Raw genomic sequence first — 54,542 nt, 5'->3', positions numbered from 1 at the left:
CAATTTCCTTGGCACGGTCTATCGCGAAATCCGGCAGGCGCTGGTGGATATGGGCCAGATGTTCGATCTTCTGGACCAGCCAAGCGAGGTCAAGGACCGCCCCGGCGCGCCCGCGCTGCAGGTGCGCGGGGCTGCGGTCGAATTCGACGCGGTGCGCTTTGGCTATGACCCCGAGCGCACCATCCTGCATGGCGTCAGCCTGAAGGTGGGGGCGGGGGAAAGCGTGGCGCTGGTCGGGCCGTCCGGCTCGGGCAAATCCACCATCGGGCGGCTGCTGTTCCGCTTCTACGATGTCTCGGGCGGCGCCATCCGCATCGACGGGCAGGATCTGCGCGCGGTGACGCAGGACAGCCTGCACGCCGCCATCGGCGTGGTGCCGCAGGACACCGTGCTGTTCAACGACAGCATCCGCTACAACATCGCCTATGGCCGCGATGGCGCCACGCAGGCACAGATCGAGGCGGCGGCGCGTGCGGCCCAGATCCACGAGTTCATCATCTCGCTGCCCGAAGGCTATGACACGCAGGTGGGCGAACGCGGGCTGAAACTGTCGGGCGGGGAAAAGCAGCGCGTCGGCATCGCGCGCACGCTGCTCAAGGATCCGCCGATCCTGCTCTTGGACGAGGCGACCTCGGCGCTTGATACCGAGACCGAGGCGGAGATCCAGACCGCCCTGCGCCGCGCGGGCGAGGGGCGCACGGTGCTGACCATCGCGCACCGGCTGTCGACCATCGCCGATGCCGACCGCATCGTGGTGCTGGAAAAAGGTCTGGTGGTCGAGGAGGGCACCCATGAGGCGCTGCTGGCCCGCGCCGGGCGTTATGCCCAGCTTTGGGCGCGCCAGCAGGCCGAGGACCGCGCGGCCTGACCGCGCGGTTTTTCGTCAGCCCAGATGGATCTGCCCTTCGGGGTAGCGCACGCGGGGTGTGGTGCGGGTGGCCAGAAAAAACCCCAGCGTCAGCGGCCCGACCCGGCCCAGAAACATGATCGCGATGATCATGGCGCGGCCGAATTCGGTCAGCTCTGTCGTATAGCCGCGCGACAGGCCCACCGTGCCGAAGGCGCTGGCCACCTCGAAGGCCACGTCGACAAAATGCCCGTCATGCGAGGCGGTGAGCAGGAACACCCCCACAAACACCACCAGCACGCTGATCGAGGTCAGCGCCATGACCTTCAGCACCTGTTCCAGCCCGATGCTGCGGCCAAAGGCATGCAGCTGCGTCTGGCGGCGGAAAAAGGCGATGGTGGCAAGGATCATCACCACAAAGGTCGTGACCTTGATCCCCCCGGCGGTGGAGGTGGGGCCGCCGCCGATCAGCATGAGCGAGATGAACAGCATCACCGTGCTGTCATGCAGCGCGCCGATATCGGTGGTGTTGAACCCGGCGGTGCGGGTGGTGACGCCCTGAAACCAGCTGACCATCAGCTTTTCCCCGGCACTGTCAAAGATCCCCAGCGTGCCGGGATTGGTCCATTCCAGCAGGGCAAAGCTGCCCACCGACCACGGAATCAGGATGGCGGTGCCCAGCAGCATGATCTTGGTATGCAGCGACCAGCTGTGATGGCTGCGCTGCCGGGCAATGTCCTGCAGCACGACATAGCCGATGCCGCCGACGATGAACAAGGCGGGGATCACCAGATTGACCACCGGATCGGTGGCAAAGCCCACCAGCCCGTCGGAGAAGGTGGAAAACCCCGCATTGTTGAAGGCCGAAATCGAGTGGAAGGCAGAGACCCACAGCCCCTCCCAGAAGCCCAGAACCGGGGCGAAGCTGAGCATCAGCACCAGCGCGCCGGTTACTTCGCAGAAAAGCACCACCTTGAGGATGGTCCGCACCAGCGCCGACAGCTGGTGCATGGAATTCTGGTTCAGATCCTCGCGCAGGTAGATATGCCCGGTGATGCCCACCGGCAGGCCAAGTGCTGCCAGCACCAGCACGGCAAAGGTCATGAGCCCGAGCCCGCCAAGCTGGATCAGCACCGCCAGCACGAATTCCCCGAAATGGGTCAGCACCGCGCCCACGTCAAAGACGGCAAGCCCGGTGACGGTGACCGCCGATGTGGCGGTGAACAGCGCATCCGACCATGTGATCGGCTGCGTGGTGGCAAAGGGCAGCTTGAACAGCAGCGCCCCCAGCAGGATAAGCCCGGCATAAAGCGCCGCAAGGATCAGCGGCGGGGACACGCGCAGCAGGCGCCGCGCGAGCGTCCGGGACAGGGTGCGCCAGACCATGGGATCAGAGCGCGTCGCCAAAGCGGCGCAGATCGGCGCGCTTGCCCAGCAGGATCAGCTTGTCCTCGGGGCGCAGATCCATGTCGCGGTCGGAACAGGGCACATGTTCGGTGCCGCGCATCATTCCCAGCAGCCGCAGGTCGTGCCGGTCGCCGATGCCCAGATCGCAGAGCTGCTTGCCCTTGATCCGTTCCGGCAGCACCACGTTGACCACGCTGAACCCGTTGCTCAGCGTCATGTAATCCTGCACCACCGGGTTGTTCAGCATCTGCGAGATGTGGCGGCCCATTTCCTGCTCCGGCAGGATCACCCGGTCGGCGCCCAGCTTGGACAGGATGCGGTGATGGGTGCGGTTGGAGGCCTTCACCCAGATGGTGTCGATCCCCAGCAGCCGCATGTTCATGGTGGTGAGGATCGAGGCTTCGATGTCGCGCCCGATGGCGACCAGCACCACGTCGTAACGGTCGATCCCCGCTTCGCGCAGCGCGCCCTCGTCGGTGGTGTCCAGAATGACGGTGGCAGGCAGGGTCGAGGCCATTTGCGACACGCGCTTCTCGTCGCGGTCCACCCCGATCACATGATTGCCGAACCGTGCCAGTTCCGACGCGACGGTGCTGCCGAACGCGCCCAACCCGATGACGGCGAAGCTTCGGGTTTCCTTGGCCATGTCTTTCGTCCTTTCAGGTGCCGAAATGTTGCGGACGCTGCATCGCGGCACCAGACCTGTCAAGAAGAAGCGCCGTGCGGGGCGGGCAGGGGGCGCGTGGCGGGCCGATCTGGTCAGAAGATATGACCACCGCTTGTTGCCTATCGGAAACTTGTTTCCTAAACCGGGACTGACGCGACTCACACTGGAGATGCCCCATGAGCGACCGTATCGAACGCCACGGCCTGAGGATCGACCCCGCGCTGTTCTCCCTGATCGAGGATCAGGCCCTGCCGGGCAGCGGCGTGGATGCGGAGACCTTCTGGGCGGGCCTGTCGCGGCTGGCGCATGAGTTCGGCCCGCGCAATGCGGCGCTGCTGGCGCGGCGCGCCGATCTGCAGGCGCAGCTTGATGCGTGGCACAAGGCCCATCCCGGCCAGCCCGACCCCGAAGCCTATACCGCCTTCCTGCGCGAGATCGGCTATCTGGTGCCCGAAGGCCCGGAGTTCACCATCCAGACTGCCGCGACCGATCCCGAATTCGCCAGCACCCCGGGGCCGCAGCTGGTGGTGCCGATCACCAATGCCCGCTACGCGCTGAACGCGGCGAATGCCCGCTGGGGCTCGCTTTATGATGCGCTTTACGGCACCGATGCGCTGGGGTCGCTGCCGTCCAAGGGCGGGTTCGACGCGGCGCGCGGGCAGGACGTGGTCGCCCGCGCCAAGGCGTTTCTGGACGAGACCTTCCCGGTCGCGGACGGCAGCCATGCGCAGGCGCAGGGCTATGGGATTGACGGCGGCGCGCTGCGCGTGGGCGGCCAGCCGCTGGCGGATCCTGCCCAGTTCGCGGGCTGGCGCGGGGCGCCGGAGGCCCCCGAGGCGGTGCTGCTGGTCAACAACAACCTGCATGTGGAACTGGTCATCGACCGCAGCCACCATATCGGTTCCGGCGATCCGGCGGGGCTGGCCGATGTGCGGATGGAAGCCGCCGTCTCCGCCATCATGGATTGCGAGGATTCCGTGGCCTGCGTCGATGGTTCGGACAAGGCGCTGGCCTATGGCAACTGGCTGGGCCTGATGAAGGGCGATCTGTCTGACAGTTTTGACAAGAACGGTCAGACTGTCACCCGCGTGCTGGACGGCGACCGGACCTATACCGCGCCCGACGGCTCTGACCTGGTGCTGAAAGGCCGCGCGCTGATGCTGGTGCGCAATGTCGGCCATCTGATGACCAACCCCGCCATCCTGCTGCGCGACGGGTCCGAGATTTTTGAAGGGCTGATGGATGCCATGGTCACCGTGCTGATCGCGCGGCACGATCTGGCGAAATCGCAGGGTCCGCGCAATTCGGTCACAGGCTCGGTCTATGTGGTCAAGCCCAAGATGCACGGCCCCGAGGAAGTGGCCTTTGCCGACGAGGTGTTCACCTTCGTCGAAGAGGTGCTGGGCCTGCCGCGCTATACCGTCAAGCTGGGCATCATGGACGAGGAACGCCGCACCTCTGCCAATCTGCGCGAATGTATCCGCGCCGCACAGCACCGGGTGGCCTTCATCAATACCGGCTTTCTGGACCGCACCGGCGACGAGATGCACAGCGCCATGGAAGCGGGGCCGATGCTGCGCAAGGGCGACATGAAGTCGACGCCGTGGATCGCCGCCTATGAGGATCGCAACGTCGATATCGGCCTTGCCTGCGGGCTGAAGGGCCGCGCCCAGATCGGCAAGGGCATGTGGGCCATGCCCGACCGCATGGCCGCCATGCTGGAGGCGAAGATCGGTCATCCCAAGGCGGGTGCCACCTGCGCTTGGGTGCCGTCGCCCACCGCCGCCACGCTGCACGCGCTGCATTATCACGCGGTGGACGTGCTGGCGCGGCAGGACGAGATCGCGGCAGGCGGGCCGCGTGGCACGCTGGCCGACCTTTTGACCGTGCCGGTGGCGGCGGGGGCCAACTGGTCCGAAGACGAGGTGCGCGAAGAGATCGAGAACAACGCCCAAGGCATCCTTGGCTATGTGGTGCGCTGGGTCGATCAGGGCGTCGGCTGTTCCAAGGTGCCCGATATTCACGATGTCGGCCTGATGGAAGACCGCGCGACCTGCCGGATTTCCTCGCAGCATCTGGCGAACTGGCTGCATCACGGCGTGGTGTCGGAGGCGGAGCTGCGCGCGGTGATGGAACGCATGGCCGCCGTGGTGGACCGGCAGAATGCCGGGGACGCCGCCTATACGCCCATGGCGCCGGGCTTTGACGGCGTGGCCTTCCGCGCCGCCTGCGATCTGGTGTTCGAGGGCCGCGCGCAGCCTTCGGGCTATACCGAACCGGTGCTGCACCGCCGCCGTCTGGAACTGAAGGCGGGCTGAGCCTGCGGGGGGCGGGCTTTCTCGGCCCGCCCCTACATCCGCTCCAGCACGGACAGCACCAAGGGCAGCGTCAGCGCCGCCAGAAAGGTCTGTCCGGTGATGATCGCCGCCATGAACGGCCCGTCCCCCCCCAGCTGCCGCGTCAGCACATAGGCGGTGGGGGCCACCGGCAGCGCCGAAAAGATCACCAGAATCATCGTCTCGGCCGCGCTCAGGCCAAACAGCGGCGCCACGCCAAGCGCCAGCGCGGGCATGACCAGCAGCCGCAGCACGCTTGTGGCCGCGACCGCTCGCAGATCCTGCCGCAGCGTGGCGGGCTGCAGCGCCGCCCCGACACAGAGCAGACCCAGCGGCAGGCTCGCCTGCGCCATGAGCCGCAGCAGCGCATCGCTGCCAAAAGGCAGGCCAAGCCCGGAAAACGCCATCGCGATCCCGCCCAGACAGGCAAGGATCAGCGGATTGCGCAGCACCGCCCCCAGAAGCCGCAGCCCGGTGGCGCCGCCGCGCTCGGTCAGGGCAAGGATCGACAGCACGTTGACCAGCGGCACGGCGATGGCGAGATAGACCGCCGCGCGCGACAGCCCCTCCGGTCCGGCAAGGGCGGTGACCACGGCAAAACCCAGATAGGTGTTGAACCGCACCACACCCTGCAGCGCCGGGCCAAAGCGCCGCGCGGGGCTGGGCCAGACCCGGCGTGCCAGCATCAGCGCCAGCGCGGCGACCAGCAGCGTCGCCACCGCCGCCCCGCCAAGCCGCAGCATGCCCGCATCCCGCACCGGCGCCGTCGCAAGGCTGGAAAACAGCAGCGCCGGGAACAGGACCATATAGTTGATCCGTTCCGCAGCGGGCCAGAACTCGCGCGAGGGGAACCCGGCCCGGGCCAGCCCGAAGCCAAGGCAGATCAGCGCAAAAAGCGGCCAGATGGTCAGAAGGATCACAGCGGCCCCCGCAGGCGCGGGCCATCGCTGGCTGTCATGGTCGTGCACTCCCTGCCCGGACCGGATCTCGGGCAGGTCGTCTGCCGTCCTGACCGCGATCATAAGCGGGGCGCGCGGGGCTGCAAGCGGCTCCGCGCCGGAGCTGCCGCAAAACAGGGCATCCCGCGCATGCCCGCGCCGAAGCGGGGCCGCGCAACCTTTCGGAAAGCCGCGCACTGTATTATGTAGGGTCGTGAACTGCGAGAAGAGGCCCTTCATGACCCGCCCCGTCGTCGGCATCATCGGCAACCACCAGCTTCTGAACGACACCTATCCCGCCTATACCGGCGGAGAGATGAACACGGAGGCGGTGTCCTGCGTGTCGGGCTGTCTGCCGCTGCTGATCGCGCCCGATCCCCGCTATGTCTGCATCGAGGAGCTGATGCAGGTCTGCGACGGCTTTCTGCTGACCGGCGGGCGCCCGAACGTGCATCCCGAGGAATATGGCGAGGTGGCCACCGAAGCGCATGGCGCCTTTGACCGGGCGCGCGATTCCATCGTGCTGCCGCTGGTGCGGGCCTGTGTCGAACGCGGTCAGCCGTTTCTGGGCATCTGCCGCGGCTTTCAGGAGGTGAACGTGGCCATGGGCGGCACGCTTCATCCCGAAATCCGCGACCTGCCGGGGCGGATGAACCACCGCATGCCCCCGGATGGCACGCTGGAGGAGAAGTTCGCGCTGCGCCACAAGGTCAAGCTGAAGGAGGGCGGGCGGTTCCACCGGCTGTTCGGCGCCTCCGAGGTGATGACCAACACGCTGCACGGGCAGGGGATCAACCGCGCCGGTGCCCGGATCGAGATCGAGGGCCACGCCCCCGATGGCACGCCGGAGGCGATCTATGTCAAGGGCGCGCCGGGCTTCACGCTGTCGGTGCAGTGGCATCCGGAATGGGATGCGGCCAACGATCCCGTCTCGCGCCCGCTGTTCGAGGCGTTTGGCGAGGCGGTGCGGGCCTGGTCCGCAGGCCAGAGCCTGCCGCAGCAGCGCATCTCTGCCTGACAGTCTGACCTGTAGTGTCCAGCGGTCTTGCTGCGTCCTGCGCGGGGCCATGACGTTTTGACAGTTCCCGGAAGCCCTGTCCGGCGCTAGGCTGACAGAGTGACAGACTCTGTCAGGCTGTAACGCTGCGCTTGGAGGCCCGATGACCAGCGGCATTCCCGCCGGGGAGCGTGACCCGAAACGGCGGGTCATCCTTGCCGCCGCCCGCACCGCCTTGGCCCGCCACGGGGTCCGCCGGTGTTCCATGGAGGTGATCGCGCGGCAGGCGGGCATGTCCCGCCCCGCGCTCTATCTGCATTTCGCCAACAGGGAGGCGATCCTGCGGGCGCTGGGTCTGGAGCAGACCGAGCGCGCAGAACAGGCGCTGCGCGCGGCCCTGCAGGGGAAGGGCCGTGTCGAAGACCGGCTGGCCGCCGCCTTTGCCGCGCTGCGCGACGCAGGCGCCGAGCCGGGATGGGCCCTGCCGCAGGACGCGGACCTGCCGGACCGCCATGGGGTTCCGCCGGATGTGGCGCAGGAAGGACAGGCGCGGCTCTGCGCCGTGCTGGCCGACTGGCTGAGGACCGAGGCGGTGGCCGGGCGGCTGCGTCTGGCACTGCCGCCCGATCACGCGGCAGAGGTGATGCTGGCGGCGCTGCGCGGGATCGCCACGCTGCCGCCGCCGGAGGTGAACCGGGCGCTCCGCTCTCTGGCGCAGATGCTGGGGCGGGGGCTGACGCCGCTGGACCCGGCGCCCTGACGTTCTGACACTCTGACGTCACATTGTCAGAGTGTCAGGACAGGCTTGTTCAGGTCACGCGCTTGCGCTGCTGGTATTTCGGCTGATCCCAGGTCGCGCCGCGCAGGATGCGGGCGAGGATTTCGACCGCCTCGTGAATCTCCTCCTCGCCGATATAAAGCGGGGTGACGCCGAAGCGCATGATGTCAGGGGCGCGGAAATCCCCCACCACGCCCTGATCGATCAGCGCCTGCATCGCGGCATAGCCATGCTCGAACCGGAAGCTGACCTGCGATCCGCGCGCCTCTTCCTCGCGCGGGGTGGCAAGGCTCAGGCCGGGGCACTGATCCTCCACCAGATCCATCATCAGCGTCGTCAGATCCAGCGACCGGCGGCGCAGATCGGCCATGTTCACCCGATCCCAGACGTCCAGCGCGGCCTCCAGCGCGGCCATCTGCATCACCGGCGGCGTGCCGACGCGCATGCGTTCGATGCCCGCGCCGGGGCGGTAGCTTTGATCGAAGGCAAAAGGCGCCTCGTGCCCAAGCCAGCCCGAGAGCGCCGGTTCGGCCAGATCGGCATGGCGGGGCGCCACATAGATGAAGGCGGGCGCGCCCGGTCCGGCATTGAGGTATTTATAGGTGCAGCCCACGGCAAAATCCGCAGCCCCCGCCGCCACCTCCACCGGCAGGGCCCCGGCGGAATGGGCCAGATCCCAGACCACCCGCGCGCCCATCCGATGCGCCTTGCGGGTCAGCGCCGCCATGTCATGCCGCCGCCCGGTGCGGTAATCCACCTCTGTCACCAGCAGCACCGCCACCTCTTCGGTGATCGCCTCCTCCAGCGCCAGCGGATCGGCAAGGCGCAGCTCGTATGGCGCGCCCAGAAGCTTGATCAGCCCTTCGGCCATATAAAGATCGGAGGGAAAATTGCCGGTATCGGACAGGATCACATGGCGCCCGGGCACCAGCGCCAGCGCCGCCGCCAGCGCCTGATAGACCTTGATGGACAGCGTGTCGCCCACCACCACATGCCCCGGCTCGGCCCCGATCAGCCGCCCGATGCGGTCGCCCAGACGGCGCGGCATCTCCATCCAGCCGCAGCCGTTCCAGCCCGAGATCAGCTGTTCGCCCCATTCCTCGGACAGGAGCCGCTCCAGCCGGGCGGGGGTCGCCTTGGGCAGCGGCCCCAGCGAGTTGCCATCCAGATAGATCATCCCCATGGGCAGGTGAAACTGGTCCCGCGTCCAGCCGAAATCGGTCATCGTGAAGCTCCGCTTGGTCTTTGGCTGCGGAAGGTGACCGGGAACGGCGCCGGAGGCAAGCCATGCGTCGGGGCTTGCCAGACGTATTCGCATCTGTGAATGTGGACGCCGGACTGCTGGCAGGAGGATGCGATGCGGAACATGGGGATACTGGGGCTGCTGCTGCTGGCCGGAGCGGCCAGCGCGCATGAGGATATTGCGGATCTGTACCCGCAGTCAGAGCTTTACGCCAAGCCGGTGGAGGTGATCCCATATGTCTGGAGCGCGATCGGCGCTACGGCGCCGCCCACCTATGACAACAGCGGGCATAACAACAACCTGAGCTTCGTGGTGACCGGCGACGGGGTGGTGGTGATCAATGGCGGCGCCTCGGCCCGGCTGGCTGCGGCGCTGCATGACGAGATCCGCGCCGTGACCGACCAGCCGGTGCGGCTGGTGATCAACGAGAACGGGCAGGGCCATGCCATGCTGGGCAATTCCTACTGGGCGGCGCAGGGCGTGGACATTCTGGCGCATGAGGACGCCATCGAGGTTTTCGCCAAGGATGGCGATTTCATCCTGCAGGCCATGCGCGGCTATAACCGCGACAAGGCCGAGGGCACGGAGCTTGCGCTGCCCAACCTGTCCTTCGCCGACCGGCATGTGGTGGAGATGGGCGAGGTCACGCTGGAGGTGCTGCATCTGGGCCCCGCCCATGATCCGGGCGATGCGCAGGTCTGGATCCCGCAATGGGGGATCGTGATCGCGGGCGACATCGCCTTTCACGAGCGCATGCCGCCGATCTTTGCCGAAACCTGCACCAGTTGCTGGATCGAGACCTTTGACGGGCCGTTTGCCGATCTGGGCGCGACCTATGTGATCCCCGGCCATGGCCATCCCACCAACATGGCGCAGGTGACGCGCTACACCTCCGACTATCTCAAGGATCTGCGGGCGCGGATCGGGGCGCATATCGAGGCGGGCGGCGATCTGGCGGGGGCCTTCTATGTGGACCAGTCCCGCTGGGCGCGGCTCGACACCTTCGAGGAACTGGCGACGAAGAATGCGGGCCGGGTGTTCGAGGAGATGGAATGGGAGTGACCGGCACCCCGGGTGGGGGAAAGTGAGGGGGCTCTGCCCCCGGCGCCTGCGGCGCCTCCCCCGGAGTTTTCCGGGCAAGATGAAGGGCGGGCCGGGGAAGGGGCGGGCGTGATTCTGCCGGGGCGGGCCTTGGATCGGCGGGGGCGGAGGCGCGGCGATTGCGGCGCAAGTTTGTTTCCAGGGCTCTGGACGGTGCGCAACAAATGCGAAGATGGCTTTAAAATCACACAGGGATGTGCTTAACGATCCTGATCCGGTTGCCCATGTGCCGTGCTGCGGCTACCCCTTGGGCAACCGGCGAAGGACATGACACCAACGCCTTCCGCATGGCAAGGGGGACGACATACGTGAAGATAGGGACGCCCAAGGAAATTTTCGAGGGAGAGGCGCGGGTTGCGATGACACCCGACTCGGCGCTGCAGCTGCAGAAGCTGGGTCATGAGTGCCTGATCGAAGCCGGGGCCGGGGCGGCTGCGGGCTTTGCCGACGAGGCCTATGCCGCAGCGGGTGTGACCGTGGTCGAGGGCGCCGAGGCGCTTTGGGCACAGGCCGACATCATCGCCAAGGTGCGCCCGCCCTCCGACGAGGAAGCGGTGCGGCTGACCGAGAGCAAGCTGCTGATCTCGTTCTTCTGGCCCGCCTCCAACGAGGCGCTCATGCAGCTTGCCGCGGATCAGGGCGCCAGCGTCATCGCCATGGACATGGTGCCGCGGATCAGCCGCGCCCAGAAGATGGACGCGCTGAGCTCCATGGCCAATATCGCGGGCTATCGCGCCGTGATCGAGGCCGGCAACAATTTTGGCCGCTTCTTCACCGGGCAGGTGACCGCTGCGGGCAAGGTGCCGCCGGCCAAGGTTCTGGTGGTGGGCGCCGGTGTGGCAGGGCTTGCCGCCATCGGCACCTCGACCAGCCTTGGCGCCGTGACCTATGCCTTTGACGTGCGGCCCGAAGTGGCCGAGCAGGTCGAATCCATGGGCGCGCAGTTCGTCTATCTCGATTTCGCCGAAGAGCAGCAGGATGGTGCCGCCACGGGCGGCTATGCCGCGCCGTCGAGCCCGGAATTCCGCGCGGCGCAGCTGGCGAAGTTCCGCGAGCTTGCCCCGGAGATGGACATCGTCATCACCACGGCGCTGATCCCCAACCGCGAGGCGCCGGAGCTCTGGACCGAGGACATGGTCAAGGCCATGAAGCCCGGATCGGTCATCGTCGATCTGGCGGCGGAGCGCGGCGGCAACTGCAAGCTGACCGTCAAGGACGAGAAGATCGTGACCGACAATGGCGTGACCATTGTAGGCTATACCGATTTCCCGAGCCGGATGGCGGCGCAGTCCTCCACGCTTTATGCCACCAACATCCGTCACATGATGACGGATCTGACCCCGGCCAAGGATGGCGTCGTCAACCACAACATGGAAGATGACGTGATCCGGGGCGCCACCATCGCCCATGGCAAGGCTGTCACCTTCCCGCCGCCGCCGCCCAAGACCAAGGCGATCGCCGCGCAGAAGCCCAAGGAAAAGACCCCCGAACTGACGCCCGCCGAAAAGCGCGCGCAGGAAGTGGCCGCCTTCAAGGCGCAGACCAAGACGCAGGTCACGCTGCTGGTGGTCGGGGCCGTGCTGCTGCTGGGGGTGGGGCTTGTCGCGCCTGCCAGCTTCATGCAGCATTTCATCGTCTTCGTGCTGGCGGTCTTTGTTGGCTTCCAGGTGATCTGGAATGTCAGCCATTCGCTGCACACCCCGCTGATGGCGGTGACCAATGCCATCTCCTCGATCATCATTCTGGGGGCGCTGATGCAGATCGGCTCCGGTTCCTGGCTGGTGATCCTGCTTGCCGCGCTGTCGGTCTTCATGGCCGGGATCAACATTTTCGGCGGCTTCCTCGTGACCCGGCGCATGCTCGCCATGTTCCAGAAATCGTAAGGGGGTGGAGACAATGGACTTCGGATTCACGACGGCGGCCTATGTGGTCGCGGCGGTTCTCTTCATCCTGTCGCTGGGCGGGCTTTCCGGTCAGGAAAGCGCCAAGCGCGCCGTGTGGTATGGCATCGCGGGCATGGCGCTGGCGGTTTTCGCCACGCTCATCGGCCCCGGTTCCGGCCTGTGGCTGCTGTCGCTGCTGCTGATCGCGGGCGGCGGGGCCATCGGCTTTGTCGTGGCCAAGCGCGTTCAGATGACCGAAATGCCGCAGCTTGTGGCGGCCATGCATTCGCTGGTCGGTCTGGCGGCGGTGTTTGTCGGGCTGATCGCCCATATCGAACTGGGCCGCGTTCTGGCCATGGACGAGCCGACCCGCGCCACGCTGGACGGCTTTGCGGGCCTCTTGGCCCACAAGACCAATGTCGAGGTCAACATCCTGCGTGTGGAGCTGTTCCTTGGCATCTTCATCGGGGCGGTGACCTTCACCGGGTCGGTGGTCGCCTATGGCAAGCTTGCGGGCAAGCTCAGCTCCAAGGCGGAAAAGCTGCCGGGCGGGCACATGCTGAACGCCGGGGCGGCGGCGGTGTCGCTGATCTGCCTGTTCTGGTATTTCGGCACGGGCAGCTTCCTGCCGCTGGCGCTGATGACGCTGGCCGCACTGTTCATCGGCTATCACCTGATCATGGGCATCGGCGGCGCCGACATGCCGGTGGTGGTGTCGATGCTGAACAGCTATTCCGGCTGGGCAGCGGCGGCCATCGGCTTCAGCCTTGGCAATGACCTGCTGATCGTGGTGGGCGCGCTGGTGGGCTCCTCGGGGGCGATCCTGAGCTACATCATGTGCAAGGCGATGAACCGCAGCTTCATCAGCGTGATCCTTGGCGGCTTTGGCGGCAGCACGGGCCCTGCGGCAGAGATCGAGGGCGAACAGGTCGCCATCGATGTCGACGGCGTGGCCTCTGCCCTGGAAGAAGCCGACAGTGTCGTCATCGTGCCGGGCTATGGCATGGCGGTGGCACAGGCGCAGCAGAACGTCGCCGAACTGACCCGGCGCCTGCGCGCCAAGGGCAAGGAGGTGCGTTTCGCCATCCACCCCGTGGCGGGCCGTCTGCCGGGGCACATGAACGTGCTTCTGGCCGAGGCCAAGGTGCCCTATGACATCGTGCTGGAAATGGACGAGATCAACGACGATTTCCCCTCCACCGATGTGGTGATCGTCATCGGCTCGAACGACATCGTGAACCCCGCCGCACAGGAGGATCCGAACAGCCCCATCGCGGGGATGCCGGTTCTGGAAGTGTGGAAGGCCAAGCAGGTGTTCGTGTCCAAGCGCGGTCAGGGCACCGGCTATTCGGGCATCGAAAACCCGCTGTTCTACAAGGACAACACGCGGATGTTCTATGGCGATGCCAAGGCCTCGCTCAACGATCTGCTGTCGCGCATCAGCTGAGCCTTTGCGGTTCGGCAGACCGGGGCCCCGCCAGCACTGGCGGGGCCTTTTGTCTGGGCCCTGCGCATTTGCAGCTGCAAAGCGCGGCCTTGCAAATTATGCCGCCGGTGGTCGCGCAACCGGGCTTGCGATGCGAAGGCGCTTGCGGCAGAACGGAGGGGATTGAAGACAACAGGGGGACGACCCGATGAACCTCGTGCAGAACCGCACCGTTCTGGTGGATACATTCGGCGCTTCCGAAGGCGCGGGCCTTCGGCTGAAACAGGCCGCGCTGATCGTGGCGGGCATCGCGCTGCTGGCCATCTGCGCCAAGATCAAGGTGCCGGTGCCCGGCTCGCCGGTGGCGATGAGCCTTGGCACCTTTGCCGTGCTGACCGTGGGCGCCGCCTATGGCCCGCGTCTGGGTCTGGCGACGATCATGGGCTACATGATCCTTGGCATGCTGGGCATGGACATCTTCCAGAATTCCACCGCTGACCTCAACGGCATCAGCTACATGATGGGCGGCACCGGCGGCTATCTGGTGGGCTATGTGCTGGCCACCGTGGCGCTTGGCATGCTGGCCCGCGCGGGCTGGGACCGCTCCGCCCCCAAGATGGCGGGCGCGATGCTGATCGGCAACGTGATCATGTATGTGCCCGGCCTGATCTGGCTGGGGGTGCTTTATGGCTGGGACAAGCCGATCCTTGACTGGGGTCTGACGCCGTTCCTTGTGGGCGACGCGGTGAAGCTGGCGCTGGCGGCGCTGCTGATGCCCGCCCTGTGGAAGCTGGTGGGCCGCGCCCGCAGCTGATCCCCGGGATCTGGACTGACATCGCCGCGGCGCAGCCTGTCTGCGCCGCGGTTTTTTGCATCCTGCGCCAAAGCAGGGCCCGGCGGTGCAGAGGGGTCTTCCCACGCGGCCCGTGCCGCGCTACGCCTTGGGCATGATCCTGCAAACCCAGCTTCCCTATGACGTGTCGCAGCTGAAACCCCTGCCGGGGATCAGCCCGCTGGCGCCTGCCGACTGGCTGATGGTGGATGACGCCTATGCGGCGCAGATGGCCGAACGCACCCGCCTGCTGCGCGACCAGCGCGAGGCGGTGCTGCAGATGCTGCCAGAGGCCCGCCCCGCCGCAGAGGAGCTGCTGGATCTGGTGCTGGAGCATCTGCCAGCGGGATTTGAGCGCGAGGAGGGCCGCGTGACCCGGCCCGATGGCGGGGTGGTGGCGCTGGACCGCGCCGATCCCATGGGCACGCTGGGTCATCTGGTGCAGGAGGATCTGTGCCTGCTGGAAAAGCAGGGCGACGAACATGTGCTGACCGCCGCCGTGCTGTGCTTTCCGGCAGGCTGGCGGCTGGCGCAGAAGATGGGGCGCCCGCTGACCGCGATCCACATCCCCATCCCCGAATATGACGACAGCATCGCCCGGCGCGTTCAGCGGCTGTTTGACGGGGTGCAGCCCGGCCGCCCACTGATGCGGATCAACCGGCTGTGGCATGACAATCCGGCGCTGTTCCAGCCCGGCCCGCGCCGCGACAACAGTGACCGGGGCCATCCTGCGGCGGCACCCTATCTGCGGTCAGAACGGCAATGCCTCGTGCGGCTGCCGGTCAGCCGCGCGGTGGTGTTTTCGATCCATACCTTCGTGGTGCCGCGCGCGGCAGCCGGGTTCAGTGCAGCACCGACCCGATAAGCCCGCTCAGCAGATGGGTCTGATGCGCCACCAGCCCCAGCGCCACCACCGACAGCACCCGTGACAGCAGCCGCAGCGGCATCACCCGCATCCGCCCCAGCGCGCGCAGGATCTGCGGCAGGGCCAGACGCCTGCGCGCGGGCGGGGTCGCGTCCTCCGCCAGAATGGACGGGATTTCGACTGGCTCGCGCGGGGGGGCGATCCCGGTGCCGGGGATCCGGTCAGGCTGCGGCAGGCCCTCCGGCTCTGGTCGGGCAAAGGCGCGGCGGCGGGGGGAGACATAGCTGCGCAGGCGGATGAATTCCTCGGGGCTGATAAGGGTCTCGGGGGAGAACCATTCGATCTGCTCCGCCGGACCCAGCCGCACCGTCGCCAGCACCACATCCGACAGCAGCCGCGACGCCAGTTCCTCGTCCAGCGGGGCGCCATCGCGGGCGATCAGGCGCAGCACCAGTGCTGCGCCCTGCTGCGGCCGGTCCTCGAACGCCAGTGCGATGCCGTAACGGTCCGCCATCAGCGCGGGACGCTTGCGCGACCGACGCACCGGTGCCCCGGAGGCAGCGTCGAGCCGTGTCAGCACCTCTGCCACGGCTTCAAGATAGGGCGCGGGGTCCAGATCTGCCGAAAGCGGCAGGATCAGCCCGGCATAGGGATGGTCCCCCGAAGCCATATGTCGTCCTCCTGACTTGGATCATGTTCAGGATGACCAGCAAATGTGATTGAATTTAGGCGCAAATCGTCCCTAGCGGGGGCTTTCCGGCGGCTTTGCCGGGATGCCCCCGCCGCATGGCTCAGCGGATGCGCTCGGCCACCAGCGCGATGGCCTGCTGGTAGACGGTTGCGGCATTCCATTCGTTCAGCACGCGGAAATTGCCGGTCCCTTCCGAGAAGGGCTGCCCGGGCTGCCAGCCCTTGGCGCGCAGGAAATTCGCGGTGGAGGCCAGCGCGTCGGCCTCGTTGTAGAAATCCACCCGCCCGTCGCCATTGCCGTCCTGACCGTAGCGCAGCGCGTTGCCGGGCAGGAACTGCGTGTGGCCCAGCTCGCCATGGGCGGCGCCGCGCTGGTCGGGGGCCAGCATGCCGCGATCCACCATCTGCAGCGCCGCCAGCGCATGCGGGGTGAAGAAGTCAGAGCGGCGGCAGTCATAGGCCACCGTGCTGATGGAGCTTACCACCGGCGTGTCGCCCATGGTGCGGCCAAAACCGGTTTCCATGCCGTGGATCGCCAGCAGGATGCCCGCAGGCACGCCATAGGTCTGTTCAAGCCCGCGATAGAGGTTGGGATTGCCGTTGAGCCGCTTCTGGGCGGTGGCGGCAAAGCCGTCCACCGATCCCAGCCGGATGCGGATGAATTCATTCAGCGCGTATTTTACGCCCTTCTGGTTGCGGTCGGCGCGGATGGTAGAGGTGGAATAGGGCGCGCGCATCAGCGCATCAATGCCGCGCTGGCCAACCCCTGCCTGCTGCGCCTCGGCGGCAAATTCGCGCTTCCATGTGTCGAAGCCGCTGGCGTCGTTGCCGCAGGTCGCGGCAAGGGCGGCACCGGCGGAACATGTCAGCGTGGCGGTCACGAGGGCCTTGAAAAGGGCACGGGGCATCTGGTCACTCCGGAAAGGTCACTGTTACGGGGCAACCTAGTGCAGGGGCGGACATTCTCAAAGGGTCATTGCGAAAGCCGGGGGTGCGGCGGACCTTTGCCCGAATGCCCCAAATGCAAAGGGACGCCCCGCAGGGCGCCCCTTCGTCGTCTCGGTGCTGACGGATCAGCAGCTGTAATACATCGCGAATTCCACCGGGTGCGGCGTCATTTCGTAGTTTTCCAGCTCTTCCATCTTCAGACCGATATAGGCCTCGATCTGGTCCTTGGTGAACACGTCGCCGGCCAGCAGGAAGTCCATGTCGGCCTGCAGTTCGGTCAGCGCTTCGCGCAGGCTGCCGCAGACGGTCGGGATTTCCGCCAGCTCTTCCGGCGGCAGGTCATAGAGGTTCTTGTCCATCGCCTCGCCCGGCTCGATCTTGTTGGTGATCCCGTCAAGACCGGCCATCAGCAGGGCTGCAAAGCACAGATAGGGGTTCGCCGAAGGATCGGGGAAGCGGGCTTCGACGCGCTTGGCCTTGGGGGATTCCGTCCACGGGATCCGGACGCAGCCCGAGCGGTTGCGGGCGGAATACGCGCGCAGCACGGGGGCCTCGTAGCCCGGCACCAGACGCTTGTAGCTGTTGGTGGACGGGTTGGTGAAGGCGTTGAGCGCCTTGGCGTGCTTCAGGATGCCGCCGATGAAATACAGCGCTTCCTGGCTGAGATCGGCATACTTGTCGCCCGCGAAGAGCGGCTTGCCGTCCTTCCAGATCGACATGTTGACGTGCATCCCCGAACCGTTGTCGCCCTTGATGGGCTTCGGCATGAAGGTGGCGGAGCGGCCATAGGCCTGTGCCACGTTGTGGATGACGTACTTGTATTTCTGCAGGTCGTCGGCCTGTTTGGTCAGCGTCCCGAAGATCAGGCCCAGCTCGTGCTGGCTGGTCGCCACTTCGTGGTGGTGCTTGTCGACCTTCATGCCGATGCGCTTCATGGTCGACAGCATTTCGGACCGGATGTCCTGACCGTCATCCGCGGGGTTCACCGGGAAATAGCCGCCCTTGTAGGTCGGACGGTGGCCGAGGTTGCCCATCTCGAAATCGGTGTCGGTGTTCCATGCGGCGTGGTCGGCATCGACCTGATAGGACACCTTGTTCGGGGTGACGGCGATCTTGACGTCATCGAACAGGAAAAATTCCGCTTCCGGGCCGAAATAGGCGGTGTCGCCGATGCCCGAGGACACGAGATAGGCTTCGGCCTTGGCAGCGGTGCCGCGCGGATCGCGGTCATAGGATTCGCCGGTATCGGGTTCGACCACCGAGCAATGGATGCAGAGGGTCTTTTCCGCGTAGAACGGGTCGATATAGACGCTCTCGGTGTCGGGCATGAGCTTCATGTCGGACGCTTCGATCGACTTCCAGCCCGCAATGGACGATCCGTCGAACATGAAGCCTTCCTCAAGGAAGTCCTCGTCGACCTGATCCGCCATGACGGTCACGTGTTGCAGCTTGCCGCGCGGGTCGGTGAACCGGATGTCGACGTAAGCCACGTCCTCATCCGCCATGAGTTTCAGAACAGCGTCCTTGCTCATTCCCTTCTTCCCTTTCTGTATTTGGGTCCGGATTTTTCTTGGTCAGGCGTTACAGCGCGTCCGAGCCGGATTCACCGGTGCGGATGCGGATGGCCTGTTCGATCGGGCTCACGAAGATCTTGCCGTCGCCGATCTTGTCGGTCTTGGCGGCGGAAATGATCGCTTCGATGGCGGCGTCGACCTGTTCGTCGTCCAGCACCACCTCGATCTTCACCTTGGGAAGGAAATCGACGACATATTCGGCGCCCCGATAAAGCTCGGTGTGACCCTTCTGGCGGCCGAATCCCTTGACCTCAAGCACGGAAAGACCCTGAATCCCTGCGTCCTGCAGGGCTTCCTTCACTTCGTCGAGCTTGAAGGGCTTGATGATCGCCTCGACCTTCTTCATGGCCTTAGTCTCCTCGTGTTCCCGTGTCGGACCCTGCCAGACCACTTCTCGGGCGGCGTCACAATCGCCTAAGCCGTCCGGGCGCCGCCGTTCTGCGGGGTTTTGTGTCAGGAGTATAAATTTTGTGCAACTTGTCTGCAAAACAGGCAGAAGTGAATCGCTGAGGAGACAGGCATGACCGAGCTTCTGACTGCCGAACAAATGCGCAGTCTGGAACGCGCCGCCATCGACAGCGGGGCGGTCACCGGGCTCGATCTGATGGAGCGGGCGGGCGCCGGCGTGGTGGAGGCGGTGCTGGAGGAATGGCCGGATCTGGCCGAGGGGCCACACCGCGCCGTGGTGTTCTGCGGGCCGGGCAACAATGGCGGCGACGGTTTCGTGGTGGCACGCCTGCTGCACGCGCGCGGCTGGCAGGTGGAGGTGTTCCACTATGGCGACGCGGAAAAGCTGCCGCCCGACGCGCGGCTGAATTACGAGCGCTGGGGCGCGCTGGGGCAGGTGTCGCCGCTGACGGAGGCGGCCATCGACGGCTATGCCGAGGAACATCCGACCTGCCGCCTTGCCGTGGATGCGCTGTTTGGCACGGGTCTTGCCCGACCGTTCCTGACTCTTGCGCGGGTGCAGATGGAGGTGAACGGGTGGCAGGCCGCATCGCGCGGGGGCGCCGCGCCGCATGTCGTCGCCGTGGACATCCCCAGCGGGCTTTGCGCCGATAGTGGTCGGTATCTTGGGCTGGACGGGGAAACTCCGTGCGACGCCTCCGTCATGGCGAACCTGACCGTGACCTTTCACAGTCGCAAGCTGGGACATGTGCTGGCCGATGGTCCCGCCGCATGTGGCAGGCTGGTGGTGCGGGATATCGGGCTGCCCGCATCGCCCCGTGCCGAAGCCGAAGTGGCGCAGGACTGCGGGGCCCCCGATGCTCGCGGCTTGGGCAAACATGGAGGCCATAAATACGGCCACGGCCACGCCGTGATCCTGTCGGGCGGCTTCGGGCGCAGCGGGGCGGCTCGGCTGGCGGCGCGCGGGGCGCTACGGATCGGCGCGGGGCTGGTGACGCTGGGTGTGCCGGGCTCGGCGCAGATGGAGGTCGCAAGCCAGATCACGGCAGTGATGCTGCGCCGGGTCGAGGATGCGGAAGATCTGGCGCTGCTGCTGGAAGACCGCCGTCTCAACGCGCTCTGCCTCGGGCCGGGGCTGGGGGTCGGGCGGGCGCGGGCGCTGGTGCCGGTGGCGCTTCGGGCGGAGCATCGGCCTCGTGTCGTGCTCGACGCCGACGCGCTGACCGCCTTCGCCGACGACCCTGCGGCGCTCTTCGGAATGGTGCACGACACCTGCGTCCTGACCCCGCATGGCGGCGAATTTGCGCGGCTCTTCCCTGACATCGCCGAGAAGCTGACCGGCCCTGCCTTTTCCAAGGTCGACGCCACCCGCGCGGCGGCGAAACGGGCGGGCTGTGTGGTGCTCTACAAGGGCCCCGACACGGTGATCGCCGCGCCGGACGGTTGGTGCCGCGTCAATGCCGCCGTCTACGACCGCACAGCCCCCTGGCTTGCCACGGCGGGCGCGGGGGATGTGCTGGCGGGCATGATCTGCGGGCTGATGGCACGGGGCTTTCCGGCGATGATGGCCGCCGAAACGGCCGCATGGCTGCATGTGGAGGCGGCGCGCAGCTTCGGCCCCGGGCTGATCGCCGAGGATCTGCCCGAAGACCTGCCAAAGATCTTCCGCGCGCTGGGGCTCTGAACATCCCGCACGGGGGCCGCAATTTGCTCTCGCCACCGGCGCGCGTGTTTGCTAGGTATCCGCCGCAATCGCGCGGCACTGTCGCGGGATCCGTGCGGGTGTGGCGAAATTGGTAGACGCACCAGATTTAGGTTCTGGCGCCGCAAGGCGTGGGGGTTCAAGTCCCTTCACCCGCACCACTTTGAAATTCCTAACAAATTTTTTGGAGCAGAGGGCAAGCTGCTCAGGCGCCGCGAAAGAGTTTCGCAATTTGTTTCGCAGATTCATGCTTTGCTCCCGTTCCGTTCCCGTGCCTCCTGCGCCCGCTTCGACCGTTTGCGCTGGCTGGCGCGGCCCCGGTATTTCTGCACCATCTCCAGCGTCTTGCGCCCGGTGACCGACTGGATCTCCGCATCGCTGCATCCGGCCTCCGCCAGTTCCACCGCCGCATTGTAGCGCCAGCCATGCGGCACCAGCCGCCCCGCGCCATACATGGCGCCAATGCTGTCACGCACCGCTTCAATCCTGATCTGCACCCGCCGCTTGGTCAGCGGCTCGGTCGCGGTGCGGGCAAGGATATGCGCGCCACGCTTCGGCAGAGCGGCAAGATAGGCGCGCAGGCGGGCGGGGCAGAAAATCCACACGTGCACGCCAGTTTTTTCCTGCACCACGCGCATGTATTCGCCGTCAAAATCTTCCCACCGCATCTTCACGCAATCCCCCAGCCGCTGCCCGGTGCCAAGGGCGAGCTCATAGGCGGTGCGGGCGGTGCTGGCTTCCAGTGTATCACAGGCAGCCTCAAAGGCGCGCAACTGCGCCTCGGGCCATGGCTCATAGCCGCCGCCCGTCAGCTTCGGCACGTCAATCACCGGGTTGCGGTCGATCCATTCCAGATCCACCGCATGACGGCAGAGCGACGACAGCACCGACACCCGCATATTCGCCTTGGACCAAGTCTCCTGCAGCGCATCACGCGCGGCAATGGCATGCTTGCGCCGAAAGGTGCGCATATCCTTCGGCCCGTTCTTTTCCCGGATCGCGTCGCAATGGCGCCGGTAATCCGCGCGCGTGCCCGCCGCGAGTGCCTTATAGGCGGAGCTGTCGTAATAACTTTCGATCAGCGCCGCCCATGAGGTTCTGACCCGGTCCTTGCGCTGGCCGTTACGCGTCGACCAGTATTCGACGCTGAATTCCTGGCTGTCGGGATTGTCGGGCAGGCGGCGGCGGAATTTGCCCTTGCGGAAGTAGATATAGGGCCGCCCCTTCACCGTCTTGAATTCCAGATAGGGCAGATCAGGGCGTTTCACGGCTCGAATTCATCCTCTTCAATCAGCGCCCCGGTCAGCACCGCGCGCAGCGCCTCGACCGTCCAGCGCTTATGCTTGCGCCCGATTGTCACGGGCCGGGGCAGGGCGCCGGTGCTGACCAGCCGGGCAAACTCGCCACAAGGCAGGGACAGCATTGCCGCCGCCTCCCGTTCCGTCACCGCAAGTTTCTCTTTCTGTCGGGCCATGCTCAGCCCTCCCTGTCCATGGTGCAGATGCCGGGGCGGGCGCTCATGTGCCCATCCCCAGCGCGTCCTTGTAGAGCGCGAGCTTGGCCTCTTCCTCGGCGAGATCGTCCCTGTCGCGTTTGCGTTGGGCGATCAGGACGCGCAGGAGCTTGGGCACATAGCCACGCGCCTTGGCCTCGGCCATCAGCGCCTTCTGCTGATCGGCCACGGTCTGCTTTTCGACCTCGAGCTGTTCGAACCGTTCCACAAACTGCCGCAGCTCCTCGGCGGCGGCGTCATAAGTGGTGTCGCGCAGGGCGCGGTCGGCGGCGGTTTCCTTCATCGGCGGGCGGGGGCCCACCGGGCTGCAGGGCAGGCCGATGGGGAAGGGCAGCAGATTTCCCATCATAGCCTCCGCCAGCCGGGCAGGCGCCGGGGGCGCGGGGTTTCCGCCTGCAGCCGCTCGCGCAGCTCCCGCGCCTGGCGGGCCTCGGCGGGATCGTCGCTCTGGTCTTCAATGACGGCGCAGGCGGCGATCAGCTCCTCCATTCCGGCATGGATGGCATCGGCCAGAGTGGCCCGCGCCTCGGGGTAGCTGGGCACGCTGTAGGTCATGCGCGCCCCCGGATCAGGCAGCGCCGCAGCCAGCGGCAGAGGCGCGAGCCCCCATGCCAGCGCCGCAGCACGTCGCCGCTCTGCAACCCGCGAAAGCTGGAGCGGTCCAGCACCGCGATCTGGCGCAGGTCACGCGCCATGGCCTCCGCCTCGCGCCGGGGATCGGGCGCGCGGCGGGGGCTGTCATACCGGCCCTCGAGCTGGCGCTGGATGGCCCGGCGCAGCGCGGCGTCGGACAAGGTTTCAGACATGGGGGGATCGGTCGGCGCCGGATGGCCCGGCGCCGCTTTGGGCGGTTGAACTGTCATGAGGGGTTACTCCGCGGCGATGGGCAGCGGATCGGGCTGCGCGGCGGTATCAAGATCCAGCGGCAGGTCGCGTTCCCACAGCATGAGGGCGGTGACATCGCTGATCTGCAGCGCGCCGCCGGTGGCGGAGTTGCGCTGGATCATCTCGACGCGCACCGCATGGTCATCGCGGATCAGCCGCACCGCGCAGTCAAAGGCGCTTTCCCGGTCGAGATCATGACGCGAGGCCCGGGGCGGCCCATCCTCGCGCCGCGCCAGAACGTGATAGGTGAAGGGGGGAAGGTGCATCCGTGTCTCCCATGGTTGAGGCCCCGCGATCAGCAGCTGCGTCTTCGGCGGGTGGGATGCAGGATCGGTGCCAATTGGCACAACGTCAAGAGTAATGTGCCAATCGGCATAAAGGTTAATTTTTGATTGTGGAACAAATAGCGAATTTGTATGCCCTATGGCACAAAGTGCCTGAGGTGGGGAGATGTGTAGATGGAGAGGGCCGAAACTTTGGCGGGCAAGTGCGAGTGTTTGACCCACGAAGAGCAGGACCAGATCATTGGTGCAGTAGTTGAGGCAGTCAAGCGTCGTGCGACGCAATCAGGCCGCGAATCTGTGCTTCCAGCAGTCGCTGCTCTTCTGGCCGAAGCAGAGAGAAAAGAGCGCTCAGGCGACTAGATGAGGTTGATTCCTCGAGGTTCACGAACTCGTTTACCGTCTTCCCATAGTACGCTGCGATGAGCATGCCGTTTTCGACGGTGGTTGAGGCGCCGTCGCGCGCCTTGAGCTTGTTGATCACGTCCCGCGAGACGCCCGTGCCAGCAGTGAGCTGGGCCGTGGTCGTCTTGTGTTTTTCTATGTGCCAAAGGAAGGCACTGCGGAAATCGTCAGCCATGAGCGAGCTTAAAGGGCCAAGAGGCACATTCGGCAACGTGTCATTTGGCTCTTGCAGATTAATGTGCCAAAAGGCACATTGCTGCGCATGGACAAGCATCACGACTTCCTCACAGAGCTGGAAGAATACTCCCGGGAGATGAAGGTCTCTCCCGCAACGGTCTGCCGTGCGGCAACCGGAAACCCGCGTCTATACGGGCGGCTTGTCACGCGCATCCGCCAGACACAGGCGCAGATCGACAAAATCAAGGCAGAGATGGCGCGGCAACGCAGCCTCCGGGAAAAATCCCGCTCGCATGGGCAGGGCGCGCAGTAGCGCGGCTTGGGTGGATCGTCGCGTTCCATGCGGGATTCTTCGATCCGAAGGGCAGAAAGATGAAGGAAACAGGGTTGCTATGACGGTCCGCAGGACAGTGAACGCGGCGATGCAGGCGCTGATTGACGGCACGTTCGGGTGCCTTGATGCGGCGGCGGAGACGATCAATGCCCGGCTGGGCGGGACGGTGTCCAAGGGGACGCTGTCCAAGCGGCTGTCGGGGCAGCTGGGCTGGCCGGTTGAGGAGGTGATGGCGCTGGAGGATGCCGCCGGGCGCCACCCGGTGACGCGGATGCTGGCGCGGCGGCTCGACACGCGGGAGCGGACGGCGGCGGCGAGCCTTGTTGAGGCCTCGGGCGAGGCGTCGAAAGAGGCGGGCGAGGCGATCTGCGCGGCCCTGCGCGCGGCGCAGTCGGCGGATGCGGGTGAGCTTGCCACAGCCATTCAGGAGGCGGCGGAGGGCGAACAGGCCCTGCGCCGCCTCCGCGAGGCGCTGGAGGCGGTGCGATGACCGACTGTCATATGGATTTTGTTACCTGCGCCACCGCCCTCGCGCTGAAAAGGGGCGGCATGACCCTGTGCACCCGCCTCATTCTGGATCTCGATACGGTCATGGGCGGCGCTGAGCCGGTGCCGTCGGAGGATGCGCTGCTCAGTGTGTGGCAGGCTGGACGGCGGATCATCGAGGCGCGGCGGCAGGCGGATGATGTGGCTTTTGACGCTGCTCATCACCTGCTGCGCCTCGCTCTGTCGGCATACTGGAACCGGCGGGCGCGCGCCGTGCCGCTCCTGGAGCACGCGTTGCAGGTCATCGATCCGGGGGACCGGGCATGATCCGGGCGATCTCGGGCAAGGGTGTCAATCGTGCCCGCGCGGTCTGTGACCGCTGCGGGCGGGAGGAGGTGGTGACCTGCGACTATGCCCGCAAGCCGGGCCGGTCGGGATGGGCGCCGAATGAAGGTCAGGTCACGCGCAAGCTGACCGGGCAGGGATGGGCGGTTGTGAAGGGCAAGCTGCATTGCCCCGGCTGCGAAGCAAAACGGAAGGTCACGCCTATGGCAGAGGTTCAGGCGAAGTCCCGGGCGGCGGCGGTGCCGCAGCCGACGCGGGAACAGAAGCGGGCGATCATCGATCTGCTGCAGGACAGTTACGACACCAAGGCCGGGCGCTATCTGCAGGGCGAGACCGACACGACGCTGGCCGCTGTGCTGGATCTGCGCCCCGGCTGGGTTGCCGCGCTGCGGGAGGAACTCTTCGGGCCCGATGGCCGCAATGAGGAGGCCGACGCGCTGCGGCAGGAACTCGAGAACCTGCGCGCCGCGATCACAGCGGGCGAGGCGGCCCATGCCGAGATGCGCAAGGCGCTCGACGCGCAGGGCGAGACCCTGTCCAGCTTGCGCGGTCAGGCGGAGGCCGGGGCGGCGAAGCTCGCGCGCCTCCTGTCGGCGGTGGGTGGGCATGTCGTACGCCGGGCGGGTCTGTGATGGCGCAGTATCTGCGGTCTGTCAGCGGGATTGACGATCTGCCCGAGTATCCGCCGGACCTGTGCGATCCGCGTCTGACGTCTGATTTTTTCACCATGTTCTGGCATGACCGCTGGTTCAGTTCGCGGCTGCATCTGACCGCCACGCTGGCGGTGCAGGGGGCGGCGCTGAACCTGTTCTTTCTCAGCCGGAAGCAGGTGCCGGTGGGCTCGCTGCCGGATGATGATGCCATTCTCGCGCGGTTGCTGCGGGTCGATTACAACGAATGGGTTGGCCTGCGGGCGCAGCCGGTGGGGCCGCTGCACAATTGGCAGCCCTATCGCTATGAGGCGCAGGTGGTGCTGGGGCATCCGGTGGTGATCGAGGTGGCCCGCGATGCCCTGGACCGACGCGAACAGCGCAAGGCCTCCAGCGAGGCCAAGGCGGTATCGCAGCGCCAGGCGCGTCTGGCCGATCTGATGCGCGAGAACGGGCTGGATGCGGGCCTGTGCGAAGACCGCGTGCTGGTGGAGCGGATCGATGCCTGGCTGGTGGATCACCACCGGGGCCAGCGCCGCCGTCCGCAGATCGACAGCTCGCTACAGCGGGCGCTGCGGCATGCCGTCTCCGAGGGCTGGATCGGCACCGGAGGGCGCGCGCACTGAAATCATTGTAAAAATCGGCGCGTTTGTTCCCGGAACAGTTCGGAACTGTTCCGCCACAGGTTTCCACAGAACGGAACAGTTCTGCGTAAAGGAAAAGAGAAGAAAAGACATGAAAGGAAACCAGACGCGCCGGAACAGAACGACGGTCAGCCGCCCGGCGAGGGGCGGAGTTTGCTGAGAAAGGGGGCTGGTGATGACTGAGGAGAGCAAACGCGACCGGGTGCGGCGGTTGGTGATCCATCCGCTGGAGGCGCATGGCTTCCGCAAGCCGGGCAATGTGAAGCTGGATCAGCACGACGCCTTTCTGGTCAAGCTGGCCGATGCGCTGGCCTATATGGCCGATCCGCAGCTTGGCGCGCTGCGCGACATGCTGCGCTACCGGGGCGAGGGCAAGGCGCGGGATGCCTGGCCGTCCATGGCGACCATCGCGGCGCTGGCGGAGACCGTGGCGCCGCGCCCGGTGGAGGAGCATCCCACCATCGTCAGCTGGTTCCGCTCGGCGCGCGGGCCGCAGGCCTTGGCGGAGGGCGTGCTGCTGGCGGAGTTCCTGTTTCTGGAGAAGCGCAAGCGCCCGCCGCTCAATGACAGCGAACGGCGGGTGATCCGGGAACGGGCGCAGGACATGCGGCGCGAGCTGGAGCTGCGCCGCGACCGCCTGCGGCGCGACATGCCGCGCGCGGGCGATGCCGACTGGCTGCGGCGCTATGCCGGGCTGGAGCGGCGGGTGATGGCGCTGCTGCCGGAGGTGGCGGCGGAGGTGAGACAGGAAGGGGCAGAAAGATGGTAAAGACCTACAGCAAGGGCGCGCGGCGCCGGGCGAAGAAGGCGGCACAGACGGGCGGGCTCGACCTGCCGGGGCTGGCGCCGGTCCAGCGGCGCGAGCGCAACGGGCGGGCCCGGCGGGAGATCCGGGACCGCGATCCGGCGCGGCAGGCGCTGGAGGTGCGCTGCCGTCAGGCCGGGGTCGCGGTCAGCAGCGCCAGCCTGCGCGAGATGCGCGCGCCCTGGCTTGGCTGTTCTGCGGGCCGGGCGATGGCGGCGCGGGTGACGGATCATGAGGAACGCGCCGAGCTCTGGGATGCGATCCAGCACATGCGGCGGGTGCAGCGTGCCTATGACGCCGCCATCGGCGCGCCGTTCCGGCATGCGCGCGGGCTTCAGCTTCTGGTGCCGCAGGAGGCGCTGGAGGCCGATGCCGACACGCCGCCGGTGGATGAGCGGAGTGATGAGGAAAAGCAGCGCGATGCCACCGCCGCCCGGATGCGGCTGGAGGGCTGGCTGGGCTATACCGACAAGGCGGCGCGCAGCGAGGCGCTGGATGTGGTGCTGGATGATGTCGCGCCCGGGGATGTGGAGGGGCTGCTTTCCGCCCTGCGCTGCGTCAGCGACGGCCTGCGGGGCCGCAGGATGGTCTGGCGCGGCAGGGGTTGACGCCGCCGCCAGAATGGTCATTTTGGCATCATCGCAAGAAAGCGCGCCCGGATGGATCACCCCTCCGGGCGCGTTGCGTTTTGGAGCATCGTCTACACTCCGAACCCGGGCTTTCGCGGGTCCGACAGGTTCTGCACCACCAACACCACGCCAGAGACGAAGCATTGCCTCTCGCCGAGCTGCCCTTGCAGAAGCGGCCTTTCGCTTCGGCTGGCCCGAGCGACGGCAGTGCGGACAAAGCGGACGGTGAGGATGACGTCGGAGAAAGAGGCTTGCACAGAGCCCAGCTTTGTTTGAGAGTTGCGCGTGTCTGTCACGGCAAGATCGGCAATTGAGATGAGCAACGACGAATACGAAACTACAGCACGCGAGGCGATCAAATCGCTGATTGGAAAGCCGAAAGGCGAGGATAACGTGACCTTGTTTTTAGAACATCACTTGGCCAAACTTGAACCGGAATACTTCTCAAGCACCTATGGAAGCACAACGCCGGAAGCGACCCAGATCGTCGATTCATTGGTCTTGGTACATTCTTGGAGCTCTGAGGACGATGGCACAGTCGATGTGTTCGATTTCAGCCTCCCGGGCAGCGTGACCGACTACCTATTGTCGGTTCGGTTTTCCGGCGACGAGGTCAAAGAAATCTCCATGGAGAGTTGAAACCCACGCGCTTTGGTCGTTCCTGAAAAGTCCGGCACAATGGGCTCGGAACGGACCTTCGCCGCGCTTCTCGTCAGAGACCGCTCAGCGGACAAAACTGCCGTTCTTTGCATTGCATGAGACGACCGATGTCGAGCTGAAGCAGCCATTCGCGTTTAGCAAATAATTTTACATCCTGCCCTCCATGTCTATGGTGCAATATGATTTCTCGCGTGAAGGAAAACCATTGAAACGCTTAACGATAGGCTTTGGGGTTATTGTATTATGTGGCCTTCTGATATGGGAGCTTAGATACAGCGATTTTTTTTCTTGGCCAAACTCGGCCCACCGCAGGATAGAGAATATGGCTTCGATACTTCGCTCAATCGAGGGTCCAGCTAGATGGTGCGCTCCGTCAGGTAATACCTTGAATCTATTCAACGGAGATCATGAGATAAAGGAAAAGCTCGAACAGTGCATTTCTAAAATTTCACAGGCAAGCGACTTTGAAGAAGTCTATCCCGAGTATTACATCAGACGCTTCTATAGAGCATCTATAGAAGACAAAATTTGTGAAGTGACTTTGTCAACCGTCTGGGACAATGACCGGATTGTTGGATCTGATTGCTACTACGGAATTTTCCACGATAAGGACGACACTGGAGTTGGCATGACGGCCGATTCATTCGGTTAGCCGACGTTCTTGCCTCTTGCAGCATTGGCGATTTTGGGCTCGAAGGGGCCGTCTGCAGCGCTCTGCCTGAACGGTAGCTTCAGGCCATGAGGGGCAAGTCTTTGTGACCTCTGCCGGTTACCGTTGCACAGCAGCTCCAGACCGCGCCCGGATGGATCACTCCTCCGGGCGCGATGCGTTTGAGGGGGGTGGCATGGCCAAGCTTTGTGGTGCCCCCGGCTGTGAAGAGGTGGCGCGGGACGGGTTCCCGAGGTGCCCCGATCATCAGGCCGAACAGGATGCCCGGCGGGCGGCGCAGAAGGCGGCGGCGCAGCGGACACCGCAGGCTGCGGCGGCGCGGGCGCTTTATGCTGATCCGCGCTGGATGCGGGCGGCGCGGGGCTTTCTCGCGCGGCATCCGCTCTGCGTCGATTGCCTCGAGCTTGGCGTGGTGGAGCCCGCCACCGATGTGGATCACGTCACGCCGCACAAGGGCGACGGTGCCCTGTTCTGGGATCGCGGCAATTGGCAGCCGCTCTGCCATCGCTGCCACAGCCGCAAGACGGCGCGGGAGGTCTGGCACGGGGGCTGACCTCGACCGGCGCAGCGGGTCTGACTCTCTGTCACTTTGTCCGGATCGATCCAACCCCGGCCCGGGCCAGTCCCCTACCGGGCGGCGGATCGCCCCCACCGGCGGCGGGACGCAAGCGCCCACCGGGGGTGGGTCAAAAATCGAGGCCGGGGGTTGCTGACCGACGCCCCTACCTTTCTTTCCGCAAGCGCGGAATTGGCAAAAAAAGCCCATCGGGCAATGGCTTGGGAGGGATGACATGCGCGGACGCAAGCCTGTCGTGGAAAATGTCGTGCCGATGCGGGGCGATATGCCGAAGCCCGTGCCCACACCTCCGGACCTGATGTCGGACCCGGCCCGGGCGGTCTGGGACCGGCTCGCGCCCGAGATGGTCAAGGTCGACCGCCTCAAGCCGCATTACGAGGACATCTTCGCCGCCTATTGCGAGGCGGTGGCCGATGTCATCGAACTTTCCAGCAATATCGCGCTGGAGGGCCGCACCTATAGCGTGATGACCCGCAACGGGCTGCAGCAGAAAAAGACCGCAAACTGGCAGGCGCGGCAGGATGCGCTGGCCAATCTGCGCCAGCTTGGCGCGCTCTTTGGCATGACGCCGGTGGATGAGGCGCGGCTCAGCTCCGGAGGGCAGGGCGATCTTTTTGACGATCTCCTGCGGCAGCTGCGTGGATCCGATTGACCATCCCGTCAGCCGCTACGCGCTCGACGTGATCGAGGGCGGCAGGGCGGCGGGGCCGCTGGTGCGGCTCGCCTGCGAGCGGCACCTCATGGATCTGGAAACCGGCGCGGATCGCGGGCTGGTCTTTGATACCCGGGCCGCCGATATGGTGATCCGCTTTGCCAAGCTGCTGCGCCACACCACCGGGCCGATGGCCGGGGCAGAGCTGGCGCTGCAGCCCTGGCAGGTGTTCCGGCATGGATCGATCTTCGGCTGGAAACATGCCGAGACCGGGCTGCGGCGCTTCCGCTCGAGCTATCATCAGGTGGCCAAGAAGAACGGCAAGACCACCGACACCGCCGTGCCCATGCTGTTTACGCAGCTTTTTGATGGTGAGGGCGCGCCGCAGGGCTATTGCGCCGCCACCACCCGCGATCAGGCCGGGCTGTTGTTCAACGAGATCAAGCGGATGATCCGGGGCTCTGCCGCGCTGTCGGCGCTGCTGCAGGTGTTCAAGACGCAAATCCAGTCGCCGCGCACCAATGGATTCATCGCCTCGCTCAGCCGCGACGGCAACAGCGCCGATGGCATCAACCCGCATTTTGCCGCCCGCGATGAGGTGCATCGCTGGACGGATCGCGAGCTCGCGGATGTGGTCACCAATTCCATGCTGGCGCGGTCACAGCCGATTGACTGGGCGATCACCACGGCGGGGGCCGACCGCGCCAGCCTCTGCGGCGAGATCCGGGGTTATGCCGAGCGGGTGCTGCGCGGCGATGTGAAGGATGACGCCTTCTTTGGCTTCGTGGCGGAGCCGCCGGAGGAGGCCGACCCCTCCGATCCCGCCACCTGGGCCATGGCCAATCCCAATCTGGGCGTCGCCTTCACCGAGGCCGACTTCCGCCGCATCCATGATGAGGCGCAGGCGATCCGGGGCAAGATGCCGAACTTCCGCCGCCTGCATCTCAACCTCTGGACCGAAGGCGCGCAGTCGTGGATCGGGCGCGATGTCTGGGATCAGGGGCTGGCCTGCGCGCCCTTCGATCCGCGCGCGCTGTATGGCCGCAAGGCCTGGGTGGGGCTGGATTTGAGCCGCACCACCGACCTCACCTCCATCGTCGTGGCGGTGCCGGTGGAGGGCGTCATTTACCTGATCGCCTATGGCTTCATCGCCGAAGGGCCCAAGGGCTTTGTCGCCCGGGCGCAGTCGGAGATGCGCGATTACGTGGCCTGGCGCGATGACGGCTGGCTCGAGGTGCATCGCGGCGGGGTGATTGATGAGGATCAGGTGATCGAGCGCATGAAGTGGCTGCGCGAGTGCTTCGATCTGCAGGAGGTGGCCTATGACCGCTGGGGCATGAAGCATGTGGCGGCGGAATTGGACAAGCTGCGGTTTCCGCTGCTGGAGTTCGGGCAGGGCTATGCCAGCATGTCGCCCGCCACCAAACGGTTTGAGCGCGCGGTGATCCAGACCCGGCTGCGCCATGGCGGCAATCCCCTGCTGGCCTGGGCGGTGGGCAATGTGGTGCTGGATCAGGACGCGGCAGAGAACGTGAAGCCCAACAAGAAGAAGGCCACGGGCCGGATCGATCCGGCGGTGGCCGCGATCATGGCGGTGGGCCGCGCCGAGGTCGGCGAAGAGAAACGCAAGGCGCGCGAGGTGCTGATCCTATGAGGCTGTTCGGGTTGGAGATAGGCCGCGCGCAGGCGCCCGCGCCCCGGGTGGAACCGCCAGTGACGGCCTGCGCCTCCGCCTCGGGCGAGGCCGGGCTGCTGGCGGTCGGTTGGGGATCGCTTGGGCCTTCGGCGGTGCGCGGTCTGCCGCGTGTCACGCCGGAGACGGCGGTGCATCACGGCACGGTCTTTGCCTGCTGCAACAATATCGCGGGCGATCTCGCCAAGGTGCCGCTGAAGCTCTGGCAGCGCGGCAGCGACGGGCAGGATACCCGGGTCCGCGACCACCCCGCCGCCTATCTGCTCAACGGCGAAGCCGCGCCCGGTGTGCCCGCGCGGCTGGTGCGCTTTGCCGCCGTCTATGGCTATGCGCTGCGCGGCAATGGCCATATCTACGGCCCCCGCGATGGCGGCGGCGAGCTCACCCGCCTCGACATCGTGCGGCAGTCCAGCGTCACCCTGCTGCGCGACGGGCTGGAGCGGTTCTATCAGTTCGAGGATGGCGCAGGCGTGCAGCGCCGGGTGCCCGCCCGGTCCATGGTGCATCTGCGCTACATGGCCGAAGACGGTTGGACCGGGCGCAGCCCGCTGCAGGTCGCCGCCGAAAGCGTGGGGATCGCGCTGGCCGGGCAGCGCGCGGCGGCGCGCAATGCCGCAGGCGGCACCACCAAAGGCGTCATCAAGCTGGGCGAGAACTATGAAGATGACGACCAGCGCGCCCGCAATGCCCGCCGCATCAAGGCCGCGATGCAGGATCCCGGAAGTGATGGCTGGATCGCGGTGAACCCCGACGAAGACGTCAAGGCGCTGGACATCTCCGCCGCCGATCAGGAGCTGCTGTCCAGCCGCAAGTTCGACCGTGAGATGATCGCAGGCATCTACCGCATGCCCCCCAGCAAGCTGCAGATGCTGGAATATGGGGTGAAGGCCAATGGCGAACAGCAGGCCATCGATTACCTGACCGACTGCCTGCTGCATTGGTCGGCGCTGGTGGAGGCGCAGCTCGACGTGGCGCTGCTGACCCGGGCCGAACGCGAGGCGGGTCTGTTCCTGCGCCATGACTTCGGCGCGCTGCTGCAGCCCACGGTCAAGGAACAGTATGACGCGCTGTCGCGCGCCGTGGGTGGGCCGTTCCTGCGCCCCAACGAGGCCCGCGCCAAGCTCGGCGCCGCCCCGGTGCCGGAAGGGGCGCGGCTCAACCCCGCGCCGAACATGACCCGCACCGATCCCGCCGAGTCCGAAGGAGATCCGGAATGACCCACACCCCCATCGCCAGCCTCTTCGCCGGGGTGCCGCTGGCCCTGTCACGGTCACATGGCGCGGCGCTGCTGCAGATGCCGCTGCCGCAGGGCGGGGGTGATCCCGCCCCGCATGTGCTGTCGGTGGGCGCCATGTCGCTCAGCCTCGAGCCCGGCGAGCGCTACGCGATCCATCGCAATATTGCTGTCGTGCCGCTCTGCGGGCTGCTGACCCCAAACGCCTATCTGCTGGAGCGTTGGCTGGGCTGGACCACCTATCACGGGCTCGAGGCCACCATGGCGGAGCTGGCCGCCAATGAGGATGTGGCGGCCATTGCGCTGCTTTGCGATTCCCCCGGCGGTTATGTGCTGGGCATAGAAGCGGCAGCGCAGGCGGTGGCGGCGGCCCGCGCGGTCAAGCCGGTGCATGCGCTGGTGCATCCGCTGGCGGCCTCGGCGGCCTATTACATCGCGTCGCAGGCCAGCGACATCACCCTGACCCCGGGCAGCGTCGTGGGCTCCATCGGATGTATGCAGATGACATCGGCGCCGGTGCAGCCGGGCATGTCGGGGGATCAGGCTTACATCTTCACGTCTTCGCAGGCCCGGGCGAAACGCCCCGATCCCGCCACCGAAGAGGGGCGGCGGGAATCCCTGCGCGTGCTCGACGCGATGGAGGCCGACTTCCACGCCGCTGTCGCCGCAGGGCGCGGCATCGACCCCGCCGATCTGGCGGCGCGGCTCTCGGTCAGCGACGATCCCGCCGATGGCGGCGCGATCTTCTGGGGGCAGGAGGCGGTGACGCGCGGTCTGGCGGATCACCTCGAGGATGCCTCCGCCTTCTGGTCCCGCCTCGGCGCCGCCTACGCGCCGCGACCATCCCGCGCCGCCCGCCGCTCCACCCGCGCGCAGGCCTTGGCGGCACAGGCGCTGGCCGCGCTCTAACACCACCACCCCCGGCGCCATTCGCGCTGCCCCCCCCCGCCATGCCCGGCGGGGTCTTTCCGCTTGCCCCCACATATAAGGAGAAGCCCCATGGCTGACATCAATGACCTGCGCCGCGCCCGCAAAGCGGCGGCGGAGGATATGCAGGCCCGCGCCGATGCGCTCACCACGCTCGAGGATCAGGACGGCGCCGAAGACACCGCCCTTGCCGCCGCTCAAACCGCCTTCGACACCGCCCGGGCCGCCTTCGACAAGGCCGACCGGCAGGTGAAACGCGCCGAAGCGGTGGAGGCCTCGCGCGCCGCCGCTGCCCTGCCCGAACCCGGCGCGGGCCCCGATGCGCCGCAGGCCAGCCCCCCGGCGCAGCCGCGCGAAAAGGGCCTCAAGTTTGGCGCCATGCTGCGCACTCTGGCCGCCGCTGGCGGCAACCTGCACACCGCCCGGATCATCGCCGAGGAGAGCGGGCAGAGCGGGCTTTTTGCCGCGCAAAATATGTCCTCGGGGGAGGCGGGCGGCTTTCTGGTGCCCGAGGATGTCAGCTCCGAAGTGATCGAACTTCTGCGCCCCGCCAGCGTGGTCACCGCCATGGGGCCGCGCATCGTGCCCATGCCCAATGGCAACATGACCCAGAACCGCCGCGCGGCGGGGGCGAGCTTTGGCTATGGCGATGAGGGCAGCGATGCGCCCGTCACCGGCTACAGCTATGGCCAGATGAAGCTTTCGGCCAAGAAGATGCATGGCATCGTGCCGATCTCCAATGATCTGATGCGCGCCGCCTCCACCTCGGTCGACCGCATGGTGCGCGATGATGCCATTGCGGATGCCGCGCAGATTCAGGACCGCTACTTCCTGCGCGGCGCGGGCACGGAATTTGCCCCCAAGGGCCTGCGCTATCAGCTGGTGGGCACGCCTGCTGCCGCCAGCAACATCCTCGCCATGACGGCAGGCGGCGATCTGCAGACCATCACCTCCGATCTGGGCCGGATGGAGCTGGCGCTGGCCAATGCCAATGTCTCCTACACCGGCGCGCATTGGATCATGTCGCCGCGCAGCGCGATGTTCCTGACCAATCTGCGCGACGGCAACGGCAATCTGGCCTTTCCGGAGATGCAGGCGGGGCAGCTGCGCCGCAAGCCCGTGCATGTCACCACCGAGATCCCGTCCAATCTGGGCGGGGCCGGCGATGCCTCCGAGATCCTGCTGGTGCATCCGCAGCATGTGGTGGTGGGCGAGCATATGGGCATCACCATCGCCATGTCCGATCAGGCCGCCTATCGCGACAGCAGCGGCCAGCTGCAATCCGCCTTCAGCCGCGATGAGACGCTGATGCGCATGATCCTGCAGCACGATCTGGGCCTGCGCCACCTGCCCGCCGTCGCGGTGCTGACCGACGTCACCTGGGCCGACTGAGGCCCGCTGCGGCGGCTTGGGCCGCGCTGATCGCAGGGCGCCCGCCCGCCATACCGCTCACCGCCAGTGCCGGTGCCGGGCGGGTTTGCCGGGCAGGGCATGCCATGCCCTCCGCCGCCGTGTTCCCCAGCGTCACCTCGGCGGCTTGGGCCCACCTATGCCGGGCCGGGCGCCCGCCGTTTCCCTTCATCCATAAGGACAAGTTCCATGATCCAGACCAGAGACATTGGCGCGCTGATCCTGCCGCTGCGCGCCGCAGGCAATGCCGCCGCCACCGCCGGAGGCGCCGGGGACGGCACCGCCGTGCCCGGCGCAATCCTCGACCGTGCCGCGCATGGCATGCCGCAATCCGGCGTGCTGGCCGTGCCCTTCACCGCCACGCTGGCGGCGGGCGAGACGCTGTCCGTCACCTATACTCTAGAGGAGGGCGAGGCGGAGGATTTGTCCGACGCCACGGTGATGGCCACAGACACGGTCACCGCCGCCACGGGTCCGGCGGGTGGCGGCACCGTGACCGGCTGCCTGCGGATCAACGTCAAACTCCGCGCGGGCGGGCGGTATCTGCGCTGCGGCTATACGCCGGAGCTCAGCGCCGGGGGCAGCGACACGGCGGAGCTTTCTGCCCTGCTGATCTGCGGCGGCATGGATCGGGTGCCGCAATGAAGGCGGTGCTCTTCACCCGCGCGCATCTCATGTATCAGCGCGGCGAGATCGCGGGCTTTGCCGAGGATCACGCCCAAAAACTGATCGCCGCCGGGATCGCCCGCGATCCGGAGGCGCCGCTGGTGGCGGGGAATGTGCTGCCGAAAGGGACGGGGGCGGCGGCTTCTGCGCTGCCCGCCTCGGACCCGGGCCGCGCTCCGGACGCCTCGGGAACGCAGGCCGGGGCAGGGGCTGCGGAGACCGCTGCCGATCCCGCGTCCAACATGGACACCACTATCAGCGCCAAAGTCGATCCCGCGTCGGGCACCGGCACCACCACACCCGCCACCAGCGCAAAGGCCGATCCCGCGTCCGATCCCGGCACGAAGGCCGACCCGGACACCGGTGCCAAGACCGACACCAAACCCGCCCCCGGCGCGCCGCCCGCGCAGGGCAAGCGCCGGTAAGCTATGCGGTATATCGGCCCCGATCCGCTGCCGCTGGTGGTCCCCGTGGCGGCGTTTTCCGCTGCGGTGCATGGCATTGTGACCCCGGCGGAGGAGGTCGCGCTGGCCGATCTGCTGGCCGCAGCCCAGGATGTTGTCGCGACGGCCACCAACACGCCGCTGGTCCCCGGCACATATGAGCTGACCTGCCCGCTGGAGGGCTGGCGGCGCTGGTGGCTGCCCTGCCGTCCCGTCACAGCGCTCACCGCTTTGGCGGTCAGTGACGAAAGCGGCGCCTTTGTCGACCGCGACCTGACCGGCGTCACGCTCCTGCAGGGCCAGGACGAACCGCAGCTGCTGCTGCCCGAAGGCTGGGCCAATCGCCGCGACCATGGCCGCATCCTGCGCGCGCAGGTGCAGGCGGGGGCCACCCCGCCGCCCGCGCTGCGCCGCGCCATCATTGCGCTGGCGCAGGACTGGCGCGAGGCGGATATCAGCCTCAGCCCCGGCGAGGCCCCGGCACGCAGCGCCTTTGGCGTCCAGCGCCTGATCCGCCAGGCCCGCTATCGCCGCCCCCAGATCACGGCGCAGGCCTGACATGGCGGGCGCAAAACTCTCCCACCGGGTGCAGTTCCGCCGCGCCACGCTCACCGATGACGGGCTGGCGCAGGTGGAGGTCTGGGCCGATCACGGCGCGCCGATCTGGGCCGCCCGCGAAGATCTCGGCGGGCAGGAGATCTGGGCGGCGGGGCAGGTCGGCGCCCGGGCCACCACGCGCTTTCTGGTGGAAGCCGTGCCCTTCACCCGCGATCTCAGCCCGCGCGACCGGCTGGTCTGCGACGGGCAGAGCTTTGACATCACCCTGATCCGCGCCGTGATCCTGCGCCGCCGCCTGCTGGAAATCACCGCCGTTGCGAGGACCGACACATGAGCACATCCCTGAAGCTGGAGGGCTTTGCCGAGCTCGAGCGTGAGCTGGCGCAGCTGGCCCGGCCCGCCCCCCGCAAGGCCTCCGCCCGCCGGGCGCTGCGCGCAGCGGCACAGCCCCTGGCGGAGATCGCCCGCGATCTGGCGCCGCGCGATCCCTCGGGCGGTGATCTGGCCGCCTCCATCGCTGTCTCCACCAAACTCTCGAAACGGCAGGCGCGCAGGCATCGCCGGATGTTTGCCAATGACCGCGCGGCGGTGGAGATGTTTGTGGGCCCGGGCCCGGACCCCGCCGCCTGGAACCAGGAATTTGGCAATATCCATCATGGCGCGCAGCCCTTCCTGCGCCCGGCCTGGGAGCAGGACCAGCGGGCGCTGCTGAACCGGCTGAAGGCGGAGCTTTGGACCGATATCGAAAAAAGCCCTGACCCGCGCCCGGCGGCGTGCGGCGCGCCACAGCACAACCCGGCGCTGAACATGGAAGAGGCCTTCCGCGCCCTGCTGCAGGGCAGCGCCGCCGTGACCGCCCATCTGCCCGCCCGCGCCATCAACTGGGGCGCGCATCCGCAGGGGATGGGCCTGCCTGCGCTGGTCATCACCCTGATCAGCGAGGCCGAAGGGCTGACGATGATGGGCCCGGACGGGCTGTCAGAGGCGCGGCTGCAGGTCGATTGTTACGCGCTGACCGCGCGCGGCGCCAAAGATCTCTCCCGCGCGGTGCGGCAGGTCTTGCACGGATACCGGGGCGGCGGCTTCCGGCTCATCACCCATGTCGCCAGCCGCGACAGCCGCAGCGGTGGCACCAATGAGGCGGAGCGACCGTTCCGCAGCAGCCTGGATTTTATCACAGCATGGAGGGCAGAGCATGCCTGAGAGCACCAGTCAGGCGGATATCGCCTATCAATACGAGATGTGGATCGGGCGCACCGCCGATGACGCCACCACCTGGCAGCAGATCCTCGGGATCGAAACCCTGCCGTTTCCGGATCAGGCCCCCGAAGACATCGATGTCACCCATTTCCAGTCGCCCGGGCGCACCCGCGAGACCCGGCCCGGCCTGCTGGCGGTGGTCGATACCGCGCTGGAAAAACAGATGTGGCCCGCCCATGCCGGGGATCTGCTGCTGATCGAGCTCGAGGGCCTGACCCGGGCGGGCGAAAAAGAGGATGTGCTGATCGAGTTCAACACCGGCGGCGCCACCCCCGCCGTGCGCCGCACCTATCGCGGCTATATCAGCACCTATGTCCCCAGCGACACGGTGGGCGAAAAGGCCATGGTGGCGGTGGGGATGAAGATCTTCGACCGTCAGGCCTCCAACCCGCGCGAGGGGACGTGATGGCGAAGTTTCTGGGCAGCACCACCCGCGAGATCGACGGCGAGACCTGGCGGCTGGTGCTCGACTTCAACGCCATCTGTCACTTCGAGGAGGCGGTGGGCGGCAACTTCTTTGAGCGGGCGGAGGACTGGCAGACCGGCAGCGGTGTGCCGCGCGCCCGCGAGCTGCGCGCGCTGATCCATGCCGCGCTGCAGGCGCATCATCCGCAGGCGACGCTGCAGGAGGCGGGGCGCATCCTGTCGCAGGGCATGGAGATTTTTGAGGCGCTGATGGCCTCGGCGATGACCGGGGCGGAGGCGGGACCGGAAAAAAAGCCGCAGGCGGCGGCCCCGTAAGCCCCGCCACCCTGCTGGAGCGCTGGGTGGCGGCGGGCCTGCCCCCGGCGGAGTTCTGGATCCAGACGCCGGGGCTTTACGCCCTGCATCTGCGCGGGGTGGCGGCGGCAGAGGAGCGCCGCGCCATGGAGATCCGCTCCGCCGCCTATCTGACCGCGCTGCTGATCCGCCAGCAGACCCTGCCGCCCGCGCAGGACTGGATCACCGGCAAACGCGACCGCGCGGCAGAGATCCAGCGCTGGACCGCCGCCTGGGACCGCATCGACGCCGCCTTCGCGCGCAGGCCGTGAGCGGCATCTTTATGGCAGTTTACTCCTCCGGCGGCAGCAGCTCCGGGTTCCAGACGATCTCCCACAGATGCCCGTCGGGATCGCGGAAATAGCCCGCATAGCCGCCATAGAACGTATCCTGCGCGGGTTTGACGATCTCGGCGCCTGCCCGGGCTGCAGTCTGCAGAACCTGATCCACCTCTTCGCGTCGCGCCACATTGTGCCCGATGGTGACGGCGGTAGGGCTGACCGGTTGCAGGGCAAGGCCGGTGTCATGGGCGATGTCGACCTGTGCCCAAAGGGCCAGCTTCAGGCCGCCCGACAGATCAAAAAATGCCACCGCGCCATGCTCGAATTCCTGCCCGATGATGCCTTTTGTCGGCAGGCCAAGCCCGTCACGATAGAAGGTCAGCGCGCGCTCAAGATCGGCAACGCCAAGCGTCAGAACGGATATTCTGGGGTTCATGTCATGCCCTTTCTATCAGCGCCCGCACCGCGCGGACGCCCTGATAGTCTTGGGCCGCTGGCTTGCAGCGGAAGGACCCGACAGCGCGGGGGCCGGGCCAACCTTCCCGAACCTAACCTGTTTCAGACCAGCAGAAGGTAGGCGGCGAACCCGGGGCGGTCAATGGCGGCAGCGGTCGGCATCGCGTCACCTCAGGCCGTGACCGTCTCACCTTCCAATCTTAACCTCATCTTGGGGGTCACATGGCACAATCGGTGATCGGCGCGCTGCGGGTCAATCTTGGGCTCGACAGCGCGCAGTTTGAGCGGGGGGCGCAGCGGACGCGCTCTGCGGTGGCCGACATGCGGTCGCGGTTTGTGGCGCTGACCGGGGCGGTGGCGGCCATCGGCGCGGGGCTGGCGGCGCTGTCGCGCAATACGGTGACGGCGGGGGCGGAGATCTCGCGCCTGTCGCAGGTCTCCAATACCGCCCCCGATCTCTTCCAGCGATGGGCGGCGGCGGCGCAAACGGTGGGGGTGGAACAGGACAAGCTGGCCGACATCCTGAAGGATGTGAATGACCGCGTGGGCGACTTCCTGCAGACCGGCGGCGGGCCCATGGCGGATTTTTTCGACAAGATCGCCCCCAAGGTCGGGGTGACTGCCGAGGAGTTCCGGCATCTGTCCGGGCCGCAGGCGCTGCAGCTTTATGTCGACAGCCTGCAGAAAGCGGGGGTGAGCCAGGGCGAGATGACCTTTTATCTCGAGGCCATGGCCTCCGATCTGACCCTGCTGCTGCCGCTGCTGCAGCAGGGCGGGGCAGAGATGACCCGGCTGGGTGACCGCGCCGATGCGGTGGGGGCTGTGATGAGCGGCGAGACGGTGGAGGCGCTGCGCCGCACCGGTCTGGCGCTCAGCGAGATGGGGCAGGCGGTCTCTGCCGCCGCCAATATCCTTGGCGCCGCGTTTGCGCCGATGATGGAGCGTGCCGCCACGGCGATGGTCGCAGCGATGATGGAGGGCGGCGCGCTGCGCGTCGTGGTGGAGGGGCTGGCGGGCAATCTCGACTTTCTGGTGACCACCACCGGCGTGGCGGTGGCGGCGCTTGGCGCGCGCTATGTCGGGGCGGTGATCGCGGCGCGCTTTGCCACCTTTAGCCTGACCGGGGCGCTGGCCGGGCTGCGCGCGGCGATGCTGTCGCTGGGCTTTCCGGCGCTGATCATTGGCGCGGGGGCGCTGGTCACCTGGCTCTCCCGGCTGATCGAGCGGACGGGCGGCTGGGGCACTGCCCTGACCCTGCTGGGCGAGGTGGCGGCGGGGGTCTGGGACGGGATCGGCAGCGCTGCCGCCGCGATCCCGCCCACGCTGGCGGCGGTCTGGCAGCAGGTGCGGGCGGGGTTTTACACGCTGATGGCGGATCTCGCGCGAGGCTGGGCCAAGTTTGTCACCGGGCTGCATCAGGAGGCGCTGTCCTTCGGGCTCGACGGGCTGGCCAAATCGCTGGGGGACTCTGCCAACAAGGTCTGGGAGAGCGTTGGCGATTTTGAAAAATCCTCCGAAGCGGCCACCAATGCGGCGGCGGGGCTGCGCGAGGAGGCCGCCGGGCTGGCCTCGGCGGGTCTGGGCAAGGCGCGCGAGGCGCTGGCGCGGCTGGGGGCGGCGGCCAAGGTCTCTGCCGGGGATATGGGCGGGGCCGCCGGGGCTGCTGCCGATCTGCGCGGGGCGATGGCGGGGATCTCGGGGCAGGGCGAGGGCGGCGAAGGCGGGCGCAGCGGCGCCGCCGGGCGCACCGCGCAGGCGCTGCGCGATGTGTCGCAGGCCGCGCGCTCTGCCGCCAGCTCGGGCATGGACCGGCTGGGCGGGGCGCTGGACAGCCTGTCGGACGGCATGGCGGGGGCGATCATCCAGGGCCGCAGCCTGCGCGACGCCCTGGCGCAGGTCTTCCAGCAGATCGGGCAGGATTTTCTGTCCTCGGGCATCCGCGATCTGCTGGGCTCGGTCTTCAAGGGCGCGGGCGGCGGGCTGATCGCCAGCGTCTTTGGCGGGTTCCGCGCCGAAGGCGGGCCGGTCAGCCCGGGCCGGGCCTATATGGTGGGCGAGCGCGGGCCGGAGATGATCGTGCCGCAGGGCGCGGGGACCGTGATCCCCAATCACCAGCTCAGCGCCTCGGGCATCTCGGGCGCCTCCATCGTCCAGAACTTCAGCATCGATGCGCGCGGCGCGCAGGAGGGGGTGGCGGATCAGATCGAACGCAGGCTGCAGGCGATGCGTCCGCAGCTCGCGCAGGATGCGGTGGGGGCGGTGCGCGCCTCCAGCAAGAAGTATCCGATCCGGTGAGCCGCCGTGTCATCGCCTGGCCGCCGGTCTCGGCCATCGGCTCGGAATGGTCCTGGGAGACGCCGCGGTCGGACAGCCGCTCGGTCTTTACCGGGGCGGATCGCGGCACGCGGGTCTGGCGCGAGCGGCGGCTCGCATCCCTGACCGCGCGGGGGCTGGATGTGGACGGCATGGGCGCGGGCTATATGGAGATGCTGAAGCGGCATCTCGGCGGCGTGCATGCCGTGCGGCTTTACAGCTACCCGGTGAACTGGATCCCGGAGGCTTGGCGCGATGCACCCGACCGCCAGAGCGCGCGGCTGTTCTGGACCGCCGATGGCTCCAGCCTGGACTGGAGCGCGGGCGCGGCGCCTCTGTTCTGGTATGATGGCCGCCTGCTGACCGGCACCACCGGCACGGATGCTGCGGGCTGGCCGAGTGTCACCGTGTCGGGCCTGCGGCCTTCGCGGCTGGTGGCACGCCCCGGCGAGTTCCTGACCGCCTTCGCCGATCATGAGGACAGGGCGGGCCATACCGTCCAGATCACCGCCCCCGCGCGCAGCGATGGCGACGGCGTGGCGGTGATCCGGCTCTTCTCTCCCTTGCCCGATTTGACCGAGGCCCGCGTCAATATCGGCGTCGCGGATACCGGGGCGTTTCTGCCGGTGGGGGACTATCCGCGCGCGGTGCAGAGCCTGTCGGGGGACTGGTCCTATAGCTGGTCTTTCCGCGAGGTTTTTGCCGAAGAGGTCGGCGGATTCATTGAGGTGAACCCGTGGAGCTGACCCTATGGCCATGACACGCGGTCTGCATCCCGACACGCTGGCAGCACTAGTCTCGGGGCAGTTCCACCCGGTGCTGCTGGTGCATGTCGATTGGCCCGGTGATCCGGTCTTTGCCAGCTCGGCGCTGGTGCCGATCAGCTGGGCCGGGCAGAGCTGGCAGCCTGCCGGAGAGTTTGGCCTGCTGGAGATCGCCAGCGAAGGGCTGGGGGCGGCGGTTCCGGCGGAGGCCTCGGTGGGCATCGTGGGCACGCTGGAGCTGCTGGCGGGGCTCTTGGACCGGGCGGATGCCCGCAATATCGACATTGATGTCTATCTGGCGCTGGTCACCACGCCGCAGGGCGGGGTGCTGGTCGGCGATCCGTTCCCGGTGATGACCGGCTATTGCGACGGCAATGATCTGGGACTGCGCGCGCTCGAGGGCGGGGTGGAACCGTTCTTTTCCTTGGCGGTGAAGACCGGCCCCGGCGTGCGCACCGTGCTCTCGGCGCAGCATAGTGACGAAGACCAGCGCCAGCGCTTCCCCGAAGATACCGGCTTTCGCCACACCAAGCTGATTGAGCTCGCGCTCAGCCGCCCGCCGGTCTGGACCACATGAGCCCGGCGGAGGTGCTGCGCGTGGCCGATGTGATCTTCAGCGCGCCGCCGCCGCGCGGCTGGCTGGATTGTGCGCTTGCGGTGGATCAGGTGCTGCGCGCGCTGACGGGCCGCTCCGCCTTGGGTGATCTGGCGGGCGCCTATGCCACGCCCGCGCAGGCGCGGCGGCTGATCCGGCGCGGTGGCGGTGCGGTGCTGTTCCGCGCCGGGGTGATGCGGGCGGGCATGGTGCCTTGCGGGCCCGTGCCCGGCGCCGTGGGCTTCACCCCGGAAGGCCGCTGGGGCTTTGCCGTGGCGATCTGTGCCGGGCCGGGGGTCTGGCTGGTGCCGGTGCATCGCGGCTTTGCCGTGCGGCCCGACATGGACAGCTGCTGGAGGTTTGCCGAATGGGCCTGACCGTTGTGTATGCGCTGCTGCAAAGCGGCGCCACGCTGGGGGCGGCGCTGACCGCGACCTATGGCGTGGCGGGGGCGCTGGCCATTCGCCTCGCCGCCTCGGTGCTGATCAGCGCGGGCGTGGCCAAGCTCAGCCAGCCCGCCGCCCCCAAGGCACCGCAGCTGCGCCGCGAGCTGCGCCTGCCCGATTCCGCCCCGGTGAAGCGCTTTGTCTATGGCCACACCTCGGCGGCAGGCACGCCGGTGTTCTGGCACACCGCAGGCAAGAACCTTTACGTCTGTTACCTGTTCTCCAGCCGCCCCTCGGAAGGGCCGTTCGAGCTGGTGACGGACGGGCGGCACCGCAGCTTTCGCGGTGATCCCTATGATTTTGCCGGGCCCGGGGCGATCTGGGAAGAGAACAGCGCCGGGCAGAAGTTTTATATCGGCCTTGGCGATCAGACCGCGCCGCCCGATGACATTCTGGCGGCGGTGCCGGAGCTGGCCGCCAGCGACGGCTTCCGGGGCTGCACCGTGGTCTGGACCTCCTGCTATTCCGGCAAGATCAAGAAATTCCAGGAGAACTGGCCCAACACCCCGCCGCACTATGATCTCTGGGGGCGCTGGTCGCGGGTCTGGGACCCGCGCGATCCTACGCAGGATCCAGACGATCCCGCCACCTGGACCTATTCCGACAATCATGCCCTGTGCGTGCTCGACGCGCTGCGGCAGAACCCGGTGCGGCCCTACCAGCTGCGCAATCTCGACCTGGATCTGTGGAGTGCTGCCGCCGAGGCTTCCGATGAGGGGGTGGAGCTGGCCATTGGCGCCACGGAAAAACGCTACCGGCTGGCGGGCACGCTGGCCTTTTCCGGGCGCGAGGTGCTGGATCTGCTCGACCCGATGCTGCTGGCCGCTGCTGCCGAATGGTGCCAGATCGGCGGCAGGCTGGGGCTGGTGCCTGCGGTCTGGCAGACCCCCGACTACCAGATCTCCGATATGCTGGAGGAGCTGAGCTGTCAGACCCTGACCCCGGGCGATGATCTGCCGACGCGGGTGGAGGTGAGCTATACCAGTGCCGCGCGGGAATATCAGCAGGCGCAGCTTGCGCCCTGGGACATTCCCGGCGCGCAGGCGGCGGATGGCGGCGAGCGCAAGCTGCTGAAGCTGGATCTGGACTGGGCCGCCTCGCCGCAGCAGGCGATGCGGGTGCGCAAGATCATGGGGCTGCGGGCGCGCTGTCAGAAGGTGATCTCCGGCACCGCCCCGCCCGATGCGCTGGATCTGATGGCGGGGGCCAATGCCTCCGTGACTTTCCCGGCGCCGCTGACGGGCCGCAACGGCACATATAAAGTGGAATCGATCCACCCGGCTTTTGATATGGTGGGGCAGAGCGGCCTGGCGCTGCGCTGCCCGATCACCCTGCGCGAACATTATGCCGGGATTTATGCCTGGGATGCCGCGACCGAGGAGGAGGCGCTGGACGATCCGGCTTATGAGGTGCCGGAGCCGGACTATCCCGGGCCCAGGGATCTGACCTATGCCACGGGGCCGGAGTTCGATCTGGTCACCGGCTGGAGCCGGATCGAGCGCATCTTTCTCAGCTTCGATCCCGGCGAGGCCTCCGAACATTATCTGGAATATAGGGTGGAGCCGGACGGGCCGTGGATGGCGGCGGGGGTCATCACCGAGGACATGCGCGAGGCGGGTGGCCGGGCCTATGCCTTCATCGCGCCTGCCAATCCGCTGGCACGCTACACGGTGCGGCTGACCGCGCGCTACATGTTCGGCGAGTCCGAGCCGCTGCTGCTGACGGGGGTCACCATCGGCGCGGGCCTGCCCGCCGTCAGCGGCAGCGCGGGTCTGGGTGCCGCCAGCTTCACCGGCACAGCACCTGGCCTGTCCTCGCTGGCCGGGCTGCGGGTCTATCGGGCCGATCCTGGTGCTGGATTTGCGGCGGCGGTGCCGGTCTCCGAGGTCATCGCGGTGACCCCGGGCGGGGCCTTCGAGATCGTGGCGGGCTCTGATGGGGCGGTTGATCTGATTGAGAATGGGGAGTTTGAGGACGGCAGCGCCTGGACCTTCGGCGAGGGCTGGCAGCAGGAGCCGGGCGCTGTGCGGCATCTGCCGGGCAGCGCTGACAGTCTGACACAACCTGTCACGCTGTCAGAAGGCAGCAGCTTCCGGCTGGCGCTCACGATCACGGGCCGCAGCGCCGGGCAGGTGACGCCGCAGCTCAGCGGCGGCGAGATCCAGAGCGGCGCCCCAATCACCAGCAATGGCCGCAGCCTGCAGACCCTGACGGCAACCTCGGGCAATGACACGCTGTCCCTCACAGCGTCGCCCGATTTCGACGGCGTCCTCACCCGCGTGACACTCTTCGTCCAGACCGTCAGCGCCCTGCCGCAGGGCGAGGGCGCCTTCTTCGTGGTGCCGGTGCTGCAGAGCGGTGACGCCGCCCCGCCCTCCAATCCCATCCCGCTCACCATCCCCTGAACCCTGCGAGGCGTCATGACCTTCACCCTGCCGGTCCATGGGGCCGATCCCAAAACCACGACCGTGGCCGATCTCGAGGAGGCGCTGAATGCCACCCTGCGGGGCAAAACCCGGGCGCTGGAGGCGGTTGATGCGGCCCTTGCCACCCGGATCAGCGCGGCAGAACTGACCCGCGCCGCCGGGGATGCCGCCCTGGGGGACCGGCTCGAGACTGAGGCGGGTGCGCGCGCCGATGCCGATGCAGCCTTGGCCTTGGCGCTGGCCTCGGGCGGGGCGGTGTATCTCTCGACAGACGCGGGGCTTGCCGCCACGGCGGAGGGGGAGGCCTTTCTCGCCTATCTCGAGGAGGCGGTGGCGATCTATGTCAATCAGGGCGGCAGCGCCGTGCTGCGCGGCAGCTTTGCGCCCACCCAGGCGCTGGATGCGGTGGGCTGGAAACCCCGCGCCAGCGAGCCGCCCCATGAGCGCTTCAAGGTGCGGATTGCCGGGCGCTGGTATTCCCCCGATCCGCTGGTGATCACCTGCAATGCGCAATCCAATGGCGCGCAGGTGGCGGCGGCGGCGGGCGGCGATCTGACCCCCAGCCCCGAGGTGCTGGTCTGGGATCATCTCGCGGGCAAGATCGTCACGCTGGATCCCGGGGCCTCGCCTTTTGCCAGCGCGCAGCCCGGGCGCAATTACTTCCCGCTGCATATGGGCAAATATATCGCCACCCGCCTGCGCCGCCCGGTGGTGGTGATCCCTTATGCGGTCTCCGGATCGCCAATTGGTGCCTGGATGGAGGCGGGCGAACACTGGCCGGTCTTTGCCGCGCGGGTGGAGGCGGCTTTTGCCGCAGGCGGCCTGCTGGCCGGGCTCAGCAGCGTGGATGTGCATATCGTCGATGTGGTGGAAAGTGCGCATGACGCGCTGATCTCGGCGCTGTCGGACCGGATTTATCCCGACTATCTCGCGCAGATCAGGGCCTGGTCGCGGGCCTCCGCCGCCACCCGGATCATTGCCGTGGAAGCGCTGCCGCAGGCCGATGGCGGGGCAGCGTGGAAAGCCAATGAGGGCTGGCGGCGCACGATTGCGAGCGGCAGATATAGCGGTGTCTCTCTGGTCTCCGCTGCCGGTCTGCGCCCCGGGCCCGATGGCAGCAATGTGCATTTTGACGGGCCCTCGCTGGTGGAATTGGGCCACCGCATCGGGCGGGTGATCACCGGGGAGAGCATCGGCGTCACCTCGGCGGAGCGCTGGATTGCCGCCGATGCCACCGGCGGCATGATCTGGAAAGAGGAGCTCTATCTGCGCGCCTGCGTCCTGAGCTTTGGACCCACCGGGGACAGCCCCAATACCGTGAGCGTTGGCACCATTCGCGCGGGCCTGCCGGTGCTTTTTGAACAGGACGGGGTTTTTACCGAAACCCCGACAGCGGGCGAGCCGGTACTGGCGCGGCATGTGATCGACAGCGCCGCGCCGTCTTTTGTCACGCTCTGGTATCCCGCGAAATCGGTGGGCGATGACATCGCCTCGGGCGAGCGTCCGGGGATCGAGATCACCATGCCCGCCGGGCAGGGCGCGCTGAAGGCGCTGCGGCTCTCGCCTGCGTTTCCGCTGCGCTATCTCTTTGTCCAGGGCCATACAGATCTGGACTGGTCCTGTGACTGGCAGCAGCTGCCCGCCAGCCTGACCGCGCTGCGGGTGATCAATTGCCCGGCGGTGCGCTTTGACGGGCTTCATGCGGCGGAAATGCCCGCAAGCCTTGCCATCCTCGGGCTTAATGGCTGCCGTGTCCCGGGCCACCTGCGCGCCGCCATCGATGCCGAGAATGCCGCGCGCGGCGGCAGGATCGCGGTGAGCTATGGCAGCGACTATCTGCCGGAGTCGGTGCGCGAGGCTTATCCTGAGGATTACGGCGTGCCGCTGGAGGGGCAAAGCGACGGCGAGGCCGCCTTTATCCGCTATGCCGCGCGGGGCGGGGCGCTGCGGGCAAAGCCGGGATCGGTGGTCCGGGCCGCGACGCGCACGGCCAATGTGGTGTTTCCGGCGGGCACAATTGCCCGGCTCGAGGGGCTGCGCTTCCAGCAGGATTATACGCTGGACAATGAAGGCGCGGTGTTCCGGGTGCAGGAGGGCGTCACCGTGGCGGACCTGTCCTGGCATATTGGCAGTCTGGGCGGGCTTCCCTGCTGGTTCCAGCGCGGGGTGATTGCCGAAGCGGGGGCGCGGCTCAGCAATTGGACCATCACCGCCGATGCGCCTTTCCCGGCCGGGGCGGTGACCGATATCCGCGATGGGGTGATCAGCCTGCGCGGGCCGCAGATCACGGTGGAGAATTGCGAGTTCCACGGCCATCAGAAGGCCATCACCGGCTATCGCGGCAGCGGCTATCGCGATTGCGTGATCCGCAACTGCCGGGTGCATGACATGCTGTCCTTTGTCAGCCTGGACAATGAGGGGTTTGAGCGCGGGCTGATCGAGGGCGTCTATGTCTATTCCACCCATCCGCTGGCCGCTCCGGAGCCCGGGCACAATGTGGTCACCGGCGGCGCGCCTTATGCGGTGGTGCGCCATGTCTATCAGATGTTCGACGGCATGGGCTCGGGCGAGCATTTTATCTATTCGGCGGTGGTGGATGGCACCCGGGGCATGAGCTTTGCGCATATCCACGCGCGCGGCTCCGGCCAATGCTTCATGAAATGGCGCGGCCATGACGGGCTGCGCGGCACAGATCTGCATGGCGGGCCCACCTCCATCGGCAATGCGCCGGGCACCAATGAGGACGGGTTCCGGCTGGAGAATTGCCGCAACTGGGCGCTGTCGGACATCTCGATGCGGCTCAACCCGCGCTTCTCGGAACCTGCGGGGTACGATTCCCTGCATCTCAAGAACAGCTGGAACGGGGTGATCCGGACCGCCTATCTGGAAAAGCCGCGCCGCTGCTATATCGCGCTTTGCACCCCGCCGGGGGACCCCGATTACACCAGCCCGCCCAATGAGGCCGTGACCGATATCCTGATCGCCGATCTGGTGGCGGTGGGGGCGGAGGACAATCGCCCGCTGATCCTGGCGGTGGCGGAGAACAGTGAGACGGTGGTGAATGTGGGCAATCTCACAATCACCGGGCTGGACTGGGATGGCCAAATCTCCCGGCTGGTGGAGGCGGATGTGGGCATGACGATCCACCGCGTCCCGGGCACCACAATCCTGATCGACGGCACGGTGCGCGGGCGCCGCATCACCTATGAATGGGTGGCTGGATCCAGCCCGGTGATCACCTATCACAGCCCCGCTGATCTGGTGGAGCCGGTCGCGGCGCTCAAAGAGCTCTCCGTTCCCGCCGGGCAGAAAGCCTTCGCCACAGATGCCACCGCCAGCAGCTTCGGCAGCGTCGCCGAAGGCGGCGGGTCCAACTTCGTGCCGATCTTTTTTGACGGCGTGAACTGGCGGGTCGGCTGAGCCGCCGATCAGACAAAAAACCAACCCAAGGAGACAGCCATGTCCGACCCTTTCCAGGTGCAGATCACGCGCCTCGACAGCCCGGCGGCGCATCATTTTGCGATCACCCCCAGCGACACCGAAGATCTGCCGATCCGACCCCGTGCCATCCGCGTCGGCGAAGGCGGCACGCTCGTGCTGCGCGACCCGCTGCAGACCGAGATCAGCTATACCGTGATGGCGGGCGAGGTGCTGGTGTTCCGGGCCCTGCGCGTGATGGCCACCGGCACGACCGCGACCAATATTGTCGGGTGGTATTGATGCTGGCTTTTGGCCTGTCACTCGCGCCGGGGCGCGGGAGAGCTGCGCGCGGTATCACCCCCGCCAGCGTGCCCGGGCTTGTGGCGTGGTATGACGCCTTCGATCAGACCACGCTGTTTCAAAGCAGTTTTGGCGGAGATGCGGTCAGCAGCAACGGCGCGCCGATTGGCATGGCCCTGCCCGGAAACCGCAGAGAGCCCGAGCTGTCCGGAGCCTTGACCTTCCCGGACCTGGTTTGGACCGACAATGGCGACGGCTCCTATACCAGAGACAATGACAGCGGCTTTTCGGCGTTCTACCTGAATACCGGTCATTCGGCATCGTATTTTATCGGCAAGCTCATCCGGGTGTCTTTCGATTACACGCTGGAGGCAGACTCCCCCAGCCGGATTCTGGTCTATCGTCGCGGGCAGTCGGACCAGGGCAATGAGAGCTTTGCTGTGGGGGCGTTTGGCACATCGGGCCGCTATGACGGCTATATCCGTGTCGTGGGCCCGTCTGACCGTCCGGTGTGGATCGACAGCAATGGCGGCAAATATACGATCCGCAACTTCCGCCTGCGCGAGGTGGTCGGACAGGTTCTGATGCAGACCACGGCTGCCGCACGGCCCACTTACGGCGCCAGTGGCAGCCATCGCTGGATCGCCGGGGATGGGGTGGATGACGTCCTGCAGCTTGCCGAGCCGGTTCAATACCAAACTCTGATCATGGTGCTCTCGCATGCCGTTGTGCAGGCAGCTGTGGTGGCATTGGTCGGGGCGGTCGCGGGGGGTGGTACCCATTACGTTCATATCGCCGATGCCACGACCTTGTCTCTGGATGGCGGGACCATGAAAACGGGCCGCTGGAAGCAGAACGATGGCCCTTGGACAAGCAAGGAAAGAAACCCCGTTGCGCCGGGCCGTGATCTTTTGTCCCGCACCCCCTACGTGCTCTCTGCAGAGCTGGAAGAGCCACAAGAGTTCCGAAACCTTCTGCATTTTGAGAACGGCTCAACCGTGCGCTACGGCAACGTGCGCATTTATGGCGCGGCGTTTTACGACCGCATCCTTACCGATGCAGAGCACACGCTGGTGTATCGCTACATGGCCGGAAAGGCAGGGCTATGACCTATTCCTATCAGATCGCCCTGATTGTCCCCGCCGCGCAACGCGAAGCCGCAAAGCGCATTGCGGAGGCCATGGGCTGGGGGCCGGACAATTATCGCGTCCCGCTCTCCGATGGCGCCTATTACGGGCTCTCTGCCGTGGCGCAGCCGTCCTTTGTTGACGCGCTTGCCGCCGCAGGCTCCGGCACCGCTCCAGAGGGTGTTGACCCTGCCGATCTGGAGGCGGTGCTGCCCGTGCTGCTGTCCAGCATCGAACCTGTAGGCACGCGCGCTCAGGCGGATCAGTTCGACGCGCTCTGCGCGCAGCACGGGCTGACCCGGTCTTTCGAGCCGGGGGCGTGACTGCCATGGCAGCCGCGCTCCTCACCGCGTTGTCGCGGAATTATCTGGATGCCTATGCCGGGTTGGTGCCGGTGCGCATCAGGTCGGGTGCGACTACGTCCCTCAGCGCGATGCGATGAAGGCGCCGATAGCGCGTATCAGCGGAACGATGACGGTCACAAGGATAATGCCAAAGCCTTTCGCGATCACGTCAAAGCCATGACCGCGCCCCTCCAAAGGTTGAACTAACTCCAGTCCGATGGCGAAGAAACATGCCAGTGGTACTAGCCAAATCATCCAGTGCGGGCGGAACAGCGCGGTGGGTAGCATCAGTATCGCGAAAAGGAGCACATGCTCCGTCATGTCGACCATCTGAATGCGCAACGGAAAGGCGCCATGCTCGATCAGCTGGACGAGTAAAATTCCGAGGGCAAAGCCGATTGTAACAATAGCTGTTAAAAAACTTCCGATGGTCACGCGCAGGCCCCTTGCATGGTCGGGTGGCTTGGACTGGCACGGTGCACAACTTGAAGTCGAGCGTCGCATGGCGGCTGCGGAGTCGCAAGCGCGTCGTAGAGGCAAGTCTGGTTCTCCAGTGGCTAAGTTTTGCCGTATTTACCATGTTCCGCCGACCCCTTCCCGCGAGGTGCCAATCACATGAGTCCCATCCTTGCCACTTTCGCGCGCCACTATCTTGATGCCTATGCGGGGTTGATGCCGGTTTTTCTGGTTACTCTGCTGGCGGTATACGCCTCGACCAGCGGTAGTGTGGTCTTCCTGGCCAGTTGGTCATTGACCCGGCTGGCAGGGCGGACGCTGCGGCTGCTGTCGAAGGGGGGCACATGAGCAAGGCAGAAAAGCGAATCCGCTGGGCGCAGGTGCTGAGTCTGTTGGCGATTATCGCGCTGTTCGTCGCCGACATCGGTATGGATGTGCTGGCAAAGGAAGTTCCCGGCTGGGTCTATCCCATGCTGGGCCTGCTGGCCCTCGGCGTGGAGGCTCCGGCGCTCTCACGCTTCATAATGGCGCTGTTGCGCTCAGGGGCTGGCAACGGGGGACAAGGGCAGAAATGACGGCGGTGTGAGCGCGACGCTGTGGACGCCACTGTTGCTGTGCGCGGTTAAGGGGCCTCTGGGGCCGCGCTCACGTTTAAATGCTACACCCTATGGCATGTAGATGCCTAACGGGGAGAGCGCGAAAGTAAAAAATAATAGTAAACTGATTGAGAGCTGCTCTAAAGCGTGCAGGGCACGCATGCAATCGAGGGCTGAACCCACGGAAGCCAAGATAGGCTTTCGATCTGCCTCTGGCAGTGGGTATCTGCACCATCTATTCGGCGGGTGCGAGCATAGCCTCTGGTTGGGGAATCGCAGGTTGAAGGGAAGGCCACGCTCGCGCGCTTACCCTAGCGTCAATTTTGGGTGTGTTAAGCTAAAAGAAGCATAAATAGCTTTTCTTCGCCTCTATTATTTCTTATTTGGAAACAATTGGTATTCTCTTCAATTTAGCCGAAACCCAATCCCATCATTGTACGCGGGTGTTTCGCAGGCGCAGATCACACATAACATGATTGCGCGGATTGGCATTGTAGCTGGGGTGGTAGGTGATCTCGTGGCCTATGAAAGAAGCCCGAGCGCCGTCGCTGCTTAGACGCGCAGCGGTGACGAAACTAAGAAGGTCGGCCGCGTGAGCGCAGCAGTTACCGTGTGCGGCTATACTCGAAAACTTCAGGCTGCGCTCACAAGGAAGGCATCATGCATCTGCAGGGTAAAGACGAGTCCCATATGTGCAATTACGGAAATGCAAAGTGCGAACGCGGCTTTGTGTGGGGGCACGCAGGTTGAACTGCAGCCACGTTCGCAGCACCACTATAGTGTCTTATGACATAGTGATAATATCCAATTTTGGAAACAATGCTGTGCATTTTTCGAGACTGTGTGAGCTGCCCTCTAAGCCGACCGTCTGACGAACGGGCAGACGCGCATCCCTTGCTGATCCGTTGGCAGTCTCGCGCTGCGCTATCCCGCTTCGTGCGGGGTATTCTGTTTGAGGAGACGATGATGAAAAAACAGGCGATCCGCCTGCTGCAAGCGGCTACCTCGGCGCTAGGCTTTGCTCCAGGGCCCGCAGACGGGTTCTGGGGGCCAAAAACCCGCGCCGGGCTTCAGGCACTTCGCGCCGCACGTCAGGGCCGCTGGGGCGATTCGGTGCTGCAGATCGGACGCGCGCTGATCGATCTGCGCTATCTTGCCGAAGGGCCGCTGAGCCGGGTCTGGACGCCGGAGCTGGACCGGGCGCTTGGCGCCCTGATCGCCGCCGATGGCATGCCGCGCTCCGGGGCTGCCATAGAAGACGCGCCGCAGCCCGCCGGGCCGGTGCTGCGCCCGGGCCACGGAAACCGGCTGTTCCAAGGCAGGGCGGGGCACCTGGTGCAGCTCTTCGTGATCCACACCACCGCCACACCCACCGGCTGGGAGATATGCGCAGAAGTTGGTGACGTCTGATCAGGCGGCAGCTTGAAGTTGGCGGAGGCCGTCGCGGAACTCAACCCCCTGGATGATCTCGGGCAGGCGGTTCCGGCCATCGAGTTTGCGCCATTTCTTCTGCGCCGACATCATCAACTTGAACGCCATGGCCAGCCCGGTCTTGCGGCTCAGGCATCCCTTAGTGCGTTTCGTGCGATGCCGGACGGTGGCGAAGGTGCTTTCGATCGGATTTGACGTCCGGATGTGCTTCCAGTGTTCCGCCGGGTAGTCGTAGAAGGTCAGCAGCGCGTCCCGGTCCTTGACCAGCTTGGCGACCGCTTT

The 54,542-nt window shown here is 66.5% G+C and carries 62 protein-coding genes and 1 tRNA gene (1 of these 63 running past the window's edge); 45 read left to right on the top strand and 18 right to left on the bottom strand.

Annotated elements, in window-relative coordinates; genetic code table 11:
- A protein-coding gene (locus BLR51_RS20475) for an ABCB family ABC transporter ATP-binding protein/permease (RefSeq protein WP_089850493.1) crosses the window boundary here: on the top strand, positions 1-868 show its 3' portion. It extends 956 nt beyond the left edge of the window; only the last 868 of its 1,824 coding nucleotides appear in the window; the start codon falls outside the window, past its left edge; the stop codon is at positions 866-868.
- Between the two features lie 15 nt (positions 869-883).
- Here BLR51_RS20475 and BLR51_RS20470 read toward each other — a convergent pair whose 3' ends face one another.
- Together BLR51_RS20470 and BLR51_RS20465 are read right to left on the bottom strand one after the other, a co-directional pair.
- A complete protein-coding gene (locus tag BLR51_RS20470) occupies positions 884-2,233 on the bottom strand; it encodes a TrkH family potassium uptake protein (RefSeq protein WP_089850551.1) in 1,350 nt (449 codons plus the stop codon).
- A 4-nt stretch (positions 2,234-2,237) separates the two neighbouring features.
- Positions 2,238-2,900, bottom strand: a complete 663-nt coding sequence (locus BLR51_RS20465) for a potassium channel family protein (protein ID WP_089850491.1) — start codon at positions 2,898-2,900, stop codon at positions 2,238-2,240.
- Positions 2,901-3,097: 197 nt separating this feature from the next.
- Between BLR51_RS20465 and BLR51_RS20460 the strand changes: the two genes are divergently transcribed.
- Complete coding sequence (locus tag BLR51_RS20460) at positions 3,098-5,239, top strand: malate synthase G (protein WP_089850489.1); 2,142 nt, start codon at positions 3,098-3,100, stop codon at positions 5,237-5,239.
- Positions 5,240-5,271: 32 nt separating this feature from the next.
- Here BLR51_RS20460 and BLR51_RS20455 read toward each other — a convergent pair whose 3' ends face one another.
- Positions 5,272-6,177, bottom strand: coding sequence for an AEC family transporter (locus BLR51_RS20455; protein WP_089850549.1), 906 nt, complete (start codon positions 6,175-6,177; stop codon positions 5,272-5,274).
- Between the two features lie 256 nt (positions 6,178-6,433).
- Between BLR51_RS20455 and BLR51_RS20450 the strand changes: the two genes are divergently transcribed.
- Both BLR51_RS20450 and BLR51_RS20445 read left to right on the top strand, forming a co-directional pair.
- A complete protein-coding gene (locus tag BLR51_RS20450) occupies positions 6,434-7,213 on the top strand; it encodes a gamma-glutamyl-gamma-aminobutyrate hydrolase family protein (RefSeq protein WP_089850487.1) in 780 nt (259 codons plus the stop codon).
- Between the two features lie 142 nt (positions 7,214-7,355).
- Positions 7,356-7,952 carry a TetR/AcrR family transcriptional regulator gene (locus BLR51_RS20445; protein ID WP_089850485.1) on the top strand — a complete coding sequence of 199 codons (597 nt, stop codon included), beginning with the start codon at positions 7,356-7,358 and terminating at the stop codon, positions 7,950-7,952.
- 49 nt (positions 7,953-8,001) lie between these two features.
- Here the strand turns inward: BLR51_RS20445 and kynU are convergent, their stop codons facing one another.
- Entirely contained in the window at positions 8,002-9,195 is a 1,194-nt protein-coding gene (gene kynU / locus BLR51_RS20440) for a kynureninase (RefSeq protein WP_089850483.1), read from the bottom strand.
- Positions 9,196-9,327: 132 nt separating this feature from the next.
- On the opposite strand from kynU, the gene BLR51_RS20435 reads away from it, so the two are divergent.
- The 5 genes from BLR51_RS20435 to BLR51_RS20415 all read left to right on the top strand — a co-directional run bounded on the left by BLR51_RS20435 (position 9,328) and on the right by BLR51_RS20415 (position 15,320).
- Positions 9,328-10,275 carry an MBL fold metallo-hydrolase gene (locus BLR51_RS20435; RefSeq protein ID WP_089850481.1) on the top strand — a complete coding sequence of 316 codons (948 nt, stop codon included), beginning with the start codon at positions 9,328-9,330 and terminating at the stop codon, positions 10,273-10,275.
- Between the two features lie 347 nt (positions 10,276-10,622).
- Positions 10,623-12,197, top strand: a complete 1,575-nt coding sequence (locus BLR51_RS20430) for a Re/Si-specific NAD(P)(+) transhydrogenase subunit alpha (protein WP_089850479.1) — start codon at positions 10,623-10,625, stop codon at positions 12,195-12,197.
- Between the two features lie 13 nt (positions 12,198-12,210).
- Positions 12,211-13,644: an NAD(P)(+) transhydrogenase (Re/Si-specific) subunit beta gene (locus BLR51_RS20425; RefSeq protein ID WP_089850477.1), complete on the top strand. Its 1,434-nt coding sequence runs from the start codon at positions 12,211-12,213 to the stop codon at positions 13,642-13,644.
- Positions 13,645-13,831: 187 nt separating this feature from the next.
- Positions 13,832-14,437 carry a biotin transporter BioY gene (locus tag BLR51_RS20420; RefSeq protein WP_089850475.1) on the top strand — a complete coding sequence of 202 codons (606 nt, stop codon included), beginning with the start codon at positions 13,832-13,834 and terminating at the stop codon, positions 14,435-14,437.
- A gap of 133 nt (positions 14,438-14,570) precedes the next feature.
- Positions 14,571-15,320, top strand: coding sequence for a heme-dependent oxidative N-demethylase family protein (locus tag BLR51_RS20415; RefSeq protein WP_089850547.1), 750 nt, complete (start codon positions 14,571-14,573; stop codon positions 15,318-15,320).
- Here BLR51_RS20415 and BLR51_RS20410 read toward each other — a convergent pair.
- The 4 genes from BLR51_RS20410 to BLR51_RS20395 form a co-directional block, all read right to left on the bottom strand.
- On the bottom strand, positions 15,298-15,990 hold the full coding sequence (locus BLR51_RS20410; RefSeq protein WP_089850473.1) for a hypothetical protein: 693 nt from the start codon (positions 15,988-15,990) through the stop codon (positions 15,298-15,300). The two genes, BLR51_RS20415 and BLR51_RS20410, sit on opposite strands and share 23 nt — an antisense overlap.
- Positions 15,991-16,111: 121 nt before the next feature.
- Positions 16,112-16,918, bottom strand: coding sequence for a lytic murein transglycosylase (locus tag BLR51_RS20405; RefSeq protein WP_089850471.1), 807 nt, complete (start codon positions 16,916-16,918; stop codon positions 16,112-16,114).
- A 165-nt stretch (positions 16,919-17,083) separates the two neighbouring features.
- Complete coding sequence (gene glnA / locus BLR51_RS20400) at positions 17,084-18,490, bottom strand: type I glutamate--ammonia ligase (RefSeq protein ID WP_089850469.1); 1,407 nt, start codon at positions 18,488-18,490, stop codon at positions 17,084-17,086.
- Between the two features lie 49 nt (positions 18,491-18,539).
- Positions 18,540-18,878 carry a P-II family nitrogen regulator gene (locus tag BLR51_RS20395; RefSeq protein ID WP_089850467.1) on the bottom strand — a complete coding sequence of 113 codons (339 nt, stop codon included), beginning with the start codon at positions 18,876-18,878 and terminating at the stop codon, positions 18,540-18,542.
- A 174-nt stretch (positions 18,879-19,052) separates the two neighbouring features.
- Between BLR51_RS20395 and BLR51_RS20390 the strand changes: the two genes are divergently transcribed.
- Both BLR51_RS20390 and BLR51_RS20385 read left to right on the top strand, forming a co-directional pair.
- Positions 19,053-20,624 carry an NAD(P)H-hydrate dehydratase gene (locus BLR51_RS20390; RefSeq protein WP_089850466.1) on the top strand — a complete coding sequence of 524 codons (1,572 nt, stop codon included), beginning with the start codon at positions 19,053-19,055 and terminating at the stop codon, positions 20,622-20,624.
- 94 nt (positions 20,625-20,718) lie between these two features.
- Positions 20,719-20,803 (top strand) — tRNA-Leu (locus BLR51_RS20385).
- An 84-nt stretch (positions 20,804-20,887) separates the two neighbouring features.
- Here BLR51_RS20385 and BLR51_RS20380 read toward each other — a convergent pair.
- The 7 genes from BLR51_RS20380 to BLR51_RS20350 all read right to left on the bottom strand — a co-directional run bounded on the left by BLR51_RS20380 (position 20,888) and on the right by BLR51_RS20350 (position 24,000).
- Entirely contained in the window at positions 20,888-21,910 is a 1,023-nt protein-coding gene (locus BLR51_RS20380) for a site-specific integrase (protein ID WP_089850464.1), read from the bottom strand.
- A complete protein-coding gene (locus BLR51_RS20375) occupies positions 21,907-22,116 on the bottom strand; it encodes a helix-turn-helix transcriptional regulator (RefSeq protein ID WP_089850462.1) in 210 nt (69 codons plus the stop codon). Before BLR51_RS20375 ends, BLR51_RS20380 begins: the two co-directional genes overlap by 4 nt.
- A gap of 43 nt (positions 22,117-22,159) precedes the next feature.
- Positions 22,160-22,501 carry a DUF2312 domain-containing protein gene (locus tag BLR51_RS20370; RefSeq protein WP_242656791.1) on the bottom strand — a complete coding sequence of 114 codons (342 nt, stop codon included), beginning with the start codon at positions 22,499-22,501 and terminating at the stop codon, positions 22,160-22,162.
- Complete coding sequence (locus BLR51_RS20365) at positions 22,501-22,710, bottom strand: hypothetical protein (RefSeq protein WP_089850458.1); 210 nt, start codon at positions 22,708-22,710, stop codon at positions 22,501-22,503. Before BLR51_RS20365 ends, BLR51_RS20370 begins: the two co-directional genes overlap by 1 nt.
- Positions 22,707-22,961: a hypothetical protein gene (locus BLR51_RS20360; RefSeq protein ID WP_131821852.1), complete on the bottom strand. Its 255-nt coding sequence runs from the start codon at positions 22,959-22,961 to the stop codon at positions 22,707-22,709. Before BLR51_RS20360 ends, BLR51_RS20365 begins: the two co-directional genes overlap by 4 nt.
- A 63-nt stretch (positions 22,962-23,024) precedes the next feature.
- Positions 23,025-23,306 carry a hypothetical protein gene (locus BLR51_RS20355; RefSeq protein ID WP_089850453.1) on the bottom strand — a complete coding sequence of 94 codons (282 nt, stop codon included), beginning with the start codon at positions 23,304-23,306 and terminating at the stop codon, positions 23,025-23,027.
- A 280-nt stretch (positions 23,307-23,586) separates the two neighbouring features.
- Entirely contained in the window at positions 23,587-24,000 is a 414-nt protein-coding gene (locus BLR51_RS20350) for a hypothetical protein (protein ID WP_089850451.1), read from the bottom strand.
- Here BLR51_RS20350 and BLR51_RS20345 point away from each other — a divergent pair.
- The 22 genes from BLR51_RS20345 (at position 23,989) to BLR51_RS20235 (ending at position 39,577) form a co-directional block, all read left to right on the top strand.
- A complete protein-coding gene (locus BLR51_RS20345; protein WP_089850449.1) occupies positions 23,989-24,216 on the top strand; it encodes a hypothetical protein in 228 nt (75 codons plus the stop codon). The genes BLR51_RS20350 and BLR51_RS20345 overlap by 12 nt on opposite strands.
- A 79-nt stretch (positions 24,217-24,295) precedes the next feature.
- Complete coding sequence (locus BLR51_RS20340) at positions 24,296-24,727, top strand: hypothetical protein (protein WP_089850447.1); 432 nt, start codon at positions 24,296-24,298, stop codon at positions 24,725-24,727.
- Positions 24,724-25,050, top strand: a complete 327-nt coding sequence (locus BLR51_RS20335) for a hypothetical protein (protein WP_131821851.1) — start codon at positions 24,724-24,726, stop codon at positions 25,048-25,050. The genes BLR51_RS20340 and BLR51_RS20335 overlap by 4 nt, the downstream gene beginning before the upstream one ends.
- Entirely contained in the window at positions 25,047-25,700 is a 654-nt protein-coding gene (locus BLR51_RS20330) for a hypothetical protein (RefSeq protein ID WP_089850443.1), read from the top strand. Before BLR51_RS20335 ends, BLR51_RS20330 begins: the two co-directional genes overlap by 4 nt.
- Positions 25,700-26,344, top strand: coding sequence for a hypothetical protein (locus BLR51_RS20325; RefSeq protein ID WP_089850441.1), 645 nt, complete (start codon positions 25,700-25,702; stop codon positions 26,342-26,344). Before BLR51_RS20330 ends, BLR51_RS20325 begins: the two co-directional genes overlap by 1 nt.
- Positions 26,345-26,537: 193 nt before the next feature.
- Positions 26,538-27,131 (top strand): hypothetical protein, encoded by a 594-nt coding sequence (locus BLR51_RS20320; RefSeq protein ID WP_089850439.1) that lies wholly within the window; start codon positions 26,538-26,540, stop codon positions 27,129-27,131.
- Entirely contained in the window at positions 27,125-27,775 is a 651-nt protein-coding gene (locus BLR51_RS20315) for a hypothetical protein (protein WP_089850437.1), read from the top strand. Before BLR51_RS20320 ends, BLR51_RS20315 begins: the two co-directional genes overlap by 7 nt.
- 336 nt (positions 27,776-28,111) lie before the next feature.
- Entirely contained in the window at positions 28,112-28,435 is a 324-nt protein-coding gene (locus BLR51_RS20310) for a DUF2004 domain-containing protein (RefSeq protein ID WP_089850435.1), read from the top strand.
- An 866-nt stretch (positions 28,436-29,301) separates the two neighbouring features.
- A complete protein-coding gene (locus BLR51_RS20305) occupies positions 29,302-29,679 on the top strand; it encodes an HNH endonuclease signature motif containing protein (protein WP_089850545.1) in 378 nt (125 codons plus the stop codon).
- Positions 29,680-29,917: 238 nt separating this feature from the next.
- Complete coding sequence (locus BLR51_RS20300; RefSeq protein ID WP_089850433.1) at positions 29,918-30,355, top strand: P27 family phage terminase small subunit; 438 nt, start codon at positions 29,918-29,920, stop codon at positions 30,353-30,355.
- Positions 30,342-32,009 carry a terminase large subunit gene (locus BLR51_RS20295; protein WP_089850543.1) on the top strand — a complete coding sequence of 556 codons (1,668 nt, stop codon included), beginning with the start codon at positions 30,342-30,344 and terminating at the stop codon, positions 32,007-32,009. The genes BLR51_RS20300 and BLR51_RS20295 overlap by 14 nt, the downstream gene beginning before the upstream one ends.
- Positions 32,006-33,265 (top strand): phage portal protein, encoded by a 1,260-nt coding sequence (locus BLR51_RS20290; RefSeq protein WP_089850432.1) that lies wholly within the window; start codon positions 32,006-32,008, stop codon positions 33,263-33,265. Before BLR51_RS20295 ends, BLR51_RS20290 begins: the two co-directional genes overlap by 4 nt.
- Entirely contained in the window at positions 33,262-34,191 is a 930-nt protein-coding gene (locus tag BLR51_RS20285) for a S49 family peptidase (protein WP_089850430.1), read from the top strand. The genes BLR51_RS20290 and BLR51_RS20285 overlap by 4 nt, the downstream gene beginning before the upstream one ends.
- Positions 34,192-34,281: 90 nt before the next feature.
- Positions 34,282-35,601, top strand: coding sequence for a phage major capsid protein (locus tag BLR51_RS20280; RefSeq protein WP_089850428.1), 1,320 nt, complete (start codon positions 34,282-34,284; stop codon positions 35,599-35,601).
- 207 nt (positions 35,602-35,808) lie between these two features.
- On the top strand, positions 35,809-36,264 hold the full coding sequence (locus tag BLR51_RS20275; protein WP_089850426.1) for a hypothetical protein: 456 nt from the start codon (positions 35,809-35,811) through the stop codon (positions 36,262-36,264).
- Entirely contained in the window at positions 36,261-36,710 is a 450-nt protein-coding gene (locus tag BLR51_RS20270; RefSeq protein WP_089850424.1) for a hypothetical protein, read from the top strand. Before BLR51_RS20275 ends, BLR51_RS20270 begins: the two co-directional genes overlap by 4 nt.
- 3 nt (positions 36,711-36,713) lie before the next feature.
- Positions 36,714-37,286 carry a phage gp6-like head-tail connector protein gene (locus BLR51_RS20265; RefSeq protein WP_089850422.1) on the top strand — a complete coding sequence of 191 codons (573 nt, stop codon included), beginning with the start codon at positions 36,714-36,716 and terminating at the stop codon, positions 37,284-37,286.
- Between the two features lies 1 nt (position 37,287).
- The gene (locus BLR51_RS20260; protein WP_089850420.1) at positions 37,288-37,620 is read left to right on the top strand and encodes a head-tail adaptor protein; all 333 of its coding nucleotides are present in this window, start codon (positions 37,288-37,290) and stop codon (positions 37,618-37,620) included.
- Complete coding sequence (gene gp17 / locus BLR51_RS28540; RefSeq protein ID WP_311135848.1) at positions 37,617-38,489, top strand: tail completion protein gp17; 873 nt, start codon at positions 37,617-37,619, stop codon at positions 38,487-38,489. Before BLR51_RS20260 ends, gp17 begins: the two co-directional genes overlap by 4 nt.
- A complete protein-coding gene (locus BLR51_RS20245; protein ID WP_089850415.1) occupies positions 38,482-38,952 on the top strand; it encodes a phage tail protein in 471 nt (156 codons plus the stop codon). The genes gp17 and BLR51_RS20245 overlap by 8 nt, the downstream gene beginning before the upstream one ends.
- Complete coding sequence (locus BLR51_RS20240) at positions 38,952-39,287, top strand: hypothetical protein (RefSeq protein ID WP_089850413.1); 336 nt, start codon at positions 38,952-38,954, stop codon at positions 39,285-39,287. Before BLR51_RS20245 ends, BLR51_RS20240 begins: the two co-directional genes overlap by 1 nt.
- A 26-nt stretch (positions 39,288-39,313) precedes the next feature.
- The gene (locus tag BLR51_RS20235; protein WP_089850412.1) at positions 39,314-39,577 is read left to right on the top strand and encodes a hypothetical protein; all 264 of its coding nucleotides are present in this window, start codon (positions 39,314-39,316) and stop codon (positions 39,575-39,577) included.
- Between the two features lie 19 nt (positions 39,578-39,596).
- Here the strand turns inward: BLR51_RS20235 and BLR51_RS20230 are convergent, their stop codons facing one another.
- Complete coding sequence (locus BLR51_RS20230; protein ID WP_089850410.1) at positions 39,597-40,022, bottom strand: VOC family protein; 426 nt, start codon at positions 40,020-40,022, stop codon at positions 39,597-39,599.
- A gap of 242 nt (positions 40,023-40,264) precedes the next feature.
- On the opposite strand from BLR51_RS20230, the gene BLR51_RS20225 reads away from it, so the two are divergent.
- Genes BLR51_RS20225 through BLR51_RS20185 form a run of 9 tightly spaced genes read left to right on the top strand, consistent with a single transcriptional unit; the run spans position 40,265 to position 51,756 of the window.
- A complete protein-coding gene (locus BLR51_RS20225; RefSeq protein WP_131821850.1) occupies positions 40,265-42,337 on the top strand; it encodes a hypothetical protein in 2,073 nt (690 codons plus the stop codon).
- Positions 42,334-43,101 carry a hypothetical protein gene (locus BLR51_RS20220; RefSeq protein ID WP_089850406.1) on the top strand — a complete coding sequence of 256 codons (768 nt, stop codon included), beginning with the start codon at positions 42,334-42,336 and terminating at the stop codon, positions 43,099-43,101. Before BLR51_RS20225 ends, BLR51_RS20220 begins: the two co-directional genes overlap by 4 nt.
- A 4-nt stretch (positions 43,102-43,105) precedes the next feature.
- Positions 43,106-43,696, top strand: a complete 591-nt coding sequence (locus BLR51_RS20215) for a hypothetical protein (RefSeq protein ID WP_089850404.1) — start codon at positions 43,106-43,108, stop codon at positions 43,694-43,696.
- Complete coding sequence (locus BLR51_RS20210) at positions 43,693-44,091, top strand: DUF6950 family protein (protein ID WP_089850402.1); 399 nt, start codon at positions 43,693-43,695, stop codon at positions 44,089-44,091. The genes BLR51_RS20215 and BLR51_RS20210 overlap by 4 nt, the downstream gene beginning before the upstream one ends.
- Complete coding sequence (locus BLR51_RS20205; protein ID WP_089850400.1) at positions 44,082-46,565, top strand: phage tail protein; 2,484 nt, start codon at positions 44,082-44,084, stop codon at positions 46,563-46,565. The genes BLR51_RS20210 and BLR51_RS20205 overlap by 10 nt, the downstream gene beginning before the upstream one ends.
- A 15-nt stretch (positions 46,566-46,580) precedes the next feature.
- Positions 46,581-50,006, top strand: coding sequence for a hypothetical protein (locus BLR51_RS20200; protein ID WP_089850398.1), 3,426 nt, complete (start codon positions 46,581-46,583; stop codon positions 50,004-50,006).
- 39 nt (positions 50,007-50,045) lie between these two features.
- On the top strand, positions 50,046-50,306 hold the full coding sequence (locus BLR51_RS20195) for a spike base protein, RCAP_Rcc01079 family (protein ID WP_089850396.1): 261 nt from the start codon (positions 50,046-50,048) through the stop codon (positions 50,304-50,306).
- The gene (locus tag BLR51_RS20190; RefSeq protein ID WP_131821849.1) at positions 50,306-51,415 is read left to right on the top strand and encodes a hypothetical protein; all 1,110 of its coding nucleotides are present in this window, start codon (positions 50,306-50,308) and stop codon (positions 51,413-51,415) included. The genes BLR51_RS20195 and BLR51_RS20190 overlap by 1 nt, the downstream gene beginning before the upstream one ends.
- Entirely contained in the window at positions 51,412-51,756 is a 345-nt protein-coding gene (locus BLR51_RS20185) for a hypothetical protein (protein ID WP_089850392.1), read from the top strand. Before BLR51_RS20190 ends, BLR51_RS20185 begins: the two co-directional genes overlap by 4 nt.
- 102 nt (positions 51,757-51,858) lie before the next feature.
- Here the strand turns inward: BLR51_RS20185 and BLR51_RS20180 are convergent, their stop codons facing one another.
- Entirely contained in the window at positions 51,859-52,212 is a 354-nt protein-coding gene (locus BLR51_RS20180) for a hypothetical protein (protein WP_089850390.1), read from the bottom strand.
- A gap of 180 nt (positions 52,213-52,392) precedes the next feature.
- On the opposite strand from BLR51_RS20180, the gene BLR51_RS27490 reads away from it, so the two are divergent.
- The 3 genes from BLR51_RS27490 (at position 52,393) to BLR51_RS20170 (ending at position 54,239) form a co-directional block, all read left to right on the top strand.
- Positions 52,393-52,581, top strand: a complete 189-nt coding sequence (locus BLR51_RS27490) for a hypothetical protein (protein ID WP_131821848.1) — start codon at positions 52,393-52,395, stop codon at positions 52,579-52,581.
- Entirely contained in the window at positions 52,578-52,808 is a 231-nt protein-coding gene (locus BLR51_RS20175) for a hypothetical protein (protein ID WP_089850388.1), read from the top strand. Before BLR51_RS27490 ends, BLR51_RS20175 begins: the two co-directional genes overlap by 4 nt.
- Before the next feature lie 987 nt (positions 52,809-53,795).
- The gene (locus tag BLR51_RS20170; RefSeq protein ID WP_089850386.1) at positions 53,796-54,239 is read left to right on the top strand and encodes a peptidoglycan-binding domain-containing protein; all 444 of its coding nucleotides are present in this window, start codon (positions 53,796-53,798) and stop codon (positions 54,237-54,239) included.
- On the opposite strand, the gene BLR51_RS20165 is transcribed toward BLR51_RS20170, so the two are convergent.
- A partial coding sequence (locus BLR51_RS20165; RefSeq protein WP_207543671.1) for a transposase occupies positions 54,240-54,542 on the bottom strand: 303 nt, incomplete at its 5' end. It abuts the gene before it with no gap.

The sequence above is a fragment of the Salipiger marinus genome (assembly GCF_900100085.1).
Lineage (GTDB): Bacteria > Pseudomonadota > Alphaproteobacteria > Rhodobacterales > Rhodobacteraceae > Salipiger > Salipiger marinus.
This window is presented reverse-complemented; position numbering and strand designations above follow the sequence as displayed.

Coding starts and splice junctions, on each gene's coding strand:
- BLR51_RS20265 (WP_089850422.1), top strand. CDS start 36,714: ATGCGGTATATCGGCCCCGATCCGCTGCCGCTGGTGGTCCCCGTGGCG.
- BLR51_RS20415 (WP_089850547.1), top strand. CDS start 14,571: ATGATCCTGCAAACCCAGCTTCCCTATGACGTGTCGCAGCTGAAACCC.
- BLR51_RS20460 (WP_089850489.1), top strand. CDS start 3,098: ATGAGCGACCGTATCGAACGCCACGGCCTGAGGATCGACCCCGCGCTG.
- BLR51_RS20230 (WP_089850410.1), bottom strand. CDS start 40,022: ATGAACCCCAGAATATCCGTTCTGACGCTTGGCGTTGCCGATCTTGAG.
- BLR51_RS20350 (WP_089850451.1), bottom strand. CDS start 24,000: ATGCTTGTCCATGCGCAGCAATGTGCCTTTTGGCACATTAATCTGCAA.
- BLR51_RS20185 (WP_089850392.1), top strand. CDS start 51,412: ATGACCTATTCCTATCAGATCGCCCTGATTGTCCCCGCCGCGCAACGC.
- gp17 (WP_311135848.1), top strand. CDS start 37,617: ATGAGCACATCCCTGAAGCTGGAGGGCTTTGCCGAGCTCGAGCGTGAG.
- BLR51_RS20270 (WP_089850424.1), top strand. CDS start 36,261: ATGAAGGCGGTGCTCTTCACCCGCGCGCATCTCATGTATCAGCGCGGC.
- BLR51_RS20320 (WP_089850439.1), top strand. CDS start 26,538: ATGACTGAGGAGAGCAAACGCGACCGGGTGCGGCGGTTGGTGATCCAT.
- BLR51_RS20425 (WP_089850477.1), top strand. CDS start 12,211: ATGGACTTCGGATTCACGACGGCGGCCTATGTGGTCGCGGCGGTTCTC.
- BLR51_RS20355 (WP_089850453.1), bottom strand. CDS start 23,306: ATGCACCTTCCCCCCTTCACCTATCACGTTCTGGCGCGGCGCGAGGAT.
- BLR51_RS20260 (WP_089850420.1), top strand. CDS start 37,288: ATGGCGGGCGCAAAACTCTCCCACCGGGTGCAGTTCCGCCGCGCCACG.
- BLR51_RS20195 (WP_089850396.1), top strand. CDS start 50,046: ATGTCCGACCCTTTCCAGGTGCAGATCACGCGCCTCGACAGCCCGGCG.
- BLR51_RS20365 (WP_089850458.1), bottom strand. CDS start 22,710: ATGACCTACAGCGTGCCCAGCTACCCCGAGGCGCGGGCCACTCTGGCC.
- BLR51_RS20470 (WP_089850551.1), bottom strand. CDS start 2,233: ATGGTCTGGCGCACCCTGTCCCGGACGCTCGCGCGGCGCCTGCTGCGC.
- BLR51_RS20205 (WP_089850400.1), top strand. CDS start 44,082: ATGGGCCTGACCGTTGTGTATGCGCTGCTGCAAAGCGGCGCCACGCTG.
- BLR51_RS20410 (WP_089850473.1), bottom strand. CDS start 15,990: ATGGCTTCGGGGGACCATCCCTATGCCGGGCTGATCCTGCCGCTTTCG.
- BLR51_RS20200 (WP_089850398.1), top strand. CDS start 46,581: ATGACCTTCACCCTGCCGGTCCATGGGGCCGATCCCAAAACCACGACC.
- BLR51_RS20390 (WP_089850466.1), top strand. CDS start 19,053: ATGACCGAGCTTCTGACTGCCGAACAAATGCGCAGTCTGGAACGCGCC.
- BLR51_RS20175 (WP_089850388.1), top strand. CDS start 52,578: ATGAGCAAGGCAGAAAAGCGAATCCGCTGGGCGCAGGTGCTGAGTCTG.
- BLR51_RS20450 (WP_089850487.1), top strand. CDS start 6,434: ATGACCCGCCCCGTCGTCGGCATCATCGGCAACCACCAGCTTCTGAAC.
- BLR51_RS20190 (WP_131821849.1), top strand. CDS start 50,306: ATGCTGGCTTTTGGCCTGTCACTCGCGCCGGGGCGCGGGAGAGCTGCG.
- BLR51_RS20420 (WP_089850475.1), top strand. CDS start 13,832: ATGAACCTCGTGCAGAACCGCACCGTTCTGGTGGATACATTCGGCGCT.
- BLR51_RS20340 (WP_089850447.1), top strand. CDS start 24,296: ATGACGGTCCGCAGGACAGTGAACGCGGCGATGCAGGCGCTGATTGAC.
- glnA (WP_089850469.1), bottom strand. CDS start 18,490: ATGAGCAAGGACGCTGTTCTGAAACTCATGGCGGATGAGGACGTGGCT.
- BLR51_RS20305 (WP_089850545.1), top strand. CDS start 29,302: ATGGCCAAGCTTTGTGGTGCCCCCGGCTGTGAAGAGGTGGCGCGGGAC.
- BLR51_RS20280 (WP_089850428.1), top strand. CDS start 34,282: ATGGCTGACATCAATGACCTGCGCCGCGCCCGCAAAGCGGCGGCGGAG.
- BLR51_RS20170 (WP_089850386.1), top strand. CDS start 53,796: ATGAAAAAACAGGCGATCCGCCTGCTGCAAGCGGCTACCTCGGCGCTA.
- BLR51_RS20375 (WP_089850462.1), bottom strand. CDS start 22,116: ATGGCCCGACAGAAAGAGAAACTTGCGGTGACGGAACGGGAGGCGGCG.
- BLR51_RS20325 (WP_089850441.1), top strand. CDS start 25,700: ATGGCGCAGTATCTGCGGTCTGTCAGCGGGATTGACGATCTGCCCGAG.
- BLR51_RS20435 (WP_089850481.1), top strand. CDS start 9,328: ATGCGGAACATGGGGATACTGGGGCTGCTGCTGCTGGCCGGAGCGGCC.
- BLR51_RS20360 (WP_131821852.1), bottom strand. CDS start 22,961: ATGTCTGAAACCTTGTCCGACGCCGCGCTGCGCCGGGCCATCCAGCGC.
- BLR51_RS27490 (WP_131821848.1), top strand. CDS start 52,393: ATGAGTCCCATCCTTGCCACTTTCGCGCGCCACTATCTTGATGCCTAT.
- BLR51_RS20345 (WP_089850449.1), top strand. CDS start 23,989: ATGGACAAGCATCACGACTTCCTCACAGAGCTGGAAGAATACTCCCGG.
- BLR51_RS20290 (WP_089850432.1), top strand. CDS start 32,006: ATGAGGCTGTTCGGGTTGGAGATAGGCCGCGCGCAGGCGCCCGCGCCC.
- BLR51_RS20215 (WP_089850404.1), top strand. CDS start 43,106: ATGGCCATGACACGCGGTCTGCATCCCGACACGCTGGCAGCACTAGTC.
- BLR51_RS20405 (WP_089850471.1), bottom strand. CDS start 16,918: ATGCCCCGTGCCCTTTTCAAGGCCCTCGTGACCGCCACGCTGACATGT.
- BLR51_RS20275 (WP_089850426.1), top strand. CDS start 35,809: ATGATCCAGACCAGAGACATTGGCGCGCTGATCCTGCCGCTGCGCGCC.
- BLR51_RS20315 (WP_089850437.1), top strand. CDS start 27,125: ATGGTAAAGACCTACAGCAAGGGCGCGCGGCGCCGGGCGAAGAAGGCG.
- BLR51_RS20240 (WP_089850413.1), top strand. CDS start 38,952: ATGGCGAAGTTTCTGGGCAGCACCACCCGCGAGATCGACGGCGAGACC.
- BLR51_RS20285 (WP_089850430.1), top strand. CDS start 33,262: ATGACCCACACCCCCATCGCCAGCCTCTTCGCCGGGGTGCCGCTGGCC.
- BLR51_RS20335 (WP_131821851.1), top strand. CDS start 24,724: ATGACCGACTGTCATATGGATTTTGTTACCTGCGCCACCGCCCTCGCG.
- BLR51_RS20210 (WP_089850402.1), top strand. CDS start 43,693: ATGAGCCCGGCGGAGGTGCTGCGCGTGGCCGATGTGATCTTCAGCGCG.
- BLR51_RS20245 (WP_089850415.1), top strand. CDS start 38,482: ATGCCTGAGAGCACCAGTCAGGCGGATATCGCCTATCAATACGAGATG.
- BLR51_RS20395 (WP_089850467.1), bottom strand. CDS start 18,878: ATGAAGAAGGTCGAGGCGATCATCAAGCCCTTCAAGCTCGACGAAGTG.
- BLR51_RS20310 (WP_089850435.1), top strand. CDS start 28,112: ATGAGCAACGACGAATACGAAACTACAGCACGCGAGGCGATCAAATCG.
- BLR51_RS20445 (WP_089850485.1), top strand. CDS start 7,356: ATGACCAGCGGCATTCCCGCCGGGGAGCGTGACCCGAAACGGCGGGTC.
- BLR51_RS20300 (WP_089850433.1), top strand. CDS start 29,918: ATGCGCGGACGCAAGCCTGTCGTGGAAAATGTCGTGCCGATGCGGGGC.
- BLR51_RS20225 (WP_131821850.1), top strand. CDS start 40,265: ATGGCACAATCGGTGATCGGCGCGCTGCGGGTCAATCTTGGGCTCGAC.
- BLR51_RS20330 (WP_089850443.1), top strand. CDS start 25,047: ATGATCCGGGCGATCTCGGGCAAGGGTGTCAATCGTGCCCGCGCGGTC.
- kynU (WP_089850483.1), bottom strand. CDS start 9,195: ATGACCGATTTCGGCTGGACGCGGGACCAGTTTCACCTGCCCATGGGG.
- BLR51_RS20370 (WP_242656791.1), bottom strand. CDS start 22,501: ATGGGAAATCTGCTGCCCTTCCCCATCGGCCTGCCCTGCAGCCCGGTG.
- BLR51_RS20465 (WP_089850491.1), bottom strand. CDS start 2,900: ATGGCCAAGGAAACCCGAAGCTTCGCCGTCATCGGGTTGGGCGCGTTC.